This is a genomic window from Paenibacillus lupini, assembly GCF_011761355.1.
Classification (GTDB): Bacteria; Bacillota; Bacilli; order Paenibacillales; family Paenibacillaceae; genus Pristimantibacillus; species Pristimantibacillus lupini.
On record NZ_JAASRW010000005.1, the window covers coordinates 230,687 to 288,357 of the forward strand.

Annotated in this window: 44 protein-coding genes (2 of these 44 running past the window's edge); 39 read left to right on the top strand and 5 right to left on the bottom strand. The window is 47.2% G+C overall.

The window, feature by feature from the left end; genetic code table 11:
* The 4 genes from FHS17_RS17600 to FHS17_RS17615 all read left to right on the top strand — a co-directional run.
* A protein-coding gene (locus tag FHS17_RS17600) for a DoxX family protein (protein ID WP_167279737.1) crosses the window boundary here: on the top strand, nt 1–124 show its end. Its footprint begins 233 nt before the window's first position; the window shows 124 of its 357 coding nt (coding positions 234–357); its start codon lies off the left edge, out of view; its stop codon occupies nt 122–124.
* Between the two features lie 278 nt (nt 125–402).
* Entirely contained in the window at nt 403–1,359 is a 957-nt protein-coding gene (locus tag FHS17_RS17605) for an alpha/beta hydrolase (RefSeq protein WP_167279738.1), read from the top strand.
* Between the two features lie 29 nt (nt 1,360–1,388).
* On the top strand, nt 1,389–1,952 hold the full coding sequence (locus tag FHS17_RS17610) for an NADPH-dependent FMN reductase (protein WP_167279739.1): 564 nt from the start codon (nt 1,389–1,391) through the stop codon (nt 1,950–1,952).
* Between the two features lie 62 nt (nt 1,953–2,014).
* Nucleotides 2,015–3,013, top strand: a complete 999-nt coding sequence (locus FHS17_RS17615) for a type I glyceraldehyde-3-phosphate dehydrogenase (RefSeq protein WP_167279740.1) — start codon at nt 2,015–2,017, stop codon at nt 3,011–3,013.
* Between the two features lie 78 nt (nt 3,014–3,091).
* Here FHS17_RS17615 and FHS17_RS17620 read toward each other — a convergent pair whose 3' ends face one another.
* Nucleotides 3,092–4,003 carry an SDR family oxidoreductase gene (locus FHS17_RS17620; protein WP_167280059.1) on the bottom strand — a complete coding sequence of 304 codons (912 nt, stop codon included), beginning with the start codon at nt 4,001–4,003 and terminating at the stop codon, nt 3,092–3,094.
* A 127-nt stretch (nt 4,004–4,130) separates the two neighbouring features.
* Here FHS17_RS17620 and FHS17_RS17625 point away from each other — a divergent pair, with 127 nt between their 5' ends.
* Entirely contained in the window at nt 4,131–5,087 is a 957-nt protein-coding gene (locus tag FHS17_RS17625) for a helix-turn-helix transcriptional regulator (RefSeq protein WP_167279741.1), read from the top strand.
* A 130-nt stretch (nt 5,088–5,217) separates the two neighbouring features.
* On the opposite strand, the gene FHS17_RS17630 is transcribed toward FHS17_RS17625, so the two are convergent.
* A complete protein-coding gene (locus FHS17_RS17630) occupies nt 5,218–6,570 on the bottom strand; it encodes a family 43 glycosylhydrolase (protein WP_243865442.1) in 1,353 nt (450 codons plus the stop codon).
* Between the two features lie 303 nt (nt 6,571–6,873).
* Here FHS17_RS17630 and FHS17_RS17635 point away from each other — a divergent pair, with 303 nt between their 5' ends.
* From FHS17_RS17635 to FHS17_RS17665, 7 genes are all read left to right on the top strand, one after another.
* A complete protein-coding gene (locus FHS17_RS17635; protein WP_167280061.1) occupies nt 6,874–7,755 on the top strand; it encodes a deoxyribonuclease IV in 882 nt (293 codons plus the stop codon).
* Between the two features lie 171 nt (nt 7,756–7,926).
* On the top strand, nt 7,927–8,736 hold the full coding sequence (locus tag FHS17_RS17640) for an ABC transporter ATP-binding protein (RefSeq protein WP_167279742.1): 810 nt from the start codon (nt 7,927–7,929) through the stop codon (nt 8,734–8,736).
* 25 nt (nt 8,737–8,761) lie between these two features.
* Entirely contained in the window at nt 8,762–9,586 is an 825-nt protein-coding gene (locus FHS17_RS17645; RefSeq protein ID WP_167279743.1) for an ABC transporter permease, read from the top strand.
* A 59-nt stretch (nt 9,587–9,645) separates the two neighbouring features.
* On the top strand, nt 9,646–10,992 hold the full coding sequence (locus FHS17_RS17650; protein WP_167279744.1) for an LLM class flavin-dependent oxidoreductase: 1,347 nt from the start codon (nt 9,646–9,648) through the stop codon (nt 10,990–10,992).
* A gap of 29 nt (nt 10,993–11,021) precedes the next feature.
* Complete coding sequence (locus tag FHS17_RS17655; protein WP_167279745.1) at nt 11,022–12,038, top strand: ABC transporter substrate-binding protein; 1,017 nt, start codon at nt 11,022–11,024, stop codon at nt 12,036–12,038.
* Nucleotides 12,039–12,089: 51 nt separating this feature from the next.
* Nucleotides 12,090–13,427: an LLM class flavin-dependent oxidoreductase gene (locus FHS17_RS17660; protein ID WP_167279746.1), complete on the top strand. Its 1,338-nt coding sequence runs from the start codon at nt 12,090–12,092 to the stop codon at nt 13,425–13,427.
* Nucleotides 13,428–13,493: 66 nt separating this feature from the next.
* Entirely contained in the window at nt 13,494–13,670 is a 177-nt protein-coding gene (locus tag FHS17_RS17665) for a YjfB family protein (protein WP_167279747.1), read from the top strand.
* A gap of 72 nt (nt 13,671–13,742) precedes the next feature.
* Here the strand turns inward: FHS17_RS17665 and katG are convergent, their stop codons facing one another.
* Nucleotides 13,743–15,932, bottom strand: coding sequence for a catalase/peroxidase HPI (katG, locus tag FHS17_RS17670; RefSeq protein ID WP_167279748.1), 2,190 nt, complete (start codon nt 15,930–15,932; stop codon nt 13,743–13,745).
* A 381-nt stretch (nt 15,933–16,313) separates the two neighbouring features.
* On the opposite strand from katG, the gene FHS17_RS17675 reads away from it, so the two are divergent.
* From FHS17_RS17675 to FHS17_RS17775, 21 genes are all read left to right on the top strand, one after another.
* Nucleotides 16,314–18,581, top strand: coding sequence for a helix-turn-helix domain-containing protein (locus tag FHS17_RS17675; protein ID WP_167279749.1), 2,268 nt, complete (start codon nt 16,314–16,316; stop codon nt 18,579–18,581).
* A gap of 364 nt (nt 18,582–18,945) precedes the next feature.
* Nucleotides 18,946–20,562 (top strand): extracellular solute-binding protein, encoded by a 1,617-nt coding sequence (locus FHS17_RS17680; RefSeq protein WP_167279750.1) that lies wholly within the window; start codon nt 18,946–18,948, stop codon nt 20,560–20,562.
* A gap of 94 nt (nt 20,563–20,656) precedes the next feature.
* Nucleotides 20,657–21,559 carry an ABC transporter permease gene (locus FHS17_RS17685; protein ID WP_167279751.1) on the top strand — a complete coding sequence of 301 codons (903 nt, stop codon included), beginning with the start codon at nt 20,657–20,659 and terminating at the stop codon, nt 21,557–21,559.
* Between the two features lie 37 nt (nt 21,560–21,596).
* Nucleotides 21,597–22,472 carry a carbohydrate ABC transporter permease gene (locus tag FHS17_RS17690; protein ID WP_167279752.1) on the top strand — a complete coding sequence of 292 codons (876 nt, stop codon included), beginning with the start codon at nt 21,597–21,599 and terminating at the stop codon, nt 22,470–22,472.
* A 45-nt stretch (nt 22,473–22,517) separates the two neighbouring features.
* The gene (locus FHS17_RS17695; RefSeq protein WP_167280062.1) at nt 22,518–23,468 is read left to right on the top strand and encodes a sugar phosphate isomerase/epimerase family protein; all 951 of its coding nucleotides are present in this window, start codon (nt 22,518–22,520) and stop codon (nt 23,466–23,468) included.
* Nucleotides 23,469–23,484: 16 nt separating this feature from the next.
* Nucleotides 23,485–25,248 carry a hypothetical protein gene (locus FHS17_RS17700; protein ID WP_243865417.1) on the top strand — a complete coding sequence of 588 codons (1,764 nt, stop codon included), beginning with the start codon at nt 23,485–23,487 and terminating at the stop codon, nt 25,246–25,248.
* Nucleotides 25,245–27,482, top strand: a complete 2,238-nt coding sequence (locus FHS17_RS17705) for a glycoside hydrolase family 88/105 protein (protein WP_167279753.1) — start codon at nt 25,245–25,247, stop codon at nt 27,480–27,482. The genes FHS17_RS17700 and FHS17_RS17705 overlap by 4 nt, the downstream gene beginning before the upstream one ends.
* Before the next feature lie 32 nt (nt 27,483–27,514).
* Nucleotides 27,515–28,186 (top strand): MgtC/SapB family protein, encoded by a 672-nt coding sequence (locus FHS17_RS17710; RefSeq protein WP_167279754.1) that lies wholly within the window; start codon nt 27,515–27,517, stop codon nt 28,184–28,186.
* 58 nt (nt 28,187–28,244) lie between these two features.
* A complete protein-coding gene (gene iolD / locus FHS17_RS17715; protein WP_167279755.1) occupies nt 28,245–30,110 on the top strand; it encodes a 3D-(3,5/4)-trihydroxycyclohexane-1,2-dione acylhydrolase (decyclizing) in 1,866 nt (621 codons plus the stop codon).
* A 33-nt stretch (nt 30,111–30,143) separates the two neighbouring features.
* Entirely contained in the window at nt 30,144–31,076 is a 933-nt protein-coding gene (iolE, locus tag FHS17_RS17720) for a myo-inosose-2 dehydratase (protein ID WP_167279756.1), read from the top strand.
* The gene (gene iolC, locus FHS17_RS17725; RefSeq protein WP_167279757.1) at nt 31,069–32,088 is read left to right on the top strand and encodes a 5-dehydro-2-deoxygluconokinase; all 1,020 of its coding nucleotides are present in this window, start codon (nt 31,069–31,071) and stop codon (nt 32,086–32,088) included. Before iolE ends, iolC begins: the two co-directional genes overlap by 8 nt.
* 34 nt (nt 32,089–32,122) lie before the next feature.
* Nucleotides 32,123–33,601, top strand: a complete 1,479-nt coding sequence (locus FHS17_RS17730; RefSeq protein WP_167279758.1) for a CoA-acylating methylmalonate-semialdehyde dehydrogenase — start codon at nt 32,123–32,125, stop codon at nt 33,599–33,601.
* Between the two features lie 24 nt (nt 33,602–33,625).
* The gene (gene iolG / locus FHS17_RS17735) at nt 33,626–34,639 is read left to right on the top strand and encodes an inositol 2-dehydrogenase (RefSeq protein ID WP_167279759.1); all 1,014 of its coding nucleotides are present in this window, start codon (nt 33,626–33,628) and stop codon (nt 34,637–34,639) included.
* A 30-nt stretch (nt 34,640–34,669) separates the two neighbouring features.
* A complete protein-coding gene (gene iolB, locus FHS17_RS17740; protein WP_167279760.1) occupies nt 34,670–35,491 on the top strand; it encodes a 5-deoxy-glucuronate isomerase in 822 nt (273 codons plus the stop codon).
* 71 nt (nt 35,492–35,562) lie between these two features.
* Nucleotides 35,563–36,585 (top strand): LacI family DNA-binding transcriptional regulator, encoded by a 1,023-nt coding sequence (locus FHS17_RS17745; protein ID WP_167279761.1) that lies wholly within the window; start codon nt 35,563–35,565, stop codon nt 36,583–36,585.
* Between the two features lie 251 nt (nt 36,586–36,836).
* Nucleotides 36,837–37,358, top strand: a complete 522-nt coding sequence (locus FHS17_RS17750) for a VanZ family protein (protein WP_167279762.1) — start codon at nt 36,837–36,839, stop codon at nt 37,356–37,358.
* A gap of 284 nt (nt 37,359–37,642) precedes the next feature.
* Nucleotides 37,643–38,536 carry an ABC transporter permease gene (locus FHS17_RS17755; RefSeq protein ID WP_167279763.1) on the top strand — a complete coding sequence of 298 codons (894 nt, stop codon included), beginning with the start codon at nt 37,643–37,645 and terminating at the stop codon, nt 38,534–38,536.
* 3 nt (nt 38,537–38,539) lie between these two features.
* Nucleotides 38,540–39,433, top strand: a complete 894-nt coding sequence (locus tag FHS17_RS17760) for a carbohydrate ABC transporter permease (RefSeq protein ID WP_167279764.1) — start codon at nt 38,540–38,542, stop codon at nt 39,431–39,433.
* A gap of 74 nt (nt 39,434–39,507) precedes the next feature.
* Nucleotides 39,508–41,178 carry a type 2 periplasmic-binding domain-containing protein gene (locus FHS17_RS17765; RefSeq protein WP_167279765.1) on the top strand — a complete coding sequence of 557 codons (1,671 nt, stop codon included), beginning with the start codon at nt 39,508–39,510 and terminating at the stop codon, nt 41,176–41,178.
* 103 nt (nt 41,179–41,281) lie between these two features.
* A complete protein-coding gene (locus tag FHS17_RS17770; protein ID WP_167279766.1) occupies nt 41,282–43,066 on the top strand; it encodes a cache domain-containing sensor histidine kinase in 1,785 nt (594 codons plus the stop codon).
* A 2-nt stretch (nt 43,067–43,068) separates the two neighbouring features.
* The gene (locus FHS17_RS17775) at nt 43,069–44,670 is read left to right on the top strand and encodes a response regulator transcription factor (RefSeq protein ID WP_167279767.1); all 1,602 of its coding nucleotides are present in this window, start codon (nt 43,069–43,071) and stop codon (nt 44,668–44,670) included.
* Nucleotides 44,671–44,790: 120 nt separating this feature from the next.
* Here FHS17_RS17775 and FHS17_RS17780 read toward each other — a convergent pair whose 3' ends face one another.
* A complete protein-coding gene (locus FHS17_RS17780; RefSeq protein WP_167279768.1) occupies nt 44,791–45,618 on the bottom strand; it encodes a helix-turn-helix transcriptional regulator in 828 nt (275 codons plus the stop codon).
* 118 nt (nt 45,619–45,736) lie between these two features.
* Here FHS17_RS17780 and FHS17_RS17785 point away from each other — a divergent pair, with 118 nt between their 5' ends.
* On the top strand, nt 45,737–47,791 hold the full coding sequence (locus FHS17_RS17785; protein WP_167279769.1) for a beta-galactosidase: 2,055 nt from the start codon (nt 45,737–45,739) through the stop codon (nt 47,789–47,791).
* Nucleotides 47,792–48,052: 261 nt separating this feature from the next.
* On the opposite strand, the gene FHS17_RS17790 is transcribed toward FHS17_RS17785, so the two are convergent.
* On the bottom strand, nt 48,053–48,916 hold the full coding sequence (locus FHS17_RS17790; RefSeq protein WP_167279770.1) for an AraC family transcriptional regulator: 864 nt from the start codon (nt 48,914–48,916) through the stop codon (nt 48,053–48,055).
* A gap of 184 nt (nt 48,917–49,100) precedes the next feature.
* On the opposite strand from FHS17_RS17790, the gene FHS17_RS17795 reads away from it, so the two are divergent.
* From FHS17_RS17795 to FHS17_RS17815, 5 genes are all read left to right on the top strand, one after another.
* Nucleotides 49,101–51,074 carry an alpha-L-rhamnosidase-related protein gene (locus FHS17_RS17795; protein WP_167279771.1) on the top strand — a complete coding sequence of 658 codons (1,974 nt, stop codon included), beginning with the start codon at nt 49,101–49,103 and terminating at the stop codon, nt 51,072–51,074.
* Nucleotides 51,075–52,124: 1,050 nt separating this feature from the next.
* Complete coding sequence (locus FHS17_RS17800; RefSeq protein ID WP_167279772.1) at nt 52,125–54,398, top strand: AraC family transcriptional regulator; 2,274 nt, start codon at nt 52,125–52,127, stop codon at nt 54,396–54,398.
* 248 nt (nt 54,399–54,646) lie between these two features.
* The gene (locus tag FHS17_RS17805; RefSeq protein WP_167279773.1) at nt 54,647–55,612 is read left to right on the top strand and encodes an ABC transporter permease subunit; all 966 of its coding nucleotides are present in this window, start codon (nt 54,647–54,649) and stop codon (nt 55,610–55,612) included.
* A gap of 16 nt (nt 55,613–55,628) precedes the next feature.
* On the top strand, nt 55,629–56,528 hold the full coding sequence (locus tag FHS17_RS17810) for a carbohydrate ABC transporter permease (RefSeq protein WP_167279774.1): 900 nt from the start codon (nt 55,629–55,631) through the stop codon (nt 56,526–56,528).
* Nucleotides 56,529–56,564: 36 nt separating this feature from the next.
* Nucleotides 56,565–57,671, top strand: partial view of a type 2 periplasmic-binding domain-containing protein gene (locus tag FHS17_RS17815; protein WP_167279775.1) — the 5' portion only. 558 nt of this gene lie beyond the right edge of the window; the window shows 1,107 of its 1,665 coding nt (coding positions 1–1,107); its start codon is at nt 56,565–56,567; its stop codon lies off the right edge, out of view.

Below are 57,671 nucleotides of genomic sequence, written 5' to 3' on the forward strand. Positions count from 1 at the left end.
GATGTTAATTGCAATTCTCTCGCATGTCAGAGTGAAGCATCCAATCGGAAAAGTATTTCCGGCCATCTTGAATTTCGTGATAGCTATCGCAGTTGTATGCTTATATTCAGACAATCTATTTTAATAAACAGACATGACAAACACCGGTACACTGATCCGCACAGTGTACCGGTGTTTTGTTAGCAGCCGCATTATTAATATTCATTTACAATTAATAGGTCTACCATTACACTAAAATAGTAAGATAATCACTTTTCTTCTTCTACGTATTAACATAGTCTAATATTGATCCAATAACACTTGCTCAAATCCGATTATAAGATTCATTTCACTGTATAACGGTGATTAAGTATGGTCAGGTCTATTTTGGATGAAATCAATTCATGTGAGGAGTGGTATGAAATGACAGAGAAAACCGTCAACAAGAAGGTAGTGTTGGAGCCGCAAGCATTGAAATTCACGCAGGATACGGCAAACCCGCCGTATTTGTTCGATCTTGGTCCGGTTAAGGGGCGCGAAACGGTGGATGAGGTTCAAGCCGGGGATATTCCAAAACTGCCTGTCGTTATTACCGATCTGATGATTGAAGGCGGTCCAAATAAACAGGTATCGGTTCGCATTCTTCGTTCTCCTAATACAACGAAGAAGCTGCCAGCAATTTTATATATCCATGGTGCCGGTTGGGTGTTTGGTAACGCCCATACCCATGATCGTCTCATCCGCGAACTAGCGGTTGGTGCGGAAGCAGCCGTCGTCTTCCCGAACTACAGTTTGTCGCCGGAAGCGAAGTACCCAACGGCCATTGAAGAAATCTATGCAACGCTGCAATGGATTGCGCAGAATGGTGAGGAGAACGGCTTGGATACGAGCCGCTTGTATATTGCAGGGGACAGCGTCGGAGGCAATATGACGGCTGCTATTACGTTGCTAGCCAAAGAACGGAAAGGACCGAAAATTCATAAGCAACTGTTATTCTATCCGGTTACGGATGCAGGGAATGACACCGAATCCTATTCCGAATTCGCAACCGGTTATTTCCTCCGCCGGGACGCTATGGCTTGGTTCTGGGATCAATATACGAGTAAGTCTAGCGAGCGAGACGAAATTTACGCATCTCCACTTCGTGCGACAACGGAGCAGCTTACGGGCTTGCCGCCTGCACTGATTATAACAGCAGAAGCCGATGTACTTCGTGATGAAGGAGAGGCTTATGCGAATAAGCTTCGTGAGGCGGGTGTGCGCGTAACGCAAGCTCGATTCCAAGGGACGATACATGATTTCGTCATGCTGAATGCCTTGGCAGATACTTCAGCAGCACGCGGAGCGATTTTGCTTGCCAACGCCTGGCTAAAGGAATAACCCCCATTGTACCAACAGGAGGAATGCACATGACGAAGAAGATAGGTCTCATTGTTGGGAGTTTAAGGGAGCTTTCCTACAATGGTATGATAGCCAATACAATTCCGGAATTGGTTACTGCTGCTGAATATGAACACATCTCAATAGCAGAACTTCCCCTATACAATGCGGACCTGGATCATGGCGATGGTCCGGATACGGTGAAGTTTTTTCGGGAAGCAATCGGGCGGACGGATGGTATCCTCATCATTAGCCCCGAATACAATTCCGGCACCCCTGGTGTACTCAAGAATGCACTAGACTGGGCCTCGACTCCAACGAAAACAGCGGTGCTGATTAAAAAGCCAGTCGCTGTCGTTGGGGCTACACCAGGCGTGAAAGGGACTATCTTGTCCCAGCAGCAAATCAGACAGACGCTTGAAGCAACACAGTCATATGTGCTTCCCCATCAGAAAATGTATATTTCAGAAATCATTAATAAAGTAGACCAGGAAAGTCGTAAGCTTACTGATGAAACGACCAGGAAATATTTGCAGCGCTATGTGCTGTCATTTTTCCAATGGATTGATCAGGTCGATCGTTTGAATTCGTAAGAACCCTGCGACTTCAGCGGGTATAAAAAACAGTGCGTAACCATACGCGGTAGGAGAAAACAATGAACAATATCGCTATATTTGGATTTGGACGTATCGGAAGACAGCTGCTTCGTGTAGCTTTGCAGGATCAACTGTTCGTTCCGGTGTCGATCTCGGATATTAAAGACGAAGCGACGCTTGCAGCTCTATTCGAGGTAGACACGAATTATAAGCGTTGGCCAGAGTCTGTAACAGGTACAGAAGGGACGATTACGATTGGTGACCGTTCCATTCTCTATCTTAACTCCTCGCAGGAAATTCCGAATTGGAGTGAGCTTGGCGTTGGACTTGTCATCGACTGTACGGGCCGGGCAGTGACGAGACAAGTTGCAGAGCTTCACCTAGAGCGTGGAGCGAAGCGTGTGCTTGTGAGCGGACCAAGCAAATCGCTCGATGATTGTGATGCTGTTCTGTTGAAAGGAATAAACCTGGACAGCTTTGACCCGGAAAAGCACAAGATCATTAGTATGGCGAGCTGCACAACTAATGCACTTGCTCCTGTTGTTAAGCTGGTGCGTGAAAACTATGGCATCCAGTATGGGTTGTTCTCGACCGTTCACTCCTATACGAATACGCAATCGCTGACGGATCAGCCGATGAGAGATCGCAGGGATTCCTGGGCAGCTGCGGAAAATATCATTCCTTCTTCTTCAGGTGCAGCGAAGGCGCTTAAGTTTATTTGGCCCGATCTGCAGATTACGGGCAAAGCTTACCGAATCCCAACACGTACCGGCAGTATTGCGGAGCTGAATCTGGTAACTGAGAAGCCGTGTACAGCAGAAGAGATTAATGATATGTTTCGGAAAGCTGCTCAAGCAGAGCCGCTCAAAGGGGTTCTCGATGTGCTTGAAGGACAATGGGCTTCTTCACGTATTGTAGGCGACTCCCATTCTTCGATCATTGACCTGCCGCTCACACATGTACAGGGCGGGCTTTTATCTGTGGCCGCTTGGTATGATAATGAGTGGGGTTATGCCTCCCGCCTCGCTGAAGTAGCTGCCTTCTTAAGCCGGAGTTAATTGTATAAAAACCAAAACCGCTTTCTCTTAGGAGAAGGCGGTTTTTCTAACGAACCAAGATAAGTTCACTCAAATCTTTTATCTATAACCACTAATGTCTGCCGGCTTACCCGCATCCATAACCTCTACGAGGTAAGGCCAGCAATTAGGCTGGGAACCATCCACATCGGTGAAGCCATAAACCTGCGCAAGTTGACCGCTTGAGAGGGATTGTCCATTCCAGCGGTTCACATCCGGATCTCCTGCAAGGGTAGCAACGGCACGCCCTACGTAACGAGGAGATTCTGAAATAAGAAAATGAGGTTCTGTTGAAGCCGCGTCCTGCCAGTTATCTTCCTTCACCTTAAAATGCTCCAGCATAATCTCGGAACGAAGCCAGCCAGGGGTCATTGCGACTGCCGTGCAATCAAAGGACTTAACCTCTTGGGCAAGTGCCCAAGCCATGCGAATGACCGAGGTTTTCGCTTGATCATAGAACATGGATACTCTGTAATTTTGTTGATTGTATTCGGCTGTTCCATCTGTCATCTCCACGATAAGTCCATTCTTGTTCTTAATGATAAGAGGAAGAGCATAATGACTCGTGATGAGATGGGTGTCAATGGCGAGCCTCAGCATACGCAGACCTTTATCCAGTGAATGCTCCCACACCGGTACATGCCATTCTGCGAGATTCTCAGCTCCCCATATATCATTGACCAGAATATCAAGCCGACCTTGTTCTTGTTCAATTCGGTTCACCAGGGCCGCCACCTGTTCCGGCACCAAATGGTCCACCTGCACAGCAATACCTTGTCCGCCAGCCTTCGTAACAAGCTCAGCTGTTTCTTCGATCGTTTCGGCCCGGTTATATTCAGAACGTTCCGACCGTGTTGTACGTCCAGTGACATACACCGTTGCTCCGGCTGCTCCCAATTCGATCGCAATACCACGCCCAGCTCCCCGTGTTGCTCCAGCCACCAAAGCGATTTTTCCAAGCAAAGATTTCATCATTTATCCTCCTCAAAAGTTTACTTTGTAAGTATTAGCTTTAGTTAAATCTCAGATTATTGTAGACTATAATGACGACATCTTTTGTCATATATCAAATATCTTCTTTGAGTGAAGGTGAACATAAATGAGGGCAGACCGTCTGCTTAGTATCATGATTTTGCTTCAGAATCATGAAATGATGACAACAAAAGAGCTTGCGAGAAAACTCGAGGTATCGGAGCGAACGATATTACGGGATATGGATGCACTAAGTATTTCCGGTGTACCTGTTGCAGCTGACCGTGGAAAAACAGGGGGATGGAGGCTGATGGATCACTTCAAGAGTTATTTGAGTGGTCTAAAGCTGGAGGATACGAAAGCGTTATTCCTGCTTCCTTCGGAACAAATGATGAAGGATTTGGGTGTTAACACAGGGCTGGATATCCGGCAGAAATTACTGGCTTCCTTACCTGATTCAAGCAAAGGCGAAGCACGGCATTACATGGACAAAATTTATATGGATACGGGAACATGGAAGCCTTCCAATGACAAGAATAAAGCCTTGCTCACCATTCAAAGAGCATTGTGGGAGGATACCAAGCTTAACATCGTTTATCAGAAAACCGATGGGACTCACTCGCAAAGAATTGTCAGCCCTTTGGGTCTGGTGGCGAAGGGCAGCTCCTGGTACTTGATTGCCATGAATGACGAAGGAGACTATCGAAATTTCAAGGTGTCCAGAATCATGAAGGCAGAAGTGACAGCAGACGTATTTACCAGACCAGCTCGGTTTGATTTGGCTGAGTATTGGAACCAAAGCAAGCTGAATTTTGCAGAATCGCTCCCTACCTTGGAAGTGAAGGTTCTTGTACATCCCTCCATTATTGGCCGCTTAACCTTCACAGACAGATTTGTTGAGAAAATCGACATGCACACATCGGTCGAAGATGAAATGGCTTCCGCTACCCTCAGCTTTAATACAGAGCAGGAAGCAGTGGAGTATGTGCTTGGTTATGGTGGGGCTATGAAGCTGGTCCAGCCCGAATATTTGATTGAAAAAGTTGTACAGCAAGCGAAGGCAGTCATTGCCATGTATGAATAGATAGTTAGTACACAAAAAAACGCAGCCAATAAAGGCTGCGTTTTTTTGCATAATTTGAAGGTATGCTTACTTCCGTATGAGCTGCCACGTTTGTACCTGTTTGTACACCGCACTGGAGACGACAGCCTGGTTAAGCAGGGAATAGGTCAAAGCTGTCGAGTTCACCATATCCTTCGCCTTTGGAGAAGCGGATTTTGTTCCAGCCTGCATGAAGCGTCAGGCGGGTAATCGAGGCTCCCCAGTTCTCCCAGCCTTTGTTCGTAATGTATAAATTGCCGGCGTTCGTCTGATTGACCGTTAGGATAAAATAGGACCAATCGACTCCCGATGTACCGTTGCCCGTACGTGCGGACATGACATAATCTCCGGCAGCTGCAGCATATACGTCAAACTCTACATAACTGTCCGTCGTGTCAATATGTCCAGCTTTGCTGCCTCCGGAACCGTTCGGACTGGAAGAAGCATATGCGATACCTCCGAATACACCGGATTCACCTTCATAGCGGACACGTCCCGTGTCTCCTGAAGGAATCGCAATTGGCGTATTAGGGGCAGCTGGCGCTCCCAGATTAGGTGTGTTATCTGCTTTCCAAGTGAATTTCTGTGCTCGGATTTCTCTATTCCAGCCGCTGCCTGCAAACTTGGCTGTATGATATACGATCCAATCCTCCGTACCGTCAGGTGATTTCGTGAAGGAATGATGACCAGGGCCGTACAAGCCGTTGCCGGATTGGAAGATCGGCTGGTTTCGTTTACTCCAGGATGAGGCTTGCAATAAATTACTGCTCGTATTTGCAGTAATGAGACCTAAACAGTAACCGTCAGTCCAGCTCCCGCTGGCTGAGTATACGAGACTGATAACGCCATTATGAACGATGACCTGCGGTCCTTCATTAACGGAAGGCGATGTGTTGGTCTCCCATGAATAGGTTGGAGTTGCGATTTCAACTCGTGCTGAGTCGATCGTCCATGGATTACTCATATGAGCAATGTACAGCTTCTGCTGCACATTCGTTGTCCCTGCCCAGCCAGACCATATGAAATACAGATTATTATTGACTTGCAGTACGGTTCCATCAATCGCCCAACGGTTCGTGGAATCCGTAATTTGTCCTTTATTGACCCATGTACCTGTCATCGGATCAGCGGAGGTGTTCTCCATGACGTACATCCGGTGATTGTCATTGTTGCCGTCATCCTTGGCGTAATAAATGTACCAGGTATTGTTGATGTAATGAATTTCAGGAGCCCAGACGTTGCAGCAGCCGGTAGAAATCACTCTTTTTGTACCTGCATCTACTCCAGTAAGCGAGCTTGATTTCCAGATTGTTACGTCGCCGCCTGTTGTCTTAGTGAAGTAATAGAAGCCGTCGGTATGCTTATAGATCCACGGGTCTGCACCATCTTGGAAAACGACGTTGTAAAAATTTGCACTTTGGGTCGAGGCATTAGCCGCCCCCGGTAAGATGAGAAGCAATAACATGAGTAGTGCCAAACTCTTCATTCCGAACTTGCTGACTTTTGTCAAATAAATCGTCCCTCCTATCCAATTTTCATTCACCAATAGTTAATCATTTCCACTAGGTGAGCAACAGGACGGAATTTTAGATCGTACGGACTTTTTTTTGTTAGTAATCGAGTGTGTAATTTAACTCGATTAAATTTTTGTGAAGCCCAACATCACCTGTAACTTTGAAATGGAGCTTGCTGTAAAAAACGAATAAAAAAGTTTCTCAGACCAAACTATAAATTGGAGCTATATTTGCAGGACGAGGGAGTGCTTGAGCTGTCTTTACTTATAGGATCTCATGTTTCGATGACAGGGAAGAAGATGCTTCTTCAAGCAAGTGAAGAGGCGGCATCCTATGGTGCGTCAACTTTCCTGATCTACACAGGTGCTCCGCATAATACGCGACGTAAGCCTATAGAGGCGCTTAATATAGAAGCGGGACAGACTCATATGAAAGAGCATGGTATATCTAATATTGTCGTTCATGCTCCCTTTATTATTAATTTAGGCAATACGATATCTTTACAAGTCTTTGAGCATGGAATTACGTTTCTGCAATCTGAGATCGAAAGAACGGAAGCGCTTGGAGCAACACAAATCGTTCTTCACCCAGGTTCCCATGTAGGAGCAGGTGTGGAAGCGGGTATTGCTCGGATAGCAGAGGGATTAAACGATGTGTTGACGGATAAAAGGGATGTTCAGGTATCTCTGGAGACTATGGCTGGTAAAGGAAGTGAATGCGGAGCTTCCTTTGAGGAGCTTGCCGCGATTATAGACCGGGTTACACATAATGAGCGTCTATCGGTCTGTCTGGATACCTGCCATATTCATGATGCAGGGTATAACGTGAGGGACGATTTTGACGGAGTGCTGGATGAATTCGATCGAATCATCGGACTTGATCGGTTGAAGGCCATTCATGTGAATGATTCAAAAAACATCCAAGGTTCCCGCAAAGATAGACATGAGAATATCGGTTATGGGTATATTGGACTTGATGCTCTGCGATATGTCGTTCACCACCCGCAGCTAACGGCCATTCCAAAGCATCTAGAAACCCCATCAATTGGACCAAAGAAATACGTTAATCCGCCCTATAAGCATGAGATCGCTCTGTTAAGAGGAGAGACGGATGAGCTGATTCAAAAATTGGACTAAATGGACTATGTTGACAATTAGAAATTCCATGCTATATTAATCACATGGATTTACTAGGTATTAAACAGCATACCGCTGACCGGTTAACTGGAAGCGCAGAAGACTAACACATTGTGTGGTCATCTGTGCTTTTTTGTTTTCTGATGGGCCAACAGAGAAAGGGTGAGAGAAATGCCAGCGAATGAAAAAATCAGGTTTGAGAATGTCGCGAAAAGCTTCATCGTGCGTGATCCGAAACAAAAAGGGGCGACACAGCAATTTACTGCAGTAAAAGATTTAAGCTTTACCGTCAAGGAAGGCGAGTTTATCACATTAGTTGGTCCAAGCGGCTGCGGCAAATCGACCCTGCTTGACTTGATCAGTGGTTTAACTCGTCCAACGAGTGGACGTATTTACATGGACGGTAGAGAAATTACTGGTCCAGGTCTTGATCGAGGGATTGTTTTTCAGCAATATGCTTTATTCCCTTGGAAGACGGCACGTGGCAACATTGAGTTTGGATTGGAAGCAAAGGGAGTCCCTAAGCACGAGCGTAAGGAGTTAGCTGAGCATTTTCTTGCCTTAGTTGGGCTGAGTGCTTTTGCCAACCGATATCCCCATGAGTTGTCTGGAGGAATGAAGCAGCGTGTAGCAATTGCTCGCAGTCTTGCTTTTAACCCGGATGTTCTATTAATGGATGAACCTTTTGCGGCGCTGGATGCACAGACTCGTGAAACCTTGCAAAGTGAACTTTTACGAATTTGGCAGAAAACGAAAAAAACAATTATTTTCATCACGCATGGAATCGATGAGGCAGTGTACTTGGGGGAACGCGTCGTGGTACTGACTCCGGGGCCAGGTACAGTGAAGAAGATTGTAGACATTCCGTTGAAGCACCGGCTGGATGATGCAGATATCCGATCACATCCGGAATTTGTGAAGGCGCGCCATGAAGTATGGAGCTTGCTTCACGAACTGGAGTATCAAGGTGCTTATATCTAATTGATTAAGGAGAGGAGATTGTTGAATGGAAAACATTAAAGCAGTTCCTGCTACCTTGCAAAGTAGAAATATTCGAATCGGCTGGTCGATCAACTTTCGGAGGCTGCTCAAACAATCTATTGTACTCGTCTTACTAGCCTTATTATGGGAGATTGCTCCGAGCACCGGCATCGTTGATCCAGCTTTCTTTCCCCCGTTTTCTGATGTTATTCGGGCGTTGTGGGATTTGATTTTATCCGGGGAATTATTTCATCATTTTGCAGCGAGTATGATTCGTTCCTTAAGTGGTTTTTCCTTAGCTCTTCTTATTGCGATCCCACTAGGGCTAGCCATTGGCTGGTATCCTCTTGCAAGAGAGCTGCTGAACCCGGTGCTTGAATTGTTCCGCAATACTGCGGCATTAGCCTTGCTGCCTGTGTTCATGTTAGTACTGGGAATCGGGGAGACGTCCAAGATTGCTATTGTCCTCTTCGCCTGCACATGGCCAATCCTACTGAATACCATCGCAGCTGTAGGGAATGTTGATCCTTTGTTGATCAAATCGGCTAGGTCTATGAACATCTCATCGTTTAAGCTGTTTCTCAAGGTTATTCTGCCAGCATCCGTCCCTACTATCTTTACCGGAATTCGGATGGCGGGAACAGGAGCGATATTGGTCTTGATTGCTGCTGAGATGGTAGGCGCGAAGGAAGGTTTAGGTTACCTGATTACCTACTCCCAATATAACTTCCAGATCCCTGAAATGTTTGCCGGCATTCTTACGATTGCTTTACTTGGATTATTGATCAATCAAGGATTAAGTGTCATTGAGCGTAAATTTTCCAGATGGAAGCAGCAGGTGAACAGTTAATAGCCATTTTTTTTGCTCTTAATTTGATTAAAAATATAGGAATAGTAGGAGTTGGTGAAATGACACAAAAACAAATGAAGCTTGGAGCCTTCTTTAATCTGCCGGGACATCATGTGGCAAGCTGGCGATATCCATCTACGGAACCCCGCCGGACCTTGGATCTGGACTATCTAAAGGAATTAGCACAAACGGCGGAACGCGGCAAGTTCGATATGATCTTCTTTGCCGATATCCTTGGTCTGAAGCCAACAGGTAATTTCGCTACGTCAACGGTAAAGCTTGATCCTCTTATGATTATAACGGCGCTTGCGGCAGTTACTAGAAATATAGGACTAACTGCGACTTTGACCACCACTTATAATGAGCCGTTCCAGGTGGCACGCAAATTCGCCGCCATCGATCATCTGTCCGGAGGACGTGCAGGCTGGAATGTAGTGACCTCTGGTAATGAGAAGGAGGCGCAGCTGTTCGGCAAAGAGAAGCATCTCGAGCATGCACGCCGTTATGAGCGAGCGGAAGAATTCGTTGAGCTTACCAAGAAGCTATGGTTCTCCATCGAGAATGAGGCGCTTGTGATCGACAAGGAGAATGGCAAATTCCTGGATGTGGAGAAAATTCATCCGGTTGATCATCAGGGGGAATGGTTTAAGGTTCAAGGCTTGCTGGATGCACCGTCGACACCGCAAGGGCATCCCGTCATCGTGCAGGCGGGTTCTTCAGAAGCGGGGAAAGAGCTTGCCGCGAAGACAGCGGAGGTGATTTTCACAGCGTGGCAGACATTGGAAGAAGCCCAAACCTTCTATCGGGATGTGAAGGGACGTCTGGCCAAATATGGCCGGAAACCGGAGGATTTGAAAATTATGCCCGGCGTGTTCATCACCGTTGCAAGAACGGAAGCTGAGGCAATTGCTAAGCGAAAAGAATTGAATGGATATATTTTGCCGGAAGTTGGGCTCAATTACTTATCTAACTTTATTGGCGTAGATTTGAGCGGTTACGATGTGGATGCTCCTCTTCCGGCAAACGGAGAGAAGGAAGACAAGACGAATCCTCAGATTCGTACGAATATTATTCGGGCTCTAGCAGAACGTGAAGGGTTAAAAACACTACGTGAAGTTTATGAATTTATCGCAGGTGCACGCGGCCATCGGGAGATCGTAGGCACACCTGCTCAAATTGCAGATCAATTAGAGGAATGGTTCTTAAATGAAGGCGCGGATGGGTTCAATGTGATGCCGCCTACGTTCCCGGAAGGCTTGAACGATATTGTTGAGCTCGTTATTCCGGAATTACAGCGCCGCGGATTATTCCGTACCGAATATGAAAGTAATACGCTGCGCGGAAATCTGGGCTTGTCTATTCCCGTTAATCGGTACAAGAAGCAGACACAGCAGACTCATCAATAATAGGAAGATTTATATAAGGGGGTTGTCTTATGAAGAGACGTTATAAATACGTACATGTACTGTTGGTTACTTTGGGACTTATTAGTGTGGTGCTTGCAGGCTGCTCATCCAGCAAGGCAAAGTCGGGTGAAGAAGACAAGGTACTCCAGTACAATGGTGCACCTGGAAGTGTATCGTTCCCGGAATTAGCGAAGGATTTGGGATATCTCGGCGACTTGGAGCTGGAATCAATCGGAAGCAGCACCGGCGGACCAGAAAGTATTCAATTAACAGCGACTAAACAAATTGATTTTGGATCGGCATTTAACGGAGCTATTATTAAATCCATTTCGCAAAACGTCAAAATCAAATCGGTAATCGGTTCGTATGGCAGCGATAAAAACACGTATATTGGTGCCTATGTGCTTGAAGGAAGCCCGATCAAATCGCCCAAAGATTTTATCGGCAAAAAAGTAGGCGTAAACACGCTTGGCGCACATCTGGAGTTTGTAACGAAGGACTATTTGCGCAAAGGCGGCTTAACGGAGAAGGAAATTGAACAAGTGACGCTGGTCACGATCCCGTCTGCTAATGCGGAACAAATTCTTCGCAGTAAGCAGATCGACGTTGTTTTATTAAGTGGTGTTGCTAGAGACCGAGCTCTCGATAAAGGCGGTATCGTCGAACTCTTTAAGGACATTGATGTATTCAGCTCCGAATTTACGGCAGGTGATTACTTCTTCAGAGAGGAGTACATCAAGAACAACCCCGACACCGTTAAGCTATTTGTTGATGGTGTAGCCAAGGCCATTGAGTGGGCTCGTACGACCCCGCGTGAAGAAGTCATCAAACGGTTCGAGACGATTATTAAGAACCGAGATGGCAATGAACCTACCGAGAATCTGAAGTATTGGAAAAGTACAGGGATCGCTCAAGCTGGTGGTGTCATTACCCCAGATGAATACCAAGTCTGGATTGACTGGCTGGTGGCGAACGGTGATTTGAAGAAAGGGCAGGTAAAGACCGAAGATTTGTATACAAACGAATTTAATTCTTTCGCCAAATAGTAACGGTATATCAAATATAAAAATAATAGAAGAAGATATGGAGTGGTGAAAATGACGTTGAGACAAATGAAACTTGGAGCTTTTGTTATGCTACCCGGCCATCATGTGGCAAGCTGGAGGCATCCTGACTCAGGTGCAGACCGTACCTTTGATCTGGCTTATTTAGCGGAGATCGCCAAGACGGCGGAACGTGCCAAGTTTGATACGATCTTTTTCGCGGACGGATTTGGTTCAAATCTCAATCAGCATTCGAGTTCTGCACTTAAGTTGGATCCGGTTGTTATCATCTCGGCACTTGCGGCTGTGACGGAAAAAATCGGGTTAGTCGCTACTTTGACGACGACCTATAATGAACCATTCCATGTCGCACGTAAATTTGGTTCCATTAATCATCTCTCGAACGGCCGTGCAGCTTGGAACGTCGTGACTTCTGCAAATGATAAAGAGTCTGTTCTATTTGGCAAAGAGAAGCATCTGGAGCACGCCAGCCGTTATGAGCGAGCAGAGGAATTCGTTGAGCTCGTCCAGAAGCTGTGGCAGTCCATTGAACCGGACGCGCTTGTCATCGATAAAGAGAACGGACGTTTTCTCGATGTAGATAAGGTGCATCCTGTCACGCATGAAGGAAAATGGTTCAAAGTAACGGGTACGCTGGATTCGCCATCGCATCCACATGGTAATCCGGTTATCGTGCAGGCTGGATCCTCAGAAGCCGGGAAAGAGCTTGCTGCCAAGACGGCGGAGGTCATATTTACGGCTTGGCAGACATTGGAGGATGCGCAAGCCTTCTATCGGGATGTAAAAGGGCGTTTAGCCAAATATGGTCGTGATAAGGAAGAGTTGAAAATCATGCCAGGTGTCTTTATTACTGTTGCCAAGACGGAAGAAGAGGCGCTGGCGAAGCAGAAGGAGCTGAACAGCTACATACTGCCAGAGGTCGGCTTGGCTTATCTGTCTGCCTTCACCAATACCGACTTGTCCGGCTATGATGTAGATGGGCCGCTGCCTGAATTCGACACAATTGAGGATAAGACGAATCCGCGCATACGCTACAACATCATCCGCGAAATTGCGGAACGAGAAAATTTAACAACCATTCGTGCTGTATATGAACGGATTGCCGGCGCGCGAGGACATCGTGAAATCGTCGGAACGCCTTCGCAGATTGCTGACCAGCTGGAAGAGTGGTTCCTGAATGATGGCGCCGATGGCTTCAATATTATGTCTCCGTACTTCCCAGGCGGTTTCGAGGATATTATCGAGCTCGTTGTTCCCGAGCTGCAGCGGCGAGGTTTATTCCGCACGGAATATGAGAGCAGCACGCTTAGGGGGAATTTAGGTCTTCCTGTTCCTGCGGTAGGTCTCGAGAAGGCGGGAGCTAAAGTCTAACGAAAGACCATCCATGATCCGATACAACAGAGGAAGGCTATTATTTTCTGAAGTGGGAGGAAGATCATGGACATTCCGGCTTTATCCGTTGCCATGTCGCAGAGTAAACTCATGACTGATGTTGGCATCAGCGTGCTTAAGATGGCACAGGATCACGCAGCGCAGCAGTCACAGCAGATGGTGCAAATGATGGCACAAAGCGTGCAGCCCCACCTTGGCGGCAGTATCGATTTGAAAGTGTAACTAATGTAGAAAAAAGGCCGCCTATACGTCGATAAGACGTAAAAGGCGGCTTTTTATGTTTATGAGATAGTATTAGTTCAGCACCAGATCATACCGATCGGCATTCATCACTTTCACCCATGCAGCGACAAAGTCGCGCACAAACTTCTCTTGGTTATCGTCTTGTGCATACAATTCGGCCACTGCACGAAGAACGGAGTTGGAGCCAAACACGAGGTCAACTCGTGTTGCTGTGCAGTCGACTTGACCTGTTGTACGGTTACGTCCGTAGTAAATGCCGCCGTCTCTTGGCTCCCATGCAATATTCATGTCGAGCAGGTTGACGAAGAAGTCGTTCGTCAGTGTACCTACACGATCTGTGAATACGCCATGTTTGGTGCCGCCATGGTTAGTACCCAGAACACGCAAGCCGCCAACAAGGGCAGTCATTTCCGGAGCGGTAAGGCCAAGCAGCTGAGCTTTGTCTACCAGCAGCTCTTCAGCGCTTACACTATACTGCTTCTTCTGATAGTTGCGGAAGCCGTCAGCAGCCGGCTCGAGTACTGCAAAGCTTTCCAGATCGGTCTGCTCTTGTGAAGCATCACCGCGGCCAGCAGTGAAAGGTACCGTTACATTAAAGCCTGCTTCTTGTGCAGCTTTCTCAACAGCTGCGCTGCCGCCAAGTACAATCAGATCGGCAAGGCTTACTTTCTTATCCAGTTCCTCTTGAATGCCCTCAAGAATAGTGAGCACTTTGGTCAACTGCTGCGGCTGATTCACTTCCCAATCTCTCTGTGGAGCAAGAGCGATACGAGCACCATTGGCACCGCCGCGTTTATCCGAGTCACGGAAGGTGCTGGCAGAAGCCCAAGCTGTTGTAACCAACTCGCTGATTGTAAGTCCCGAATCAAGGATTTTCTCCTTTATTTCAGCTACTTCTTCATCTGTTAATGTATAGTCGACAGCAGGAATTACATCTTGCCAGATCAGCTCCTCTGACGGAACTTCAGGACCCAAATATCTTGCACGAGGACCCATGTCACGATGTGTCAGCTTGAACCATGCACGAGCGAACGCATCCGCGAACTCTTCCGGATTCTCATGATAACGGCGGGAGATCTTCTCATAAGCAGGGTCTACTCGCAGAGCCATATCGGCAGTAGTCATCATTGTTTTAACACGAATGGAAGCATCTTCTGCATCAGGTGCAAGATGCTCTGGAGCTTGATCGATTGCAGCCCAGATATGTGCACCTGCCGGGCTCTTCGTCAGCTCCCATTCATAGCCGAACAGAAGATCGAAGAAGCCATTATCCCATTGAGTTGGATTAGCTGTCCAAGCACCTTCAACACCACTTGTGATGGCATCGCGTCCTTTGCCAGAGCCATGTGTGCTCAGCCAGCCGAGGCCTTGTGCTTCGATAGGAGCAGCTTCAGGATCTGGGCCAACAAGAGCGGCATCACCTGCGCCATGCGCCTTGCCGAAAGTATGACCGCCGGCAACTAGTGCAACGGTTTCTTCATCGTTCATGCCCATGCGGGCGAACGTTTCGCGAATGTCGCGAGCGCTACCAGCTGGATCAGGATTACCGTTAGGGCCTTCCGGGTTTACATAGATAAGACCCATTTGAACGGCAGCAAGTGGATTTTCCAAATCCCGATCACCGGTGTAACGCGAATCTCCCAGCCATTCCTTCTCATTACCCCAATAGATGTCTTCTTCCGGATGCCAGACGTCAGCACGTCCGCCGCCAAAGCCAAATGTTTTACCGCCCATCGATTCAATAGCGACATTACCGGTTAGAATCATCAAGTCAGCCCAAGAGATTTTATTGCCATACTTTTGCTTAATCGGCCAAAGAAGCCGTCGTGCTTTATCTAGGTTACCGTTGTCTGGCCAGCTGTTAAGCGGGGCAAAACGCTGTGTGCCGCTTCCCGCGCCGCCACGGCCATCACCTGTGCGGTATGTACCTGCAGAGTGCCAAGCCATGCGGATAAAGAATGGACCATAATGACCAAAGTCAGCAGGCCACCATTCCTGGCTATCTGTCATTAAAGCAGCAAGATCCTGTTTAAGAGCTTGGTAGTCCAGCTTTTGGAATTGTTCAGCATAATCAAAGTCATCGCCCATAGGATTAGATTTTCTGTCATGCTGATGCAATATATTCAGGTTCAACTGGTTAGGCCACCAGTCTCTATTTGAAGTACCACTAGATTTGTGGCTAGTAGCGCTGCCATGCATAACTGGACATTTCCCTGCGTTAGTAGAAACTGTAGAATCCATTCAATCATCTCCTATTGGGTTTATTGAAGTAGCAAATAAATTTGCTCTTATCCTCTTTATAAATCTATATACAACTGAAAGCAATGCTAGAAATAACTTTTCATCTAATCTTCACGGAGACTCTGATAATTTAAAAGAGTTAGAGGTAAATGACATGCCCATTTCCAAAAAAACCACCTCTTATGGTGATCTTTGTTTTTTATTGCATACAAGGATAACCTCGAAAAATTCAACAATGTTCTTAAAACTTTTACCGCCTAAAGTGTTTCGAATCATGAGGAGGCATGCTACAATGTAGGCACTAGTAAACCGCTTAACTTATTCATGCTAATCATTGTGATAACGCTTTCATATAGAGTCAGGTTTGGCAGGAGGTTGAACATGCTAAAGCTTAACAATTGGTATTTAAGGCTGCTCGTTTCTTATTTTCCAATATTGGTGTTGACCGTATCGATGATCATTTTCTTGTCGTTCATCGCGGTTAATGAAATATCTCGTTCAGAGACGGCAAAGGCAGATAAAATTACGACCGGGTATGTCGTAAACAGTGTGGAACGGTCTATACGTGAAGTAGAGTTTAATGTACTGAAGGAAGCCGAGGTGAACAAGAGCTATGCGGCATATTTGAATGGTACATCCGAGTCCACAACGATTAAATATAACGTTGTCCATAGCCTGCGGTCGATGATTGAAGATAATGACCTGGTCGAATCCATTTATTTGTACAAGCAGTCGGATAATTCCGTGCTCACTTCTAGTGGTCAGACCGATTTATCGGAGTTTGGTGACCGTGAATTTATTCAGAAGGCAAATAATAACCGGGATTTCCAAGGATGGTCGGCAAGCCGTGAGTTCCGGGAATTTGACGGACTGAAGCCGGTACGGGTTATTTCCATGTACAAGCAGACGCCGCTTCCATTCGGAAAAGACGGCATACTGGTCGTCAACATCAATTTATATAATGTGGAGCAACTGATTGGAAGCATGACGAATCATCAGGTTTCGTTCATGCGGATCACCGATGCAGCAAAGCAGCCAATTTATCCGGGAGACAGCTCTGCTCCTAGTGGGAAAGTGCTGACAACGCTCACCTCCGGGTCGCTGGGCTGGACGTTTGAGAGTGGTCTTCAGGCTGGTCATTTGCGCAGCTGGGTATCGGTTGTATCGTATGTATGGGTAATTATCGCGGTACTGACTTTTGTTGTAGCCATTGTCTATATTATTTGGGTTACACGGCGAAATTATAAGCCGATCAGGCTGATGATGAACCGAATTCAAGCGCTGCAACTCAGGGGGAGTGACGGCTCAGCGGTTAAGACGGACGATCTGACGATGATCGATCGAGCGCTCGAGAATTTAATTGTTCAGTCTCTTGATCATGAGAAGGAGCAGCAAGAAAGCATTGTGCTTGGGCGCAGGCAGCTGTTTAATGAGCTCATTAGCGGACAGCGCGGCGAAAAAATGATGGAACGACTGCATAGGCTGAATCTCCTGCCGGATGCAGGGCAGTACGCCGTTATGGTCGTCAGGCTGAACAGGTACGATGATTTCCAAGCAGAAAATACGCTTCATGAGCAGAATGTATTAAAATTCGCGCTGGGTAATGTGATGCAGGAGCTTGCAAGTGGTGAAGGTTTGCAGGGATGGGGAGAATGGTCCGCATCGGATCGGATCACGTTTGTGTTTGCTACAGCCGACACCAGCACTCGGGTTCAGGACCAGCTTCGTAAAACAGCAATAGTTGCACGGGAATGGGTAGGGGAGCATTTGCGCTTCAATATTTCCATTGGTATCGGCTCCATTGTGAATGACTGGGGCGGAATTGGACGTTCCTACCGTGATGCCCTAAACGGAATGGAATATCAATTCGCCATCGGGCGTAATGCGATTACCTATAGTGGTGATATTCCACTCGATCAGTCGCGGGGAATGTACAATTACATGCAGCAGAGTACGAACTGTGTGCAGGAGTTCCGCTTAACGAATGAAAGCTGGCGGGATACGTTTGAGCAGCTATTTAAGCATTTTGAAACAGATGTAATGAAGGATGAAGATATTTTATCGTTTATCCAGCTTTTCCTGCAGATGCTAAGCCGGGAGCTGAAGGAGCTGTCGGACTCTTTGAATGAATGTCTGGATGGTAACCGAATTTCTGAATTGCTTGTAAGCCTGAGAGGAGCATCAGCACTTCCAGAGATGAAAGAGCTGCTGTTGGATTACCTCGTCCAAGTCTACGATACGTATGTAGCGATGAGTCAGGCCAAAGGCTATAAAACGATGATTACCGAGATAAGAGATTATATTCAAGAGAACTTCGCCGATCCGGATCTGTCTCTTAAGCATTTGAGTGATCGGTTCGAAATATCAGGCAAATATGCCAGTCATCTGTTCAAGCTGGAGTACGATATGAAGTTTGTTGATTTTCTTGTACAGCTTCGGATGCAGCAAGCTGAGCGACTGCTAGCCGAGACAGAAGAGACGGTACAAAATATTGCCCTTCAAGTTGGTTATGCTAACTCCATAACATTCGGACGGGTATTTAAAAGGTTGACTGGTGTAACACCAGGCGAATTCCGCAAGCTGAAGATGCGCCCTTCCACTTTACCATTAGGCGTACAGGGCAATCGTGATGAAGCTACTATAGAATGATGACAATAATGATCTATGTATGATGACAGCGGTGGCCCGGATAATGTATTTCATTCGGACCACCGCTGTCGTTCTTTTTTATAGTCAATCGTATGGTTTATCGCAGGAAAAGGCTTTATTACGGGCTTTTTGCTATACGGTTTATATCGGGAAAATGATTTATTCTAAGCTTCAAAAGCCTTATGGGGCAACGGATTGGAGGAACGGTTTGCTAAGCCGAAACTGGTTTATTGTCACGATATTGGAGGGCGTGTCATACTGAGGCCACTTCCCAAACACGGACCAACAGTAAAGCTTGTAAGCGTGTTCAATCAATAACACCGGGTGCAGGAAGCAAACCTTAATAAAGAGGGGTTGGGTTCAAATGGAACAAACGAAAAGAGGAAGAAAAACAGCCAGCACTCTATTAACTGCTACACTCGTAGGCACGATGCTGATCAGCGCATGCAGCAGCAACAGTGGCAACGAGAAAGCAAATGAATCAACTGGAGGCGACAAGGCTTCCGGCAAAGCATCTTCACTTAAAGTTGAAGTGTTCGACCGGGGTAATTCCCCTGCAGGCTCTACGATTACAAAAAACTATTTAACGACATTCGTACAGGACAAATTCGGTACGCCAAACAACATCAATGTACAATTCGTACCGGTCCCTCGTTCGGAAGAGGTTCAAAAGCTGAATGTTCTAATGGCGAGCGGCAGCGACGTTCCGGACATTGTGTTTACGTATGATTCGGGAACCTTCTATCGTTACGCACAGCAGGGTGGTCTGACGGATCTTGGCGAGCTGCTTGATCAATACGGCCCTAATCTGAAGAAGTTCCTTGGAGAAGACACACTTTCATACGGCAAATATGATGGCAAGCAGTTTGCCTTTCCGGCCAAACGCTCCCACTTAGGTAAATACTCCTCATTCATCCGCCAGGACTGGCTTGAAAAGCTGAGTTTGCCAGTGCCGACAACTACGGATGAATTATATACAACGCTGAAGGCGTTCAAGGAACAAGATCCGGGTCAAACCGGCGGTAAAGTGATTCCACTTGGGATGTCGCTTGCTCCTTCCAGCTATGATCCATTTATCTGGTCCTTCATTCAGCCTTTGACGGAAGAACAGAGTTACACACTGACACAGCAGCTTGGTTCGGCGGACTATCCGACATTGCTGCCAGGCTTCAAGGATGCTCTTCAATTCATGAACAAGCTGTATAACGAAGGGCTGATGAGCGCTGATTTCAGCCTTGATGAAGATGAGAAGAAGCTGAATGAAGACGCTGCTAAAGGTCTGGTTGGATTCTTTAGTGAAGATGATATGAACCCGTTCTATGCGGACGGCACGTACTCTACGCTGATGACTAATATTTCAGATGCGAAGCTCTCGGCGGTTGATGTCTTTTCCAATTCGGAAGGCAAGCATGCGAAGCCGGAATACGCACCAGTCGGCATGTACCTTATGATTCCTAAGAGCAGCAAGAATGCTGTAGAAGCGGTTAAATACCTCGACTGGATGGCTTCGGACGGTAACCTGTTTGATATGCAAAACGGGGTAGAAGGCGAGAACTATACGCTGGAGAATGGTGTTCCGATCATGAAGACAGATGCAACAGATGAAATTAAAAACCGCATCTATAACTTTGGCGATATGGCTATTATCTCGAATGGCAAGCAGCTTGGCGATGCAGACAAAAACGTAGAGGCATATGTCGTTGGCATGCCTGAGGCTAACCAAGAGGAAACACGTAAAGCATTGTCTATTTCCAGATCCGATACAATCAAGCCGGTCTTGTTCGACCGTCCGATTGAAGCACAAGCCAAATATGGTACAGCTCTTCAAGATAAGTACAAAGAAATCATCGTTAAAACAGCGATGGCTAAGCCAGACCAATTCGAAAGCACATATGAAGCAGCAATAAAAGATTATATGGCAAACGGCGGTCAAGCGATTTTGGATGAACGTACAAAAGCTTACGAGGCGATGAAGAAATAAAGGCAGTTTCGAAATTTAACAGCTTGGAGACGATGAACTTACCTTTTGGTTCTCGTCTCTGGGCATCACCGTAAGCGGACAGGGGTGGATGGTATTGAAAGGAACCGCGTATTTACGCAGATATTGGCAGCTGTATGCACTACTTATTTTGCCGGTCAGTTACTTTATTATTTTCAAATACGGTCCGATGTACGGCATTCTGATCGCGTTTAAAGATTTCAACTTCTTTCAAGGGATTAATGGCAGTGAATGGATTGGGTTCGACGGATTTAAAGAAGTGTTCGCAATGCCGGACTTTTTCAAAGTATTACGTAATACTTTGATGCTTAACTTTTTGGATTTAATTGTATCGTTCCCGGCTCCACTGTTTCTGGCCATTATGCTCTATGAGCTGAAGATAGTATGGTTCAAAAAACTGTCGCAAACGATTTTGTACATTCCGCACTTTATTTCCTGGGTTATAATCGGCGGGATCGTTTATCAGGTCTTTGGCACACAGTCAGGCATGATTAATAATATCTTGATGTCCTTTGGCCTCGATGCGATTCCTTTTCTGACGGATAAGAAGGATTGGCTGATTACTTACCTGGTTGTTGGCGTCTGGCAAAGTGCCGGATGGGGAACGATTATCTATTTGGCGGCTCTTACAGGCATAAATAGGGAACTGTTTGAAGCAGCAGATGTGGATGGTGCAGGCCGTCTTAGAAAAATTTTCAGTATTACACTTCCATCGCTGAAGCCAACAATTGTAACTCTCCTTATTATCAACCTAGGCCACATGATTGCGATCGGCTTTGAACGTCCCTATATTATCGGCAACACCGCCGTTCGGGATTATGCGGATGTGCTCAGCACCTTCGTATACCGTATTGGTATAGAATCCGGACAATATACGATCGCTACGGTGGTCGGCTTATTCCAGGCTATTGTCGGACTTGTCTTCGTGCTTGGAGCGAACTATACCTCCAAAAAATTGGCAGACCAAAGTATTATCTAGAATTATGCTATCGAAAACGAGAAAGGAGCGGTAAGACATGAGAGATCAACAAGCCAGCCGGTCATTTGATGTCATCAATACGACCTTGATACTTCTATTCGTGCTGCTATGTCTGGCTCCGTTTATTCATATAATTGCGATTTCCTTAAGCTCGGCACGTGCCATTATGTCCGGCGAGGTTAGTATTCTGCCGGTGGAAATCAACTGGGGTGCTTACAAGCAGGTATTCACTGACAGCTCGATGATTCGTTCGCTGGGCTTCACGGTTATGCTGACGGTCCTGTTCACTGTATTTTGTATGCTGATGTCGATTGCGGCAGCTTATCCACTTTCAAAAACCAAGTTAAAAGGCCGTAAGGTCGTGATGTTTATTATCGTGATCACGATGTTTTTCAGCGGCGGTATTATTCCGGAATATATGCTGGTGCGTAATTTACATTTGTTGGATTCGATTTGGGCACTTGTGCTGCCTGGACTAATCAGTCCGTTCTATCTGATTATCTTAATTACGTTCTTTCAAGGTATTCCCGACTCGCTCGAGGAATCAGCTGAGATCGACGGAAGCTCTTATTTCCGTACTATGGTCAGCATTATCATACCGCTGTCGATGCCAGTTATCGCTACTCTAAGCCTGTTCTATGCGGTAGGCCGCTGGAATGGCTTTACCGATACGCTGATGTATATAACGAGTCCAGAGATGTATCCGCTTCAACTGAAGCTGTATCAGCTGGTTAACAATAACATGGTCAGTGAACTGATGCAGGCGGAAGGCGCAAGTGGGGGACAAATGCTGCAGCCGGAGGGCTTGAAAGCAGCGAGTGTTATTTTTGCAACAGTACCTATTCTAATCGTCTACCCATGGCTGCAGCGGTATTTCGTCAGCGGCGTTATGCTTGGAGCTGTTAAGGGGTAAGCAAGAATGCGGCCGCTTGCCGCAATTCATCAGGAGGGTTAAATGATGTGGAAGGACAAAGGACAATATTCGTTCTCAACATGCTGGAATATTAAGCGGCATCAAACAGGCAGCGAAATGATCAATGAAATCCGGGAGCTTGGCTTCCGCTTTGTAGAGCTGAACTATAATGTGACGAATGAGCTGCTGTCGACTATTGAACCGATGATCGAACGGGGAGAGATCGGGGTATCGAGCGTTCACAATACGTTCCCGCATGTTGCAGATCCTGATTACGGAACCGATTCTGTCTTGCTTGGCTTCGATGATGAGGAGAAGCGTCAGCGCTCTATTGATCTGCTGATACGTTCTGCGGAGTATGCGAACCGGTACGGGGCAAAGGCAGTTGTTGTTCATCCAGGTGAGGTGCCATTTGACTATAACATCGATAATGAGCTCAAGAAGCTTTATAACGAGCAAGGTCATGAGTCTCCTGCTTATACAAAGCTATGGGGTGAAATGATCGAGCGCAGGGAAGCGGCTGCTGGCCATTATCTAAGCCGGATCGGTGACAGTCTCGAGGAAGTCTGTGATCGAATTGATGCAAAGGGCTGGGATGTATCGATTGGCATTGAAACCCGTTCGCGCTGCTACCAGATGCCGACGCTGCGCGAAGCGAAGACGATATTTGACCGGCTGCAGGGCGCAAGGGTTGGGCTGTGGTACGACTTTGGTCATGGCATGATGATGGAACGAATGGGACTGTACGATAATGCCCGGGACATGGAAGCGATCAAGGATAATGTGGTTGGTATTCATATTCATGAGACAGTTGGCCTGTCGGATCACTGGTGCCCTTATGTGCATAGTGGCGATATGGAATACTTCGACCGTTTTCTCCCGATTATTGCGGCGGTTCCTGTGAAGGTATATGAACTCAAGGCCGTATGTACGCCGGAGGAGATTGAGCAAAGCCATGAGCTGCTGCTAGCTAAGCTCGCAGGCTTGCCGGCTTAAAGGAACCTTTGGAAGGATGATTACAATGTACGAGAAGCTGGTAGCCGTCAATGATGGCTGGGTCAAACGTGGGACGGATAATCAGATTATGGACAGTCAAAGCCGCTTCTATGGAGGAGTGGCTGATCCGGACAGTGGAATCGCTTGGCCGACTCATACAGGAACATTAGCCGTGATGGCGATTTGGGGATGTGCTCTCGTAAATGCTGATTCCCGTTATTATCATGATGAATCGCTGCTGTACCGTATGGAGCTTTCGGCGGCGTTTATCGTCCGCCATCAGCATGCTGACGGTACCATTTCACCGGGCTGGACGAATATGCATTCGCCGCCGGATACAGCCTTCGCGGTTGTAGGACTTGCCCAGCTTTATGAGCTGCTTGAGAAGCATGAATGGACGGCTTTGGAGACGGCTCGAATGAATATCCGGCGGTTTCTGGAGCAGTCGGTGCCGGCGCTGTTAACTGGCGGCTGCCATACACCTAATCACCGCTGGGTGCTGACAGCTGCTCTTGGCTTCCTGTATAGACTTACAGGCAATATGGATCTTATTGCAAGGGCAGATGCCTGGCTGGCAGAAGGGATCGATTGTACAGAGGATGGGGAATGGACAGAACGCAGCAACGGCATTTATAACGGCGTAAGCGACGTGATGTTGTACCATACCGCTGAGCTTCTTGGCCATCCGGAACTGCTCGAGCCGGTTCGCCGCAATCTGCGGATGATGACTTATCTAATCCATCCAGATGGTGAAGTTGTAACGGATTATTCCGGACGACAGGATTTTGGACATAAGTACGATATGTCAGGCTATCTGTTGGTATCCAGCCTAATGGCTGAACATGATAAGGATCATCTTTTTGCCGCTCTAGCTAGACTTGGTGCTGAGGCGCTTGATCATCCCGGAGCGATTCCGAACAATGCTCTATTAGGTTTTCTGCTTCATCCCAAGCTGCGTGATTCAATGGTCGAGCCTTGCAGCTTGCCGGACTGTTACCGGATTGTCATCAACGGTCAATTCAATCGAAAGGGTTATCTAAGCCAGATGGAGTCAGCTGGACATGGCGGACGAATCTATCACAGCAGGCTTCATCCCGAGTTTGGCGCTCCGGTTGCAAGGCAGCGAGAAGGGAAAACAAGCGTGACAGTTATGACGGAGACCAATTCCTTCTTTGCGCTGCACCATGGGGAGGCGAAGCTGCTTGGTGTACAGGTGAGCAGCACGTTTGAGCCAGGCTTTATCAAGATGAACGACATGGAGCAGTTGGGCAATGGATACCTGCTGTCGGGAACAGAAGCGAAGGGTTATTATGGTCCGATTGTGAGTGAACGGCTGCCTGAATCCGCAGGAGCTCAGGTTAGTCCGTGGTATTTGCTTCCGCATCAGCTTCGTGAAGTGACTCATTTGCAGCAGCATCAAGTGGAAGTCGAGTTGACTGAAACCAAAGAGGGCTGGAAGCTTCGCGTAAAATGTGATAAGCCGGATGTGTTGATGACCCAAATTTCCTTCATTTTCGGGAAGGAGGGGCAGTTGAGCGGCGGCGAAAGGGCTCCTGCTGAGATAGGGACTGAATTCTGGCAGGATGGCACAGTAAGATTCTCAGCTGGTGACGACTGGATCGAGGTTGATGGGGGAGCACAGGAGCACGGAATGAAATCGACTCGTGGAGCCTCATACCCGTCGGATTGCCAGACACTAGTTGTTAACGTACTGACGCCTTATGAGCGGACATTCCATATTCGACTGTCACCTGAAGGTACGGGGAGGAACGGACAATGACCGTATATATAGAGTCTAGGGACAGCGCAAGGTATGCGTTTGGTGATGAGGATCGCCGTATTCTGGAGCTGCTGGCCAGCCGTTATATCGGTGCGAATCCACCAATCCCGTTTGCTTATCGCGCATTCTCGCATCAAGGTATTTTGCAAAATGAGGAAGGCTTGTACGACATGAATCTGTCTTCCAGATGGCCGCAGGCAGCAAACGGCGATTATGTTTATGTGTACGGGCTTGTATGGAGTGATAATGAGCGTTCGATAGATTGTAATTTAGAGCCTATTGGCCCTATTAAACTGTATATGAATGAAAAGGAATTATTCCGTACTTCAGCTGTGGAAGAAATGAAGCCGGATGCCCGTGTAGTTATTCCGATGCTTTTGACAAAAGGTTGGAACCGGATTCTGATCGAAGCTAGGCGGACGCCTGCAGGCTTTGGCTGCCGATTCGGGGCAGATGAAGCTAAGGTTCGGATTCTGAATGTACTCGCTCCATTCACAGATCGGGCTGGCAGTGCCGGATGGGTATACTCGGAACCGGTGAAGAAGCCATGTTATGGTGAAGAGGCTTTCCCAGAAGTGCTGCATTCGGAGGAGGAGACGGGCTTAAGCTGGCTTCCACGTACGAAATGGAAGACAGAGGAGGCAGCCTTGCCAAATCTGGAGCGGCAATACGGGAGACCGGAGGCAGTGGTTGCCGGCTATGGCTGGACAAGGCTTCCGATATGGGGGACAGAGTCCCTTGTCTTGCAAGGGCGTGTGTGTGGACCAGCTTCGGTGTGGATCGATGGGAAGCTGGTGCTGAATCTTACGGAAGCGGGCTCTTTCCGGGAAAATGTGAAGGCAGATTATAGCAGCGGGAATCTATTAATCCGCACGCTAAGTGGACCGCAGGGCTGGGGCTTTGAACTGAATGCTTCAGCAGATGGCAAACCTCTTGCTTTGAAACAGCCTATGCACATCCATGGTTATAGCGGCGAATGGTTATATGCTGGACCAATTGCTGCAAATACAGCGTTTGACACAGCGGCAGTTTGCCAGGTATCCACACTATTTCCTGCCATTGATCTCAGCGGGCAGCCTGCTGGCAGCACGTATTGGGAGCTGAATATGCCGCATACCCGCCTTCGTCCGTTCTATGAGAATGCGATGCTTAGTAATAAGTGGACGACAGGCACAGCAACTAACTTTGGACGCTGGGATTACCCGCTTGGCGTCACGATGTATGGATTGCTGCGCACGGCTCGGGTATTGAACCGCAAGGAGTGGTCAGACTATGCCATCTCCCATATCCGGACTTGCACAGACATGTACGATTATGCACTTTGGGATCGCAAGGAGTACGGTTTTCCAAGCGTCAATCACCAGCTGGTGCTGACGCGGATGCTGGACAACTGCGGTTCGTTTGGTTCCGCGATGCTGGAGGCGTATTTGCAGGAGGATGACGATATGTTCCTGCGTATTGCTGATCCTATTGCAGACTTTATGCTGAAGAGGCTGGAGCGGAGAGAAGACGGGGCTTTCTATCGTCTTAGCGAAGGCGAATATTTCGACAACACGCTTTGGGCGGATGATCTATACATGAGCGGGCCGTTCCTGACACGGTATGCAATCATTAGCGGAAACCAGGAAGCGATAGACGAGGCGGCCAGACAGTTTCTGCTGTTCCAGCGTTATCTGTTTATTGAAGAAGAGCGGATTATGTCACATGTGTATGATTTCAAATACGGCCAGGCGACAAGAGTACCTTGGGGCCGAGGCAACGGATGGGTATTGTTCTCGCTCTCCGAGCTGCTTGAGCGTCTTCCGGAGGATCATCCGAATCGCGACGCGCTGCTGGACTTCTTCCAATCTATGTGTTCTGGAGTTGCCGATCTGCAGAGCAGCTCGGGACTATGGAGACAAGTGCTGAACGAGCCTGAAGCTTATGAAGAAGCATCCTGTACAGCGATGTTCGCGTATGCTTTTGCCCGTGGTATTCGCTTCGGCTGGTTGTCTGGTGGCGATCATGATTACGCGGCTGCGGCAAGGAAAGCGTGGAAAGGTTTAACTGAAAATGCGATTGATCGGTCAGGCAATGTTCACGGCGTATGCAGCGGTTCTCGCTACTCCTTCTCACCAGATTACTATATGTACGACTTGCGCACCGTCGTCAATGACAATCATGGAATCGGCATTATGATGCTTGCTGGTGTTGAAGTCAGCTTGCTAAACAGTGCAGGAAAATTTGCCATATAAGGAGAATACATCTTTAGAGGGGGTGAACATCGTTGTTTGCACTAAAGCTTGGCGCTGCATTAGCACTTGGTCTCCTAATTGGTGTTGACCGCCAGCTTCGGCACAAACCGCTAGGTATAAAGACGAGTATGGTCATCTCGGTCGCAAGCTGCCTGATTACGATGGTATCCATTGAAGCGGCAGCTTCACTTTCCAATCCGGGTATGACCAATATGGATCCCATGCGGCTGGCGGCACAAATCGTAAGTGGTGTCGGTTTTATTGGAGCGGGAGTCATCCTGAGGCGGAATAATGATGTAATCTCCGGCCTGACGACAGCCGCGATGGTATGGTCCGCTTCGGCTCTAGGCATAGCGGCAGGAGCAGGCTTTTATAAGGAAGCCTTCACTGCCGCCGGTATTATCATAATGGCTGTTAATCTAGTACCGCTCGCTGTTCGTGCACTTGGACCGTCCAAGCTGCGGGAGCGTGACGTATCGGTATGTATGACCTTCGACCGCGCAACTGAGCTGAACGGGATGCTTGCAAGCATCCGGTCAGATCATCAGATTAAACATACAACGATCAAAGACATAGGCGATGGCCGGAAGGAAATACGGCTTGTCCTGTCGTCCGGGGATTTATACCCAACGACATCCGTATATGATGAAATGCGTCGCATAAAGAATGTCATTTCTGTAGAGGTAGAAAACATAAGCTCTTAATAGAGTTCTTTTTTTTACTAGGTAAAGCGCTTAATCCAATAGTGAAGGCGGGAAAAGGATGAAGACGATCAAATTGTCGATGGCACAAGCATTGCTTCGGTTTCTAGATAACCAGTACGTGTCGGTTGACGGGATAGAAACCAAATTTGTAAAAGGCGTTATGGGCATTTTCGGGCACGGCAACGTGACGGGAATTGGTGAGGCGCTGGAGCGGAGCCCCGGAAGCCTGACCTTCATTCAGGGGAAAAACGAGCAAGGAATGGCACATGCCGCAACGGCATTCGCCAAGCAGAGCGGAAGGAAGCAAATATTCGCCTGCACATCCTCGATCGGACCTGGCGCGCTGAACATGGTGACAGCAGCTGGTACGGCAACGGTAAATCGGATCCCGCTTTTGCTCCTTCCCGGTGACAATTTTGCCTGCCGTCAGCCCGATCCAGTATTGCAGCAGCTGGAGAATCCAAGCGATTATACGATATCAGCCGTTGATGCTTTTAAGCCTGTAAGCCGGTATTGGGACCGGATTGTCCGTCCGGAGCAGCTGATGACGGCGGCGCTTTCGGCGATGCGGGTACTAACCGATCCAGCCGAGACGGGGGCTGTCACACTCGCACTTCCGCAGGACGTACAGGCGGAGACGTATGAGTATCCGGAATCGTTCTTTGCGAAAAGAGTGCATATGATTGAGCGCCGCCCTGCTGCTGCAGATGCGATACGACGTGCAGTCGAACTTCTCATTGGCAAGCGGAAGCCGCTTCTAATCGCTGGCGGCGGTGTACATTACAGTGAGGCGACCGAGCAGCTTGCTGCCTTTGCGTCGGCATTTGGCATTCCGGTTGCCGAGACGCAGGCAGGCAAGAGTGTTCTTCCATGGAACCATCCCCTCAATATGGGTGGTGTAGGTGTTACGGGGACGCTGGCGGCCAACCGTCTAGCACAAGAAGCTGACGTCATTATTGGCGTTGGTACCCGTTACTCGGATTTCACGACCTCATCCAAGTCGGCATTTGGCAATGAAGATGTGCAGTTCATTAACATAAACGTGAGCAGGTTTGACTCGGTGAAGCTGGACGGTATAGCGGTAACAGCCGATGCGAAAGAAGCCATTGCAGCGCTTCATAAGGCACTGGCTGAGGCTGACTATGCAAGCGGTTACGCAGATGGAGAGCTGCCCTCGCTTAAGGCGGAATGGGATCATGAGGTTGACCGGTTATACGCACTTGAGCATGAAGAGGGATTATCCCAGACGTTGGCGCTTGGCGTCATTAACGAAACTCTTCAGCCGTCTGACGTTATCGTTGCAGCAGCTGGAAGCCTTCCCGGCGACCTTCACCGACTGTGGCGGCCGGTAGAACCAAAGACATACCACATGGAGTACGGCTTCTCTTGTATGGGCTATGAGGTCAGCGGCGCATTTGGTGCAGCACTAGCCGAGCCGGATAAAGATGTCTACGCCGTTGTAGGAGACGGAAGTTATTTGATGCTGCATTCTGAGCTCGTGACCAGCCTGCAGGAAGGTGTAAAGATGACGGTGCTGTTGTTCGACAACAGTGGCTTCCAATGTATTCATAATCTGCAAAGAGGTCATGGCAGCGACGGCTTCGGGAATGAATTCCGGTTCCGTAATCCAGTTGACGGCAAGCTAAGCGGCAGTTATATACCGATGGATTTTGCTGCTCATGCACGCAGTCTTGGAGCTCGAGCTTATACCGTTCACACAGCCGAACAGCTCCGCGAGGCAATTCTACTGGCTCGTGAGGAGACAGTATCGACGCTGATCGAGATGAAGGTTGTACCTGGCACGAATACAGCTGGATACGAATCGTGGTGGCGTGTTGATGTGCCGGCCGTATCGGTTAGTCCGAAGGTTGAGGCAGCACATCGCGAGATGGCAGAAGAGACAGGTAAAGCTAGACAACTATAGGCGAAGGTCCAATTCGGCGAGGAGGATAAAAGCATGTCTAACAATAGACCTTTTCAGATTGGTGTACATCCCATCAATTGGGTGGGAGAGGATGTCCGGGAGCATGGGGCAGATACGACCTATGAAACGATTTTGGATGATATTAAAAGACTCGGATTAACCGGCACGGAGATGGGGCGTAAATATCCGCAGGATCTTGTTGTACTAAAGCAGGAGCTGGCGTCCCGCGGCATTCAGTTGGTATCGCAATGGAAATCGGTTCTGCTGTCCGATCCCTCTTATCTTGAGCAGGAACTTGCAGCTTATCGAGCGCATTGCCAATTTTTAAGCGAAATGGGCAGTAAGGTCATCAGCACAGCTGAGGTTGGCGGCTCGCTCCACTTTGATCCACGCCGTACGCCAAATGAGAAGGAAGTGCTTCGTCTAGACGAGGACGGCTGGCGCTCCCTCGCGGAAGGCTTGAACACTGCGGGAAGCATCGCCCGCGAATTCGGCATGAAGCTTGCTTACCATCATCACGGCGGGACGGTTGTAGAATCCCCCGAGGAAATCGACCGCCTGATGGAGCTGACGGATCCATCGCTTGTCTCCTTGCTCTATGATACTGGGCATGCCTACTACGGTGGTGCTGATCCGCTTCAGGTGCTTCGCAAGCATTACGACCGGATTGCTTATATCCATCTAAAAGATATCCGGCCATCCGTTCTGGCTGAAGCCCGTTCGGAAGCAGCTGATTTTGTAACCTGTATCCGAAAAGGCGTGTTCACCGTTCCAGGTGACGGCTGTATCGATTTTGCCCCTATTATCGCCGAGCTGGTGGACAGAGGATATAACGGATGGGCGATGCTCGAAGGTGAACAGGATCCTGCGATTCACCCGCCATACGAATATGCGTTTAACGCGCTGCAACATATAGATACGCTGATTAACGAGAATGCTCGGAAGGGAGCGAAGGTCAATGAGTAAAGCTGTCCAGTTTGATGCCGCGAAACCTCTTGATTTCGTTGCAGTTGGCCGTCTTTGTATCGATCTGAACGCTAATGAGATTAACCGTCCGATGGAGGAGACCGTTACCTTTACCAAATATGTCGGTGGTTCGCCTGCGAATATTTGTATCGGCATGTCCCGTCTTGGACTCAAAACGGCCTTTATCGGCAAAGTCGCCAATGATCAGATGGGTAGGTTTATTACCGGCTATCTGAACAAAGAAGGCATTGATGCCTCCGGCGTGACAGTTGACCGAACCGGTGCTGTTACGGGGCTTGCTTTTACGGAAATCAAAAGCCCTACGGATTGCAGTATTCTCATGTACAGAGACAATGTTGCAGATTTGCTGCTGGAAGCGGGAGAAGTACGAGAGGAGCTTATTGCTGATGCGAAGCTGCTCTTGATCTCCGGCACGGCGCTTGCCCAAAGTCCATCGCGTGAGGCTGTATTCCAAGCATTGGATTACGCCAAGAAGCATGGAGCAGTTATTGCTTTTGATCTCGATTACCGGCCTTATACATGGACTTCGGATGAAGAAACAGCTGTCTATTACAACCTGGCAGCAGAGAAGTGCGACATTATTATCGGAACGCGGGAAGAGTTCGATATGATGGAACGCCTTGGGAATAATCCGGAGCGGGACGACCATATTACAGCAGCCAAATGGTTTAATCATTCCGCTGACATCGTCATTATCAAACATGGCAAGGACGGCTCAATCGCATATACGAAGGACGGCTCCTCGCACCGGGCAAGAAGCTTCCCGGCTAAGGTTGTGAAGACGTTTGGAGCTGGCGACTCTTATGCGGCCGGATTCCTTTATGGTTTAATGCAGGGCTGGGACATCAGCGCGAGCATGGAGTTCGGCAGCGCTGCAGCTTGCATCGTCATCTCCAGTCATAGCTGTTCAGATGCAATGCCAAAGGCACCTGAAGTTCATGCCTATATTGAAGCTTGTCTCAAGGGAGAAATTACAGCAGCAAGCAACTAAAAAGTCAAACTTATCAGGAAGCGGGGAAAGACTTATGACGAATTCAACGAATACAAACACCAATACAAGTGTCCAAACTCTAAATAATCTAATCGGCGGGCAGTGGGTGCCTTCCCGTTCCGGTAAAACAGAGCCAGTCTATAATCCGGCAACAGAGGAAGTGCTCGCTTATGTACCAATCTCATCGAGAGAGGATCTTGATGAAGCGGTTGCTGCAGCTAAGGCAGCTTTCCGCACATGGAGCAAAACACCGGTGCCGCGCCGTGCACGTGTACTATTCAAATATCAGCAGCTCCTTGTTGAGAATTGGGAGGAGCTTGCACGCCTTATTACGAAAGAGAATGGCAAAAGCTACACCGAAGCACATGGCGAAGTTCTGCGTGGTATTGAATGCGTAGAGTTCGCAGCCGGCGCTCCGAATCTGATGATGGGCAAACAGCTTCCGGATATCGCTTCGAATTTGGAATCTGGCATGTACCGCTATCCAATCGGGGTAGTTGGTGGCATTACGCCGTTTAACTTCCCGATGATGGTTCCTTGCTGGATGTTCCCGCTTGCTATTGCGTGTGGCAATGCCTTTGTCCTGAAGCCTTCCGAGCGGACACCGTTGCTTGCAGCGCGACTTGCTGAGCTCTTCGAAGAAGCAGGATTACCGGCAGGTGTGCTGAGTATCGTTCATGGTGCCCATGATGTCGTAAATGGCTTACTGGAAAATAAAGATGTGGCTGCGATCTCCTTCGTTGGTTCCCAGCCAGTTGCTGAATATGTGTACAAAACAGGAACAGCTAACGGCAAACGGGTGCAGGCGCTGGCTGGCGCCAAAAATCACTCCATCGTTATGCCGGATGCTGACCTTGATGCTTCCGTCACACAGATTGTCAGTGCAGCCTTTGGTTCAGCGGGCGAACGCTGTATGGCTTGTGCAGTTGTTATTGCGGTTGGCGATGTAGCGGATCCGCTTATTGAGAAGCTGCAGCAGGCGGCGGACGCGATTACAATCGGTAACGGATTGGAAGATGGCGTATTCCTTGGACCAGTCATCCGTGATTCCCATAAACAGCGTACCCTCGGCTATATCGAATCGGGCGAGCAGGAAGGTGCAACGCTGCTGCGCGATGGCCGCAAGGATGCTGCTGCAAGCGAGAACGGCTATTTTGTAGGACCAACCATCTTCGATAACGTAAGCTGCGAGATGAAAATTTGGAAAGATGAGATTTTCGCACCGGTGCTGTCAATTATGCGTGCTGCTTCCCTTGATGAAGCTATTGAAATTGCTAATCAGTCCACGTTCGCGAACGGAGCTTGCCTCTTCACGAAGGATGGCAGTAATGTCCGTCAGTTCCGTGAAACGATTGACGCAGGTATGCTTGGCATCAACCTTGGCGTTCCTGCGCCGATGGCCTTCTTCCCATTCTCTGGCTGGAAGGAATCCTTCTATGGCGATCTTCATGCCAATGGTACGGATGGAGTCGAATTCTATACTCGTAAAAAAATGGTGACGGCTCGCTGGTAAGCGGGCCAACAGGGGGAGCGGCGTATGAGCAAGGTTAGAGTAGGTATTATCGGCGCGGGGCGTATCGGCAAAATTCATGTCGATAATCTGCTCCGCATTGCGGATGCAGAGATTGTAGCGGTTAGTGATCTGTACGCAAATGAAGAGCTGAAGGCATGGGCAAGCGAACGCGGTATTGGCATTGTCACTACGGACAGCTCGGAACTTATCAAACATCCGGATATTGACGCAATCTTTATTTGTTCGTCTACGGATACCCATGTACCGCTCATTATTCAAGCAGCAGAAGCAGGTAAGCATGTCTTTTGCGAGAAGCCGGTCAGCATGGATGTGAACAAGACAAAGGAAGCGCTTGATGCAGTCGAAAAGGCCGGTGTTAAACTGCAAATCGGATTTAATCGGCGCTTTGACCATAATTTCAAACGTCTGCGGGAGCTTGTTGCACAAAATCGCGTTGGTGATCCGCATCTGGTGAAGATCACGTCAAGGGATCCGAATCCGCCTAGCCCGGAATACATCAAGGTATCCGGCGGCATCTTCATGGATATGGCGATTCATGATTTTGATATGGCTCGTTTTATATCGGGCAGTGAGGTTGAGACGGTGTACACGCAAGGAGCGGTCCTCATCGATCCGGTTATTGGTGAATTGGGTGACTACGATACAGCTGTAACGACGCTTACCTTTACGAGTGGTGCATTGGCCATCATTGATAACAGTCGCCGTGCTGTATACGGTTATGATCAGCGCGTTGAAGTGTTTGGTTCTCGAGGTGCCGCTTCGGCGGAGAATGATTACCCGAATACGGTTACCGTCAGCGATGAGGCTGGTGTAGTCCGTGATAAGCCGCTTCACTTCTTCCTGGAGCGTTATAACGAGGCGTATGTCGAAGAAACTAGAATGTTCATCGACAGTGTACGGCATAACCGTCCGCTCCCTGTTGAAGGCAATGATGGACTTCAAGCCGAGCTTATTGCGCTGGCTGCGAAGCAGTCTGCCAAGCTGGGAAGACCAGTTAAGCTAAGCGAACTGATTTAATTATTCGAACGTATAAAGGAGGCTGAACGCATGAGTGATTTAATCGTAAAGCCCGAGCAGGCACCCGGTGCTGATGGCAGTGTGCTGTCCATTACGCCGGAGTCGGCTGGCTGGGAGTATGTTGGTTTTGAAGTGTTCAAGCTAGCCCAGGGGCAATCGCTGCATCGTGAAACAGGGGATCAGGAAGCTTGCCTCGTCCTATTAAGCGGCAAAGCGGATGTATCCACCAGCACCAAGAGCTGGGATAACATCGGCGAGAGAATGAGTGTATTTGAGAAAATACCACCATACTCCGTCTATGTGCCAAATGGCGACAGCTGGAATATAACGGCGCTTACGGAGCTTGAGCTTGCGGTGTGCCTTGCGCCAGGCAAAGGTGGGCATGAAGCCCGCCTAATCTCGCCAGACCAGGTTGGAGTGGAGAATCGGGGTAGCGGCAATATGGCTCGTCTCGTTCAAAATATTTTGCCGGAGACGGAGCCTGCTGACAGCCTGCTTGTTGTCGAAGTATTCACGCCTGGCGGACATTGGTCGAGCTACCCGCCGCACAAGCATGACCGGGATTTCCTTCCGGAGGAGTCATTCCTTGAGGAAACGTATTATTATCGTACCAATCCGAGTCAGGGCTTTGCGGTACAACGGGTCTATACGGATGACCGCTCGCTGGATGAGACGCTGGCAGTTGCTGACGGTGAAGCGGTGCTTGTACCTAAAGGGTATCATCCGGTTTCGGCGCCACCAGGATATGATGTCTATTATCTGAATGTAATGGCTGGACCAACCCGTATTTGGAAGTTTTATAATGATCCAGCGCATGCGTGGCTGATGCCTTCCCCAGCAGTTCCCAGATAATCATTGAAAGCGCTCCCCTTTGCGCGCATAATGAACTTAAATATGTTACGTGCGAATGGAGACCATCAATCATGAAAGCGACCATATATGATGTAGCAAAGGAAGCTGGCGTATCGATTGCTACTGTATCCCTTGTCATCAATGGTAAAGGGAAGATCAGCGAGGAACGCCGGGAAGAGATCAGGCAGATCATCATGCGTATGGGCTACAAGCCAAGCATGATTGCTTCTGCTCTAACAGGCAAGAAGACATATGCACTTGGTTTGCTTGTCCCGGACATCTCGAATCCCTTTTTCGCCGAGATCGCGAGAGCAGTCGAGGATGAAGGGCAGCGACACGGATACAGCGTCTTTATTTGCAGCACGGATAACAAGGATGAGAAGGTCGAGCACTATGCGGCACTGCTGCAGCAGAAAAACGTAGATGGTATTATCATCGGCACTGGTCTGAAGGAGCTGTCTGTATTGAAGCCTTTGCTGCAGGGAGGAGTTCCTGTTGCTCTGCTTGCGAGGGAGTTTCCATCGGTTGTCGTTCCATCCGTTGTTGTGGATGACTATGCGGGTGGTGCCGCAGCGGCTGAGCATCTGATCTCGCTTGGACATCGCCATCTCGCCGTATTGGCTGAACAGGATTCAATAAGCAGCAGTAGAGAACGAGTACGCGGGTTCAAGCATACCGCCGAGGCAGCAGGGATAACACTTGATCCGGCATTTGTTCTAAGCTCAGGTATCAAAGAGGGGAAGAACAAGGCACAGGAGCTGCTGCAAAGGGACGATCGTCCAACCGCCATATTCTGCTGTAACGATATGCTTGCAATTGGTGCGCTCCGCGCTGCCAAAGAGCTGGGACTTCGTATTCCGCAGGACTGCTCGATTGTTGGCTTTGACGATACCGTACTTGCCTCTGTGACGGATCCGCCGCTTACAACGATTGCCCAGCCTATCGAGCAGATGGGGCAGACGGCTGTACAGCTTCTAATCCGCCAAATCGGACAGCCGGGAGAGCAGCCCGAACGTATTGTACTGACACCTTCTCTTTCCATCAGGCAGTCTTCAATGGCTTTAAGACGATATCCTGAGCAGTCTATTTCTTAAGCTGCAAATGGCGAAGAGGCTGAACCCTAATTGGGTTCAGCCTCTTTTTTGCAACCCTCGCAACACGCACGCGAGCTACGTTGTACATTATGCAGCATATCAATCGAATTGGACAGGGGACAGAGCTGACCGGTTTTAAGAAAAACTTTAGTTATGCCCTACTTATTATTTAAACAAATCGTTCTAACCTAGGGTAAGACAAATCGGATGCTTTTATCAGGATCCCTAGGATAGAAAGGTTAAGAAACAGGATGAAGAACACTAATGGAACTATTATGGTATTTGTATCAACGTTGTTTTTATTGTATCTGTACATTTTACTCAAAGTGATATTGTTCAAATATGGTACGGTTAATCTCACTTTTCTATGGCAGCAGTTTCACAGAACGATTGAATATCCCGATTATATGGAATACGGTTTACAGCGGGCTAATTTCACACCGTTTAAATCGATTGAACAGAATATTCAAAGGCTGTCTGTTCATAACGATCAAATTAATTTGATAGGTAATATTGTGATTTTTATGCCTTGCGGCGTTTTTGTCAGATTGTGGTCCAAACGTACACTTTCTTCTTTCCTGGTAGCATTCGTCCTTTCTTTTAGCTTAAGTCTAGGACTGGAATGCTCGCAGCTCTTATTTGCAATGGGCAGCTTTGACGTAGATGATCTAATCTTAAATGGAGCAGGAGGCCTGCTGGGATGGGGGTTGCTTGTTCTGCGAAAAGAGAAGGGGTTGTTTGAAAAGGGAATTCGTTCGCCAAAGCACACATAGGAGTACGAAAAGGAGGCTGTTGCCAAAGTCTAAATGACTTATGGAACAGCCTTTTCCTTACTTATTTGGCATCAAAAAATTCCAAGAGACTGCTGCATGGCGGAACGATAGAAGCAGACAGTCGGCTTGGGGAAGGGACAATGTAACAAGCAGTGATTTATAGCTGCTTGTTTTTTTATTGCCTGGCAAACATCGTATCAAATCGATAGAAATCTAATCGTTGTTACGTTTTCCCCTTATCAATCCATCGGTAGAATGAAGGTGTAGATAAGGAGGGGACACATATGATTGCGAAGATGTATAAATACCGCTGGCAGTACCTGATGATTTTACCGGCAGTTGTGCTGCTTTTTCTATTCAATTATATCCCGATGCTGGGTATTCAGATTGCGTTTAAGAACTTCTCAATCGGCACCTCAATGTGGGACAGCAGCTGGGCTGGATTTGACAACTTCTCGTTTGTTCATGAGCCGCAATTCTGGACGGTGGTTCAGAACACCCTTTATATTTCGGTTCTAAAATTTGTCTTTGGTTTCCCGATGCCAATTCTCCTCGCCCTTATGATTAATGAGATCACGCATCCATTTTTCAAAAAATTTGTGCAGTCGGTCAGCTACTTGCCGCATTTCTTCTCCTGGATCGTGGTGGCTTACATTCTGCAATCCTTCCTGACGTTAGATGGAGGACTAGTTAATGACCTTATTGGACGTGCAGGCGGAGAACCGATTTTCTTTCTCGGTACGAATGAGTGGTTTCGTCCGATGATCGTATCCAGTGGTTTATGGAAAGAGGTGGGCTGGAACACGATTCTCTACCTGGCAGCGATTTCTACGATTGATCCACAGCTCTATGAAGCAGCAAAGGTTGAAGGTGCAGGGAAATTTGCGCAAATGCGGCATATTACGATTCCAGGTATTCTGCCAACGATATCAATTGTACTTATTCTGAGCATTCCAAGTCTAATCACGGTAGGGATGGATCAGATCTATCCTATGATGAATTCAGCCAATCAGGAAGTTGCGGATGTTCTTGATACCTATGTCCTTCGTAATGGTCTCCAGCAAGGCTATTTCGGTATGGCTACTGCAGTTGGTCTTGTGTCATCGATCATTAGTCTCCTGCTCGTCGTGTCGACAAACACATTCTCCAAGAAAATCAACGGTGAGGGGCTGTGGTGACAAATGAGAGCAACTATGCTTGAACGGATCGGACAGTGGATTATTGTAATCCTTCTAGTAGTCATGTGCGTTTCTATTATTTATCCATTTGTTTATATGCTGGCTATTTCGCTTAACACGGGGGCAGATGCTGCAAAAGGTGGCGTTTATCTCTGGCCGCGGTCCTTTACCTGGATCAACTATGAGATTGTGCTTGGAAATCAGGTTATCCGCCATGCTTATCTGATCACCATTGCAAGAACGATTATTGGGACAATTGGCGGGCTAGCCATTACTCTTGCAGCTGCGTACGGATTATCGTATAAACGTCTTCCGTTCCGAAATGGCATCCTGACTTATATTCTCTTGACGATGCTGTTCAGCGGTGGATTAATTCCCTTCTATATTCAATTGTTTAAACTCGGACTTACCAATACGTTTTGGGTGTACGTCATCCCTGGACTTTTCTCAGCTTGGAATATGTTCGTCATGCAGAAGTTTATACAAGGTATTCCTGAAGCATTGTTCGAGTCCGCTGAATTGGACGGAGCTGGTCCCGTTCGGATTTTGATTCAAATTATCGTACCGCTCTCAAAACCGATGCTTGCCGCTCTTGGACTCTTTACGGCAGTTGGTCATTGGAACGACTGGTTCTCAGGCGCCTTCTATGTGACGAGCCAGAACCTGATTCCGGTTCAAACCTTCCTGCAGCAACTGCTGACAGCGCAAGACTTATCCGCGATCATGAGCTCTAACCAAAATCAGGAAGTGCTGGCACGAAGCTCGATGGATAATATTACGCTAATGTCAGTCAAAATGGCTACGGTGATGATCAGTGCACTTCCGATTCTTGCCATTTATCCATTCCTGCAGAAATATTTTGCCAAAGGCGTTTTGATCGGATCGGTCAAAGGCTGAATCACTCTCGGGTATAATTGATCTACCATATACCAATTTGTTGATAGACTCGAAGAAAAAGGGGAGAAAGAAGCATGAAATTTAAAAAAAGCAGTATCGCAGCTCTAACCCTAGCCGCCACATTAAGCATAACGGCGGGATGCTCTAGTAACAGCAACACAACTCAGAATAACTCGAGTACAGCAGCTAATTCAACAAATACGAAAACGACCGACAGTTCGGGTAAGTTCAAGCTTTGGCTGGGCTGGACGGCAACGATTAATAATGACAGCCTAGTTCAGCAATATTGGAAAACAGAAGAGCCAGGAGTCGACGTTCAGCTCGAAGCGACACAGGGAGATGTCTTGACAGCGCTTAATCTGAAGCTTAATACTGGCGGGTTTGATGATGCAGCTATTTTCAGCCGTAATCAGGTGATTGATGATGCGATGAAGCGTTCAAATCTTATTCAGCCTCTTGAGCAGTACTTTAACATGCCGGATAAATATCCAAGCCTGGCGGCCATTCCGAAGGAATTTCTGGAGCAGATGAAAGATGCGGACGGACATATTTGGTCACTTCCTTCTTACTTCGATATTAATCCGTCTGAACCATGGCCGGGGTGGTCATCCAGTGCATGGTTTATCCGGACTGATGTTCTCGAGAAGGTTGGAATGACGGAGAATGATCTCACTACCCTTGATGGTGTAGAAACTTATCTGAAGAAAGCCGCAGAGCTTAAGGATGAGTCAGGCAAGAGCCTGCTGCCGCTGGGTATTCTTACGGATAAGAACGATGAAAATGCGGTTCTGGCTGCATTTGGCGTGACGGTTGCAACAGCAGGCGGGGTTACTCCGGTGAAGCAAGAGGGTGACAACTTTATCTTTATGTATGATAATCCAGGCTTCAAAGAAGCTTACAAATGGATGAACCGTTTATACCAGGAGAAGCTTATTGATCCTGAGGCATTAACGGATAAAAGTGAGCGCTATATTGAAAAAAATAAAAATGGCCGATATGCGATGAACATCGGAAGCTTCTGGGATTTTGATGCTTCCTTATGGGAACAGCTGGATGGTCCAACAGCACCAGGCTGGTTCTACAAACCGATTCCTTTCCCGCAAATTGAAGGTGTGAATGGGCTGGGTACTACCCAAGTGATCAATCCTTATCCAGGCTATGATACTTATATTAGCAAGAATACGAAAAACCTTGATGCGATTCTTAAATTTTATGATTATACCTTAACACCGAAGCCAGAGCAGAATATGGTCGTCAATGAAGGACCGGCAGGGAAATATTGGGGTTGGGTAGATCAGCCGTACGGCAAGTGGGCATTTACAGATGAGAGCTACAAAGCGCTGCGCAACTCGGGTGACCAGGCTAAGAAAGCGCAAGTGACGCCAGAACTGTATATGACTTCGAACTACAGCAATGAATGGTATGCTTGGTGGACCAATGAACAGACTCATGCCGGCGGTGTAAAAACAGGAGAGTTCTCGCAAGAGATTGCCAAGATGGGAGCTACTCGTGTTGCTGAAAATTATGATATGGTAAAAGCAAAATCAGGCGGCGTTTGGGAAAAATATGCACCTGAGCTAGCTACCGTGTATAAAGAGTACCGTGCAAAACTGCTTATGGCGAAGGACGATGCACAATTCGAGAAAGCATGGACTGAATTCACCTCTGCGCTTGAAAAGCGTGGACATTGGAGCGACCTTAAGACAGAGTGGAATGAGTTATACAAAGCGATGAGCAATAAATAAAAAGAGATAAACGCATATCAAGGAGCAGCCCTTTATTGGGATGCTCCCTTTGCAGTTTCCCGTAAAAATAACGATACCGGGCGAAGAATGGGAGAAATGCCTGATGCGACGCTGGATTGAGAGAAATACGATCCGATTGACCCGAACGATGAGTCTGCGCGGCAAAATTGTTTTGCTATACGGGCTTATCGTGGTTATACCTACCATTATTTTAGGGATCGGCGCAGGGTACCTGGCTCTTCAGAACGTCAGGGACAATTATATCGTCACGATTAACGAAGCCGTTCGTCAGACAACGCAGAGCGTTGAGTTCCGCAAACAAAGCTATGATCTTCTTGCGAATCGGACGGGGACGGACGGAGAGCTTATTTCCAGACTGAGCCGAACCTATACCAATTGGTCGGAACAGCTGGAATCGGTCAATTATATTGATCGTTCCTTTCAGGTAATGAGCCGCTATTTGCCTGGTATTGAAAATTTCCGGATTTATCATGACAATGAGACTCTTACGGAAGATGGAGGACTGTTATGGAAGCCGTCTGACCGGACTTTAAATCATACTGACGAGAAGTCCTGGTATGAAGGTGTAATGGCTTCACCTTTTGCTTTACAATGGTCAGATGCCCCCGGGGAACATGCACAGCTCGCAGTCTCCCGAAAGATTACGAATGCTACGGGCTATACCTATGGCGCTATCTATATGCTGCTGGATTATAACAGCGTGTTTGGCGAGTTGATGGACCGCCCCTTCAAAGGCTCAGGCAGCCTGTATTTATTAGATGAGAATGACCGGATTATTGCGGCCTCAGACCGTTCATTGATTGGGAAGCCGGTTGAAGCGACTTCACTTTCCAAGCTATGGGCAAGTAGTGAAGGAGCAGAGAGCCTTACTAATAATGGCGAATACTTTACGGTCCGTCACATTAATGGCGAATGGAAGGTCGCTGCGCTTATCCAGATGCGTCAAATGGAAAAGCAGTCCGCCTTAATTGTCTACAGCATTGTTGCTATCACGGTCTTTTTCCTGTTCTTCTCTATGTTCCTTGTAATGATCGTACTGAAAAACGTTGTTTTCCGTATTCGCAAGCTGGGCCACCGGATGAGCGATATTGCTGAGGGGGACTTTGACGTATCTGTGCAGAGCAGAAGCAGGGATGAGCTTGGGGAACTGGAAATGATGTTTAACCAGATGACGGGAAAGCTTGGATCAGTTATTGATATGCTTAGTAGTGCCAAATTACAGGAGAAGGAATCATCATTCCGGGCACTCCAAGCCCAAATCAATCCTCATTTTATATATAATTCGCTTAGTTTGCTTCAGTGGCGCGCTCTCGACCAAGGAGATCAGACGCAGGTAGAGACCATTGAAGCGTTAACGACTTTTTACCGGTTCGCCCTAGATAACACATCTAATGTGACGCTAATCCATAAAGAATTGGAACATGTGAGGGCTTATCTGGATATACAACAGCTGCGTTATCCTGGTCGTGTCCGAATCGATTGGGAGATTGATGAGGATGTAATAGAGCTCTACTCCATTAAGCTGATTTTGCAGCCTATTGTGGAGAATGCATATATTCACGGAAAGATCTTTACCCGGCCTAATGCTTATATTGCAATTCGTATCAAACGGTTAAATAATCATGTCCAATACGAAGTAAGAGACAATGGTATAGGGATGGATACCGAGACTCTGACCCTAATTAAAAATGGTGAAAAAGCGGGAAAAGGAAACGGATTTGGGCTTTTAAATATTAGAGAGCGTCTTCATTTGTATTTTGGCCACGCCGGACAATTACAAGTAGAGAGTAACGCTGAGACAGGAACGATTATTAGGATTGAGATGCCTGTCTATACACATAAACCGCATATTCAACGGGAGGGATAATCATGCTTCAAGTACTTATCGTAGACGATGAACCGTCACATGTTCAAGGATTGGTAAGGCATATCCCTTGGGCTAAACTTGGGTACTTGATCCCGCTTACAGCGGAGTCGGGTGAAGAAGCTATTCCTATTCTTGAAGCGGGTCCAGTCGATGTACTGATTACCGATGTATCTATGCCCGGTATGAACGGGATTGAGCTCGCTGCCGAAGCCAAATTGATTCATCCAGACATTCAAATTCTGGTTATAAGCGGATACAATGAGTTCGAATTTGCACAAGAAGCAATTGAAGTAGGGGCAAAGGGCTATGTACTGAAGCCTCTCAAATTATCGGAAATTGAACGAAAGCTGACCGCATTTCGGCAAACGCTAGAGAGTATAACTCAAATCAATGAACAGACTATTAAACTCAAGGAGATTGTCTCGGATAGTCAGGAAATGCTAAAGGATACATTTATTTTCGATATTCTGGAGGAAGAGCCGATGGAGGAGGAATCTTTAAACTCCTGGTGCCAGATGCTTAATCTGCCAAACCAGCCATCTGAAGGAATACAACTGATTACAGCTATAATCGATAACTACTCGGATTCTTCTGGTAGCGATGCACAGAGCAAGCTTATGCTTGGTTCAGCACTTCTGCAATCGGTTTCAGTGGGGCTAAAGGATTTGGGTAATGTTCTGGTCTCCAAGACTAGACCTGACCAGGTTGTGGCTATTCTTATAAATCCGTCGATAGATAAAAGAAGCAATATCGATAAACAAATGAGATTCGTACAAGATTATATGAGTAACAGCTATGGGGTATCGGTTTCAGTTGGCATCAGCCGTTGGGGGTATGAATGGCGGGAAATGAATCAGATCTTCAGGGAAGTCAAATTTACGATTGCGGATGTCCGTCAAAGCGGTAACGGATCTATCACGTATGTGGGAAATACAGAGCGAAAGGCATTCGAGGACTATCGAATGCAAGAAAACATGCTGCCCGATTTATTAATGCTTGCAGAAAGCGATGACCCCCTTCCTTTAGTAGATAAGGTAGGACAGACGTTTAAGGAATTGGAAAACAGCGGACATAACATGGCCTATATTCAGTCTCTTAGTATAAGCCTTCTCGGGGAGCTGTCGCGTAAAGTATGGCAGGATACAGAAGAGATCAACTTTCTGAACAAACGTGCTTGGCATAGACTTTTGGATTGCAAAACGATTGATATGATGAAGGACATTGTTATCGATTATATCCGCTCGGCTAGTATGCTTGTGAGGAAAGAGCGGTCGCTCCAGCAGCATCACCTGATCAGTCGTATCGTTTCTAGTATGGAAGAGCAGCTGCCGATCAGTATGACAGTGAAACAGCTTGCAGAACAGTTTCATATCAGTGCAGGACATCTGAGTGTGTTGTTTAAGAAAGAAACGGGGCTAACGATCTCTGATTTTGTTAAAAACCTGAGGATGAAAAAAGCGAAGGAGATGCTGCAGGTTCCGACTATTAAAATTTATGAGGTGGCAGAAAAGGTAGGGTTTCAAACGCCTGCGTACTTTACCTATCAATTCAAGAAAAATGAAGGCTGTACACCCCAGGAATATCGCGACCGCTTTTATGTATAATATTTCCTGCAGGATGCGAAGAGCGGAAATCTATCTATCCGCTCTTTTTTGCGCCCAGCAATAATTATACGAGCCGTTTGCAGTTGAATCATATGAGGGAACTCCTGGTTATTACTTCATTTAAGGTCTATATAACTTCCGGTAAGTCTCGGGCGTCATGCCTTCCTTCTGGCGAAAGGTAGAGACGAAGTGACTTGCATCTCTGAACCCGACCGCTTCACCTATGCGGCGTACGGTCCAGTCTGGCCGGGAAGGCAGCCATTCCTTCGCCTTGCGGATTCTGAGCTGAATGAGATAAGAGTAAGCAGTTTGGCCAAACAGCTCGCGGAATCTTTCATTCAGCTGCCGCTCTCCGATGCCAAGCTGCGCTGCCATATCCGATAATCCGATCTCCGGATTGGCGAATTCCTTTTCCAGCCACTCCAGCAGGACTTGATTCCGCTCCAATCGTTTGGACATAGAAGGCCGATTGTCTGTACGGGCATCCGTACGAAGCAGGGTAAGGAATTGATATAGATCTGCTGATGACTGCCAGCCGGAAGGATCGCTTCCGGTTTCAGCAAATGTTAGCATATCGTTCAACTGGTTGGAAATCCGATTATTACCGGCTTCCCATTGAAAATGTTCAGCACCGCTCCATCCAAACGACGGGACCAAACTTGCAGTCATACTGCCGTGAAACGTAATATAACCAGTCTGCCATAGTCCATTTCTTGCTTCATAACGATGAGGGGTGCCAGGTGCAAGAAGGACGCCAGATCGCTCGGTCATTCTCCAGGTTTGACCATTCGCCTGCAATTCTCCTTCTCCATGAATGGTATGAAGCCAGTGGAAATAGGGATATCCGTCAGGTCTGTCCAAAGTCTCTTGATCGGGATTAAATCCGATGGTTTCCAGCTGTAAAGGCAGTGGTTCTGAGGGGAAAGCGGGAACGACACGTCGCATCATAGCGGACCTCCGTATTTTTATATATGATATCGGTTATTTTATATAGGATATAGTAATTATAACGCTTACAATAAAAATATCTAATGCAGTTTTATCATATACGAAGAGGTGTGACAAGATGATTAATACAAAGAAACCAAAGATATGGTACGGCGGAGATTATAATCCGGATCAATGGGAGAAGGAAGTTTGGGACGAAGATTTACGTATGTTCAAGCTTGCTGGTATCGATGTGGCAACGCTGAACGTATTCGCATGGGCGAAAAATCAGCCTGATGAGGACACGTACGATTTTGGCTGGCTCGATGAGGTGATGGATAAGCTTCATGCAGACGGAGTTGGTGTTTGTCTTGCGACTAGCACTGCTGCGCATCCTGCTTGGATGGCACGTAAATATCCGGATGTCCTGCAAGTTGATTTCAACGGTAATAAACGTAAGTTTGGCGGACGACATAATTCTTGTCCGAACAGCCCAACGTTCCGTAAGTATTCGGTGCGGATGGCGGAGAAGCTGGCAGAGCGTTATAAGGATCATCCAGCATTGCTTATTTGGCACATCAATAATGAATACGGCGGGGCAGGCAATTGCTACTGCGACAATTGTGAAGCTGCCTTCCGTGTGTGGCTGAAGGAACGTTACGGTACAATTGAAGCGGTAAACCGTGCTTGGAATACAGCGTTTTGGGGTCATATTTTCTATGATTGGGAAGACATCGTACTGCCGAGCGGCCGTAGTGAAGAATGGTACGGTGCAAACGGCCGTACAGATACGAACTTCCAAGGGCTTTCACTTGATTACATGCGTTTCCATTCCGACAGCCTGCTAGACTGCTACAAGCTGGAATATGAAGCGGTCAAGAAGCTGACGCCAGACATTCCAGTTACAACTAATCTAATGGGTGCCTTTAAGAAGCTTGATTATCATAAATGGGCCAAACATATGGATGTCGTATCATGGGACAACTATCCAAGGTTTGATACGCCGCACAGCTACACCGCAATGATGCATGATTTGATGCGTGGTCTAAAGGATGGTCAGCCGTTTATGCTGATGGAGCAGACCCCAAGCCAGCAGAACTGGCAGCCTTACAACTCGCTCAAGCGTCCTGGCGTTATGAGATTGTGGAGTTATCAAGCGGTAGCGCGTGGTGCGGATACCATTCTGTTCTTCCAGCTGCGTCGTTCGGTTGGGGCGTGTGAGAAATATCATGGAGCTGTAATTGAACATGTTGGACATGAGCATACGCGCGTATTCCGCGAATGTTCGGAGCTTGGTGCAGAGCTTGGAAAGCTTGGAGATACGCTTCTTGATTCCAGAGTGAAGGCAAAAGTTGCGATTCTGTTCGACTGGGAAAACTGGTGGGCGATTGAAATGTCCAGCGGCCCAACGATTGCCCTCAAATATGTAGAGGAAGCTCATAAGTTCTACGATGCCCTTTACCGTGCGGGAATTGCAGCTGAGGTGGTAAGTGTTGAAGCGGATCTCAGCGGTTACGATCTTGTTATCGCACCAGTTATGTATATGGTGAAGCAAGGTGTAGCAGATAAGCTGGAGAAATTCGTTGAAGCGGGTGGTTCGGTCATTTCGACCTACTTCAGTGGTATTGTTAATGAGACCGATCTCGTTACACTAGGTGGTTATCCTGGCGAGCTCCGGAAACTGTTTGGCATTTGGGCAGAAGAAATTGATGCATTGCTTCCTAGCCAGCGTAACCGGATTATTCTATCGGATAACACGCTTGGCTCGAAGACGGAATATGAGTGCGGGATGATCTGCGATCTCATTCACTCCGAAGGCGCCGAAGTAAAAGCCGTATATGGGGATGACTTCTATCGTGGTATGCCGGCCCTTACTGTTAATAAGTTTGGTGCAGGCGAAGCTTGGTACTTGGCGACAAGTCCGGAAGCAGCGTTCCTGCAAGAGTGGCTGCCTCAGCTATGTGCAGCGCGAGGTATTGAACCTCTCGTTCCTACTACTCCAGAAGGTGTGGAAACAACTATTCGCACCAAAGACGGCCAGGATTTCTTGTTCGTACTGAATCACAAAGCAGATTCAGTTACAGTCGATCTAGGCGAACAATCAGGTATCAACCTGCTGACCGACCTCCCAGTACAAGGCGGCCAAACGGAGCTCGCAGGCTACGACGTGCAAATCATCAAACTTAACAACTAAACAGAAAGCGGCAGCCTAATGGCTGCCGCTTTTATAATCTAATTAGCCGTGCGGTTCTAGCTGCACGGCGAACTTTGTCTGTAGGATCTTCAGATGTAACTTAACATTTAAACCAGAACGTAGTATTTCGAATGATTCTGTAGAAGCGTAGCGTTCGCATTTGCTAGGGGATTCCAACCTTAACATATAAATTCAAGGAATTCCCTAGCAACAGCGATCGGAAGAACATTCGAAATAGGGAGTCCAAGTTTAATCGTTGATTTACAATGAAGACTTCCGGTAATCAGTAGGAGTCAAACCAACATTCTTTTTAAAAGCAATATTAAACGAGTCGATACTGGTATAGCCAACAAGCTCGGCAATAATGGCAATCTTCTGACTGCTGCTGCGCAGCAGCTCACAGCTTTTCCGGATACGAAGGCTTTGCAGGAAAGTGCCAAAGGTTTGATCCGTATACTTCGTAAAGAGCCGCTGAAGCTGCCTCGAGCTCCATCCCGACACGCGGGACAGCTCGGACAGCGTAACGGCTCTATTATAGTTTTGCTCCATATAATCCATCACAAGATGAAAGCCCTCTGATTCAGGCAGACGCTTGTCTTTTTCTTCAAACTTCCGCCTGTAAACCGTAACGATCAGCTGATTCAACAAGGCATACAGCATCGTTTTGGAACCAATCCTATTCTCGGACATTTCCTGGTACAGCTCCAGCATAATCCCCTCAATTGCCCCATCATGGTCAAAGACAGAGTAATAGGAAGAGGCATGGCTCACAAGAGAAGTAAGATGCTCTTGAACAGGCTGCTCTAGAAAAGCCGATAGTTGCCCTAGCAGATGTTGATCAAACAGGCAATTATAGACGACGGGTGGTTTACTAGTCCGTTCTGTTGTAGCAGGCCGAAACACATGAGCAGCTCCAATTGGAATAACGAAGAGCATTCCTTTATGAATAGGAAACGTGTCCTGCCCGATATGATGGAAGCCGCTTCCTTCTGCTACGTAACTAAATTCAATGAAATCATGAGCATGATAGGGGACCATAAAATCTTCCGTAAATCGGTTGACCAGCATATGCAGGTTTTCCTGAAGAAAATGTTGACTCTCAAATACCTCATAGGAGCGGTTCATAGGTCGGCTCATTCCTCGCGTCTGATATACATGTAGTATAACGTGTCTATGATCGTAATGTCATGATTACAGGGGTAAAATGTCCTTTTCAGCCGGGAGTCCAGATTATACAGCCTATATAATGGAACCATACTACAGCTATGGCCTCCGCTGCGTGCCGAGGCTCTGAAAGGATGAGTTCGAGATGCTTCAAAGCTCTGAATGGATCTGGTACCCGGGAGATTTTGAGATTTATCATCATTTGCTGCTGAATACCCGCCGGGAAGAACGGTATCATCAATGGCCAGCTTTCTGGCGGTTGGACGACTGCTATCATAATGTAAAATTCCGCAAAGAAGTACAATGTGATACTCCTGAAGAAATGACGGTGTATGCACATGGCAGTGGAGTCATTTGGGTAGATGGAAAAAGGTATCCTTTTGAAAAACCGATCAACCTCTCAACCGGCAGTCACACAATCGAGATTATGGTGGCACGTACGGATGGTTTGCCTTCTATCTTCATTGAAGGACAACAAAGTGCGAGTAATTCATCTTGGGAGGCAAATGATTACAGCATCGACTGGCTGCCAGCCGGATGTAATGGCTTGTACCTTAAGAAAGAGGATGATCCTGCTATTTTTGCTTTCCAGTATGAGGAGATCCTCCCTCTATCTATTGAGCAGGGAGAAGAGGGACTTCTGTACGACTATGGGAAAGAAACCTTCGCCGCGCTGATGTTTGAGAACGTCCAAGCCACTAAGGACATACAGCTTTTTTATGGCGAATCAATAGAAGAAGCTTTGGATACAGAACATAGCATTATTATTGATACAATTCCGGCAGCAAGTGCCTCGTATCATTGTCATCCCCGTGCTTTCCGGTATTTATTTATAAAAGGTGCAGAGAAGGAGCAGTTCAAATTAACAGCTAAGTACGAATATTTGCCGCTTGAGCAAAAAGGAAGCTTTACGTGCTCGAATGATCTGATCAACCGGATCTGGGAGACGGCGGAGTATACGCTGCACCTCAACAGCCGCGAGTTCTTTCTTGACGGGATCAAGCGGGACCGGTGGGTATGGTCGGGAGACGCTTATCAGAGTTATCTAATCAATAACTATTTGTACTTTGATCCGGCTATTACAAAGCGGACGATTATTGCCTTGCGGGGAAAAGATCCAATCGTTAGGCATATCAATACGATTATCGACTACTCCTTCTACTGGCTGATGAGTGTTTATGATTATTATGAAACGACAAAAGATATAGATTTTATTACCATGATCTATCCTCGGATGAAGTCCATGATGGAGTATTGTATTTCACGAACAGATGAAGACGGTTTCATCCGCGGAAGAGAGGGAGACTGGGTATTCATCGACTGGGCGGAAATTGATAAGACTGGTGCAGTGAGTGCCGTTCAAATGCTGTACGCGGAAAGTCTTAAGGCGGTATGGGCTTGCGGAGAACTGATTGGCGCTGGTGAAAAACGTTATTTGGAGCGTTACGAGCAGTTAAAAGCCCGAATTAATGAATGCTTCTGGGACGAAAAGCGGGGAGCCTACATCGACAGCTTTGAATCAGGCAAACGTAATGTTACGCGGCATGCTAATATTTTTGCATTATTATGGAATTTGGCTGATTCGAAGCAGCGGGAGAGCATCATCACAAATGTGCTTCTTAATGATGAAGTTCCTCAGATCAGCACGCCCTACTTTAAGTTTTACGAGCTGTCTGTGATGAGCCGGATTGGTCAATTGGATTATGTGTCTAGGCAGATACAGGATTATTGGGGCAGCATGATGAAGCTGGATGCTACGACCTTCTGGGAGGAATATAACCCGGAGATCACCGGTCCTGAGCGGCTTAGTATGTACGATGATCGTTATGGCAAAAGCTTATGTCATGCATGGGGAGCAAGTCCAATCTATGTATTAGGACGGTATTATCTTGGCGTGTATCCAACATCGCCGGGTTACGAGAGTTATGTTGTAGAGCCGCAGCTTGGCGGATTAGAATGGATAAAAGGTACGGTTCCCGTCAACGGAGGAACCGTATATGTCGAGTTGACACAGGATGCTCTTGAGGTGAAGTCCGATCTGGCCGGAGGAGTGGTACGGATTAATGGTCAGGATTATCCTCTTTCCATAGATGTACCATTTGTACTGAGCTTGAGCTAGCTGAAAGACTTATATTGAGATGCCAAAACGAGGCCGTCTCAAAGGAGCTGCTTGCTTGTGAGGCGGCTCGCATCAATTTCTATAGAAATAGCAGTGCAAGGGCTATCCCTGCACTGCTATTTTTTTTTTAGATCTCTTTTAATAAATTGTGGGCTAGCGAAAGCCACCCGACCTCAAGACTAACTTTCTGCATTAACCCAGATAAAAAGGGGACCCGATCGTCATATTAAGGACTTATGGGATTTCTTGTTCATTCGGAAAATTAATTAATCGTATAATAGCAATAGGATTGGGCTTCCTGGATAAGATCTTGTTGCTTCAGCTTATTGTCTGCTCCGGTGCTCTCATACATATCTAATAATGCAGATGATGCTAGTTCTTTTCTTATCAAATCCCAGCAATGATCGTGGAGCCGAACGGATTCGAGGCATTTTGCTAAGGAAAGACCTTTCCATCTGGTGAAAACAGTTGCCCATTGAAGGGGATCAACATGCCGGTATTCAGGAGGAATGGGACAGGATGCCCAACCTGACATGCCGCTGCTATAGAGATGAAGCCATAGGATACGAGGTTGATTTGCTGCCAAATATGTAGGAAGAGCTGGATTGCATATAAAGATTTCGATATAGGATATTTTCTGATTAACTAGTAAATGAAAAGGGATAGGCTCAGCGGTTACGATCATAGGATCACTCCTGTTTCTGATATAAGAGGAATAATACGCCTCCTGCCCTTCATTGTAAAATGCAGAAATAGCTTTGTTTTACGTTTTTTGACTGTTTAATCCCCATGGAAACGGATTCATTTTATGCCATTATTCAAATGGATAGCTCTTGCTTCGGAAAGCATGGAATCTCATCGAAAGCGGGACCTGTTCATTATACGTATGGGAAATCAATTAGGGAAATAGACCCAGTGATTCTTTATAGTGTATAATTATCCAATATTGAATGTAGTACGGGCTCCTTTTTAAAAAATTTAAAGCGCTTTCAAAAAATCACCCTAGTGTAACTCCATTGCCATAATGATAGACGATAGGAGGACGGGCAGATGAAAAGATTCCCCATGATGCTTCAATTGATCTTGATTCTGATCTGTGTCATGGCTATTCCGACTGCCATTCTGACCTGGTATAGCGGGACACGCATATTAGGGTATTCGGAAAGCGCTATTGCGGACACCTCACTTGCAGGACTTAATGCGAACCGCGAGCTTAACGAGAATGCGATGAATAATCTGGCTCAGGATGCAGTACAGCTGGCTGGGACGAATATTTTTGATCGTATTCGCAGCTTCAAAACCTACTCGGAGCTTAACTCGGATTATATTGATGTAATCAGCGCGCTTAAAATATTGAATGAACTGGTAAGCCTAAACCATCGGGTGGACGGCGTATATTCCACGTACTTCCTGCTTGAGGGTGCCAATTATGTGGTGTCTAGCGACAGAGGAATTACGACACTCGACCGCTATGAACCGATTGATTGGCTGGAGAAGGCGCTTGAAGGACGAAGAGGAATTGGCGGAGTATGGTACCCTCGTCAACTGGATTCCGGGATCAAAGTGGTATCCTATGTTCTGCCATTGAACCGTCTGTCAACGACAACAAGAGGAACGATTGTGGTTAATTTGCGTGAGAGTCAGATTGGGGATTACCTCAGCTCATCGGAGCCTGGTGCAGAAGGCTTTATGCTCCTGAAATCCGACGGCACCATCATCTCTCATAATGATAAGTCATTGCTGCTGACCGATGGCAGCAAGCAGCCTTTTATCCAAGACATATTACGCAATCAAGTAAGAGAAGGTTATGCTTTCCATGTACTCGAAGGAGAGCGGCTGCTGTATACCTGGTCGCGCTCGGCGCAGCTTGGCTGGTGGAATGTGAACATCTATTCAATGGATGAGCTGATGACTAAGACGTACAGCCTGCAGCGGAGTATTATTCTTATAACGGGAATTATTATATTTGCGGGGACCATCCTTGCTGTCTTGCTCGCAACTTGGTTATCCCAGCCGATCAGGAAGCTGGTCAGGACGATGCGTGAACGAAGTAATCTTGTTGGTTCGAACAAGAACGAGCTCGCATTTCTGGAGTCAGCTTTTAAGCGGATGCAGGAGGAAGAGGAAGGGCTGCATACCTTGCTGCAAGAACGTGAGCAGGATACACGCAGCTTGTCCATCCATCATTTGCTGCGCGGTGAAGTAAAGAAACCAATTGCAGAGATGTTTCCGGAGCGTTATTTCGTGGTAGCGATTGTTTCCATTGACCGTTTCAGGCGGTATGTAAGCAAGAACAATCCGGAGACAAGAAGTTATCAACGTTATCTGCTTCTCTCCAAATGCGAGAGCTTATTCCCGGAGGGTGTATTTGCACGAGGTATCTATCAAAACGACGGCTGCTTCGCTTTCATCATCAATTACGGGCAAGATGAGCTGGAGAATGGGGCAAACGGAATAAAAGGAGCTCTTATACAGATTAGAGATACTGCATTGGATTTGCTTGGTCATTCTGTGACGACTGGTGTAAGCAGCCAAACGGAATTTAGCGACATGATTCCTGAGCGAGTGGCGGAAGCAACAGAAGCAATCAAGCATCGTATGACCAAGGGCAGTGGCTGCATCTTTTATTGGAAGCAGGAAGAAGAGCGCAGCAGGAAATATATATATCCGACGAATAGTGAGCGGCGAATCGTTAATTTTCTGGATCGGGCAGATCTTGATAGTATCTTGATGGAGCTGGAAAGTATCAGCAGTGAGATCCACTCGGATGAGTACATTTCTTACGATAATATTTTGTTTATTTACAATCAATTGATTGGCGTCACGGTCAAGCATCTTCGGGAGAACAATATAAGTACGTCCAGAATTTTTGCAGGGCGGGGCAATATTTACTCAGCGATTGCTTCCATAGACACGCTTGATGAGCTTGAAAAATATATTCGTGATTTCTTTACCGAGATTGCGCAGCATCTTGCACGCAGTACAGGAACAGGAGAAGCCAATCATGGTGACCGCATCATTGGGTATCTGGAACAAAATTTCTGCAAAGAGATTGTGTTCGAAGAGATGGCGAAGGAGATTGGCATTAGTTATTCCTATATGCGGAAGATCGTTTATGAGTTAACCGGCAAAAGCCTAATTGATTATACGAATCAATTACGGATTGAGAAGGCAAAGCAGCTGCTCCTGGAATCAAAAATGACGATTAGTCAGATTGCCACGGAAGTTGGCTACTTTAATGTTCAAAGCTTTAACCGGTTTTTCCGTAAGTACGAAGGGATGCCTCCAAGCAGCTATAAGACGTCGAGATCCAAGACATCGTGAGGTAAATAGGAAGGAACAGAGCTGTCATGCCGCTGCAGGACAGCTTTTATTTTTGCTCATACCTATCAGAATTGATCATTATCCGCACTATAACGGCAAAAATGAAGCGTTTACAATCAAAAATGACAGGGAGAATCAATTCTTAAGATTTACCACTGAAAAGAGGCGAGGGTATGATGATGACAGCCTCGACAATGTATGGTGCGAACAATAGACGGGGGGAAGTTAATCGCTGAGGGGGTGAGAATGTGAAAATTGAAAGCGCTTCACACCAAAATGAAACCGCGCTAAAAAGTATTCAATTAAACAAACGCGGAATGATGCATTATCTCCGGCGGGATTGGCAGCTTTATTTACTTCTATTAATCCCGTTGTCATTTGTACTGGTCTTCAAATACGCACCGATGTCCGGGCTCATCCTAGCATTTAAAAACTATAAGATTGCAAAAGGGTTCTGGGGCAGCGAGTGGGCAGGCTTTGAAATATTTAGAGAAATATTCGCCAAGCATGATTTTGGCCGTGCGGTCCGCAACACGATTCTGCTTAACAGTCTTGACCTCTTATTCAGCTTTACAATGCCAATCGTGCTTGCACTGCTGCTTAATGAGGTCAGAGGTGTAAGGTTCAAGCGTATTAACCAGACTTTGCTGTATCTGCCGCATTTTCTGTCCTGGATTATTATCGGTGCAATTGCTTATCAGCTGCTCAGCGAGAGTAACGGCGCGATCAATAATCTCATTGCTATGATGGGTGGCGACCGGATTCCGTTCCTGCAGGATGACTCCAACTGGCTGATCAGTTATCTGGCTATTGGTGTCTGGCAGAGTATGGGATGGGGAACCATCATCTACCTTGCTTCAATCAGCAGCATTAACCCGGAAATGTACGAAGCAGCAATCGTTGACGGTGCTGGGCGATGGCGGAAGGTATGGAATGTTACTTTGCCATCAATTCGTGTGACCATTGTAACGTTGCTTATTATGAACCTAGGCAAGGTTATGGAAGGCTCGTTCGAACGGGTATTTGCTCTGCAAAACAAGGCTACAACAGAGTACACGGTTACGATCCCTGTATTGGTGTACCGCTGGGGGATCGAGAGCGGGAACTTCAGCCGGGCAACGGCGCTTGGGTTATTCCAGGCGGTCATCGGGCTTGTACTGGTACTCGCTGCCGACCGTATTGCGAAGAAGCTTGGCGAAGACGGACTGTTATAGAAAGAAGGTGAGAGTCATGAAAACATCTAGCAGCACACTTGCTGTTCATCGCAAAAGGCGTTTTGACATTTGGGATGTGCTGATCCACCTCTCTCTGATCATCGCCTCGCTGGCCTGTTTATTGCCGTTCCTGCATGTGGTATCAAAGTCATTAAGTGAGGATGCTTTTGTTATTGCGAACAAAGTATTCATCTGGCCGGAAGGGTTCACCCTTGGTGCCTATGAGAAAATTTTCGCAGATCACAGTATTCTTCGCTCGCTGTATGTATCGGTCCTCGTTACGGTGTTATTTACCGTGCTGGGGATGATCCTCACCATTTGTGCAGCTTATCCTTTATCCCGCAAGCAGCTCAAGGGACGTACGTTATTGACCTTTATCTTCATGTTCACTCTGTACTTCAGCGGGGGCATCATTCCCGAATATATGCTGATTAACAACTTAGGCCTGCTGGATACGATATGGTCCATTATTTTGCCGCCTGCGTTTAGCGCATTTAACCTGCTTATTATGAAGACGGCGCTTACCAGCAGTATACCGGATAGTCTAGAGGAGTCGGCACGAATTGATGGTGCGGGGCATTTCCGGATTCTCATCAGTATCGTGATCCCGCTGTCCAAGCCAATCATTGCAACCTTATCGCTCTTTTATGCGGTTGGACGTTGGAATACGTATCAGGATGCATTATTCTATATCAAGCAGAATGTGGATCTGAGACCTCTGCAGCTCAAACTGTATTACCTGGTCATTCAGGCGAGCGAAAGCTTCCAGCTGGAATCGACACAAGTATCGCTTAGTAATCCCGAAGTGCTGAAGGCATCTTGCGTTGTTTTTGCAACACTTCCGATTATCTGTGTGTATCCGTTTATTCAGAAGTATTTTGTCCAGGGCGTTATGCTTGGAGCCGTTAAGGAATAGCCTCGCATTGAAAATAATGAATTGGGGGAACAAGCAATGAGCAAAAAAGGTCTTGCATCCACACTAGTCTCGTTATTTATGGTAGCTGGTCTAATGGCGGGCTGCACGAATAACAACAATGGGAATTCTGCAAATAGCTCCACTGAACCTTCTCCATCGGCAAGTAATACAGCTAGTAATGTACCAAGCGACACGGCTGAAGGCAAATATCCGGATTACTCCAAAGGCTTCCCTGAGAAAGTAACTCTTCAAATTCCTGTCTATGAACGAGCATTTGAAGGCTGGAACGTAACCGACAACTATTATACTCGTTATATTCAGAAGGAATTTGGTGACAAAAACAACATTGATGTAAAATTCGTACCGATTACTAGAAGCAGTGAAGTAACGGACTACGAGCAGCTTCTTGCATCACACAAAGCCCCGGATATTATTTTCCATTATGACATGCCTCAGGCACTTGCCTACTATGGTGAAGATGTTATGCAAGAGCTGGACTATGATGAAATCGCGAACTACGCTCCTACGTACTGGAACAACATGAGTGAAACCATTAAACAGTATGGTGCGGTAGACGGCAAAAATGTATTCTTCTTCGCAGCTCGTCCAGCAGTGGATAACTTCGTAACACTAATTCGTAAAGACTGGGTTGAAAAGGTTGGTATGAAAGTGGAGGATCTGACCTCCCTGGAGAAATATAATGAAATGCTCGAGAAATGGAAAGCTGCTGGACTTGGTGTAAGCGGTGGATCCCTCCTGCAAAACAATTACACATACAACTATGCATTCCGTGATTGGCCGGTTGATCCGAAATACCGCGCTCTCTACTCCGATCTTGGTGTAGCAGATTTGACAACCAAAGATACAGAGGGCTACCTGCGTAACCTTAATCATCAATACAATGCCGGCTTGGTAGACAAGGAATTCTATCTGCGTAATGATGACGGCAAGATTAAAGCGGAATTCGTAGCAGGTAAAACAGGCACATACGGCTTCTACCTCGCTAGCAATACGGATGTTCTTACAGCTACACTGAAAAACAACCCGGATGCACAGTTTGCTGTTCTCCCAGGAACGGCCGGAGTTCCAGATGGTAAAAAAGCACAAGGACGCGCTTACTGGCCATTTGGCTTTATCATGGGT

What these genes read in the sequence shown, in the direction of transcription:
- FHS17_RS17605 (WP_167279738.1), top strand. Translation starts at nt 403, where the DNA reads ATGACAGAGAAAACCGTCAACAAGAAGGTAGTGTTGGAGCCGCAAGCA.
- FHS17_RS17610 (WP_167279739.1), top strand. Translation starts at nt 1,389, where the DNA reads ATGACGAAGAAGATAGGTCTCATTGTTGGGAGTTTAAGGGAGCTTTCC.
- FHS17_RS17615 (WP_167279740.1), top strand. Translation starts at nt 2,015, where the DNA reads ATGAACAATATCGCTATATTTGGATTTGGACGTATCGGAAGACAGCTG.
- FHS17_RS17620 (WP_167280059.1), bottom strand. Translation starts at nt 4,003, where the DNA reads ATGAAATCTTTGCTTGGAAAAATCGCTTTGGTGGCTGGAGCAACACGG.
- FHS17_RS17625 (WP_167279741.1), top strand. Translation starts at nt 4,131, where the DNA reads ATGAGGGCAGACCGTCTGCTTAGTATCATGATTTTGCTTCAGAATCAT.
- FHS17_RS17630 (WP_243865442.1), bottom strand. Translation starts at nt 6,570, where the DNA reads ATGTTATTGCTTCTCATCTTACCGGGGGCGGCTAATGCCTCGACCCAA.
- FHS17_RS17640 (WP_167279742.1), top strand. Translation starts at nt 7,927, where the DNA reads ATGCCAGCGAATGAAAAAATCAGGTTTGAGAATGTCGCGAAAAGCTTC.
- FHS17_RS17645 (WP_167279743.1), top strand. Translation starts at nt 8,762, where the DNA reads ATGGAAAACATTAAAGCAGTTCCTGCTACCTTGCAAAGTAGAAATATT.
- FHS17_RS17650 (WP_167279744.1), top strand. Translation starts at nt 9,646, where the DNA reads ATGACACAAAAACAAATGAAGCTTGGAGCCTTCTTTAATCTGCCGGGA.
- FHS17_RS17655 (WP_167279745.1), top strand. Translation starts at nt 11,022, where the DNA reads ATGAAGAGACGTTATAAATACGTACATGTACTGTTGGTTACTTTGGGA.
- FHS17_RS17660 (WP_167279746.1), top strand. Translation starts at nt 12,090, where the DNA reads ATGACGTTGAGACAAATGAAACTTGGAGCTTTTGTTATGCTACCCGGC.
- FHS17_RS17665 (WP_167279747.1), top strand. Translation starts at nt 13,494, where the DNA reads ATGGACATTCCGGCTTTATCCGTTGCCATGTCGCAGAGTAAACTCATG.
- katG (WP_167279748.1), bottom strand. Translation starts at nt 15,932, where the DNA reads ATGGATTCTACAGTTTCTACTAACGCAGGGAAATGTCCAGTTATGCAT.
- FHS17_RS17675 (WP_167279749.1), top strand. Translation starts at nt 16,314, where the DNA reads ATGCTAAAGCTTAACAATTGGTATTTAAGGCTGCTCGTTTCTTATTTT.
- FHS17_RS17680 (WP_167279750.1), top strand. Translation starts at nt 18,946, where the DNA reads ATGGAACAAACGAAAAGAGGAAGAAAAACAGCCAGCACTCTATTAACT.
- FHS17_RS17690 (WP_167279752.1), top strand. Translation starts at nt 21,597, where the DNA reads ATGAGAGATCAACAAGCCAGCCGGTCATTTGATGTCATCAATACGACC.
- FHS17_RS17695 (WP_167280062.1), top strand. Translation starts at nt 22,518, where the DNA reads ATGTGGAAGGACAAAGGACAATATTCGTTCTCAACATGCTGGAATATT.
- FHS17_RS17700 (WP_243865417.1), top strand. Translation starts at nt 23,485, where the DNA reads ATGATTACAATGTACGAGAAGCTGGTAGCCGTCAATGATGGCTGGGTC.
- FHS17_RS17705 (WP_167279753.1), top strand. Translation starts at nt 25,245, where the DNA reads ATGACCGTATATATAGAGTCTAGGGACAGCGCAAGGTATGCGTTTGGT.
- iolD (WP_167279755.1), top strand. Translation starts at nt 28,245, where the DNA reads ATGAAGACGATCAAATTGTCGATGGCACAAGCATTGCTTCGGTTTCTA.
- iolE (WP_167279756.1), top strand. Translation starts at nt 30,144, where the DNA reads ATGTCTAACAATAGACCTTTTCAGATTGGTGTACATCCCATCAATTGG.
- iolC (WP_167279757.1), top strand. Translation starts at nt 31,069, where the DNA reads ATGAGTAAAGCTGTCCAGTTTGATGCCGCGAAACCTCTTGATTTCGTT.
- FHS17_RS17730 (WP_167279758.1), top strand. Translation starts at nt 32,123, where the DNA reads ATGACGAATTCAACGAATACAAACACCAATACAAGTGTCCAAACTCTA.
- iolG (WP_167279759.1), top strand. Translation starts at nt 33,626, where the DNA reads ATGAGCAAGGTTAGAGTAGGTATTATCGGCGCGGGGCGTATCGGCAAA.
- iolB (WP_167279760.1), top strand. Translation starts at nt 34,670, where the DNA reads ATGAGTGATTTAATCGTAAAGCCCGAGCAGGCACCCGGTGCTGATGGC.
- FHS17_RS17745 (WP_167279761.1), top strand. Translation starts at nt 35,563, where the DNA reads ATGAAAGCGACCATATATGATGTAGCAAAGGAAGCTGGCGTATCGATT.
- FHS17_RS17750 (WP_167279762.1), top strand. Translation starts at nt 36,837, where the DNA reads ATGAAGAACACTAATGGAACTATTATGGTATTTGTATCAACGTTGTTT.
- FHS17_RS17755 (WP_167279763.1), top strand. Translation starts at nt 37,643, where the DNA reads ATGATTGCGAAGATGTATAAATACCGCTGGCAGTACCTGATGATTTTA.
- FHS17_RS17760 (WP_167279764.1), top strand. Translation starts at nt 38,540, where the DNA reads ATGAGAGCAACTATGCTTGAACGGATCGGACAGTGGATTATTGTAATC.
- FHS17_RS17765 (WP_167279765.1), top strand. Translation starts at nt 39,508, where the DNA reads ATGAAATTTAAAAAAAGCAGTATCGCAGCTCTAACCCTAGCCGCCACA.
- FHS17_RS17770 (WP_167279766.1), top strand. Translation starts at nt 41,282, where the DNA reads ATGCGACGCTGGATTGAGAGAAATACGATCCGATTGACCCGAACGATG.
- FHS17_RS17775 (WP_167279767.1), top strand. Translation starts at nt 43,069, where the DNA reads ATGCTTCAAGTACTTATCGTAGACGATGAACCGTCACATGTTCAAGGA.
- FHS17_RS17780 (WP_167279768.1), bottom strand. Translation starts at nt 45,618, where the DNA reads ATGATGCGACGTGTCGTTCCCGCTTTCCCCTCAGAACCACTGCCTTTA.
- FHS17_RS17785 (WP_167279769.1), top strand. Translation starts at nt 45,737, where the DNA reads ATGATTAATACAAAGAAACCAAAGATATGGTACGGCGGAGATTATAAT.
- FHS17_RS17790 (WP_167279770.1), bottom strand. Translation starts at nt 48,916, where the DNA reads ATGAACCGCTCCTATGAGGTATTTGAGAGTCAACATTTTCTTCAGGAA.
- FHS17_RS17795 (WP_167279771.1), top strand. Translation starts at nt 49,101, where the DNA reads ATGCTTCAAAGCTCTGAATGGATCTGGTACCCGGGAGATTTTGAGATT.
- FHS17_RS17800 (WP_167279772.1), top strand. Translation starts at nt 52,125, where the DNA reads ATGAAAAGATTCCCCATGATGCTTCAATTGATCTTGATTCTGATCTGT.
- FHS17_RS17810 (WP_167279774.1), top strand. Translation starts at nt 55,629, where the DNA reads ATGAAAACATCTAGCAGCACACTTGCTGTTCATCGCAAAAGGCGTTTT.